Annotated in this window: 51 protein-coding genes and 1 pseudogene (1 of these 52 running past the window's edge); 27 read left to right on the forward strand and 25 right to left on the reverse strand. The window is 49.7% G+C overall.

Annotated elements, in window-relative coordinates; translation table 11 throughout:
* Nucleotides 1–92: 92 nt before the first annotated feature.
* The 3 genes from QLH52_RS20640 to QLH52_RS20650 form a co-directional block, all read right to left on the reverse strand.
* Nucleotides 93–932 (reverse strand): type I restriction enzyme HsdR N-terminal domain-containing protein, encoded by an 840-nt coding sequence (locus QLH52_RS20640; protein WP_319962796.1) that lies wholly within the window; start codon nt 930–932, stop codon nt 93–95.
* A 752-nt stretch (nt 933–1,684) separates the two neighbouring features.
* Complete coding sequence (locus QLH52_RS20645; protein WP_319962797.1) at nt 1,685–3,004, reverse strand: TolC family outer membrane protein; 1,320 nt, start codon at nt 3,002–3,004, stop codon at nt 1,685–1,687.
* Nucleotides 3,005–3,337: 333 nt separating this feature from the next.
* Entirely contained in the window at nt 3,338–4,861 is a 1,524-nt protein-coding gene (locus QLH52_RS20650) for a DUF4301 family protein (RefSeq protein ID WP_319962798.1), read from the reverse strand.
* A gap of 354 nt (nt 4,862–5,215) precedes the next feature.
* Here QLH52_RS20650 and QLH52_RS20655 point away from each other — a divergent pair.
* A pseudogene (locus QLH52_RS20655) lies at nt 5,216–5,506 on the forward strand (UTP--glucose-1-phosphate uridylyltransferase); the annotation flags it as partial.
* A gap of 25 nt (nt 5,507–5,531) precedes the next feature.
* Here the strand turns inward: QLH52_RS20655 and QLH52_RS20660 are convergent.
* The 4 genes from QLH52_RS20660 to dksA are packed head-to-tail and all read right to left on the reverse strand — an operon-like array spanning nt 5,532 to nt 9,718.
* The gene (locus tag QLH52_RS20660) at nt 5,532–6,422 is read right to left on the reverse strand and encodes a DMT family transporter (protein WP_319962800.1); all 891 of its coding nucleotides are present in this window, start codon (nt 6,420–6,422) and stop codon (nt 5,532–5,534) included.
* Nucleotide 6,423: 1 nt separating this feature from the next.
* Nucleotides 6,424–8,364, reverse strand: a complete 1,941-nt coding sequence (acs, locus tag QLH52_RS20665) for an acetate--CoA ligase (RefSeq protein WP_319962801.1) — start codon at nt 8,362–8,364, stop codon at nt 6,424–6,426.
* Between the two features lie 26 nt (nt 8,365–8,390).
* Entirely contained in the window at nt 8,391–9,296 is a 906-nt protein-coding gene (gene gluQRS / locus QLH52_RS20670; protein WP_319962840.1) for a tRNA glutamyl-Q(34) synthetase GluQRS, read from the reverse strand.
* The gene (gene dksA, locus QLH52_RS20675; protein ID WP_033156319.1) at nt 9,287–9,718 is read right to left on the reverse strand and encodes an RNA polymerase-binding protein DksA; all 432 of its coding nucleotides are present in this window, start codon (nt 9,716–9,718) and stop codon (nt 9,287–9,289) included. The genes gluQRS and dksA overlap by 10 nt, the downstream gene beginning before the upstream one ends.
* 110 nt (nt 9,719–9,828) lie before the next feature.
* On the opposite strand from dksA, the gene QLH52_RS20680 reads away from it, so the two are divergent.
* From QLH52_RS20680 to QLH52_RS20690, 3 genes are read left to right on the forward strand one after another with little or no spacing between them, the layout of a single operon-like run.
* Complete coding sequence (locus QLH52_RS20680; protein ID WP_319962802.1) at nt 9,829–10,992, forward strand: pyridoxal phosphate-dependent aminotransferase; 1,164 nt, start codon at nt 9,829–9,831, stop codon at nt 10,990–10,992.
* Nucleotides 10,983–11,306, forward strand: coding sequence for a rhodanese-like domain-containing protein (locus tag QLH52_RS20685; RefSeq protein WP_033156317.1), 324 nt, complete (start codon nt 10,983–10,985; stop codon nt 11,304–11,306). The genes QLH52_RS20680 and QLH52_RS20685 overlap by 10 nt, the downstream gene beginning before the upstream one ends.
* Nucleotides 11,307–11,321: 15 nt before the next feature.
* Entirely contained in the window at nt 11,322–12,050 is a 729-nt protein-coding gene (locus QLH52_RS20690; protein ID WP_171695482.1) for a DUF3581 domain-containing protein, read from the forward strand.
* A gap of 113 nt (nt 12,051–12,163) precedes the next feature.
* On the opposite strand, the gene moeA is transcribed toward QLH52_RS20690, so the two are convergent.
* Complete coding sequence (moeA, locus tag QLH52_RS20695) at nt 12,164–13,408, reverse strand: molybdopterin molybdotransferase MoeA (protein WP_319962803.1); 1,245 nt, start codon at nt 13,406–13,408, stop codon at nt 12,164–12,166.
* Complete coding sequence (gene mobB / locus QLH52_RS20700; protein WP_319962804.1) at nt 13,401–13,925, reverse strand: molybdopterin-guanine dinucleotide biosynthesis protein B; 525 nt, start codon at nt 13,923–13,925, stop codon at nt 13,401–13,403. The genes moeA and mobB overlap by 8 nt, the downstream gene beginning before the upstream one ends.
* A gap of 89 nt (nt 13,926–14,014) precedes the next feature.
* Here mobB and QLH52_RS20705 point away from each other — a divergent pair, with 89 nt between their 5' ends.
* On the forward strand, nt 14,015–14,494 hold the full coding sequence (locus QLH52_RS20705) for a DnaJ domain-containing protein (RefSeq protein WP_319962805.1): 480 nt from the start codon (nt 14,015–14,017) through the stop codon (nt 14,492–14,494).
* A 486-nt stretch (nt 14,495–14,980) separates the two neighbouring features.
* Nucleotides 14,981–15,961, forward strand: a complete 981-nt coding sequence (gene rpoS / locus QLH52_RS20710) for an RNA polymerase sigma factor RpoS (RefSeq protein ID WP_033156312.1) — start codon at nt 14,981–14,983, stop codon at nt 15,959–15,961.
* 75 nt (nt 15,962–16,036) lie between these two features.
* Here the strand turns inward: rpoS and QLH52_RS20715 are convergent, their stop codons facing one another.
* Nucleotides 16,037–17,272: a hypothetical protein gene (locus QLH52_RS20715; protein ID WP_319962806.1), complete on the reverse strand. Its 1,236-nt coding sequence runs from the start codon at nt 17,270–17,272 to the stop codon at nt 16,037–16,039.
* On the reverse strand, nt 17,266–18,768 hold the full coding sequence (ppx, locus tag QLH52_RS20720) for an exopolyphosphatase (protein WP_319962807.1): 1,503 nt from the start codon (nt 18,766–18,768) through the stop codon (nt 17,266–17,268). Before ppx ends, QLH52_RS20715 begins: the two co-directional genes overlap by 7 nt.
* Nucleotides 18,769–18,886: 118 nt before the next feature.
* Between ppx and QLH52_RS20725 the strand changes: the two genes are divergently transcribed.
* Nucleotides 18,887–19,792 (forward strand): ABC transporter ATP-binding protein, encoded by a 906-nt coding sequence (locus QLH52_RS20725; protein WP_319962808.1) that lies wholly within the window; start codon nt 18,887–18,889, stop codon nt 19,790–19,792.
* Nucleotides 19,789–20,553, forward strand: coding sequence for an ABC transporter permease (locus QLH52_RS20730; protein ID WP_319962809.1), 765 nt, complete (start codon nt 19,789–19,791; stop codon nt 20,551–20,553). Before QLH52_RS20725 ends, QLH52_RS20730 begins: the two co-directional genes overlap by 4 nt.
* Before the next feature lie 4 nt (nt 20,554–20,557).
* Here the strand turns inward: QLH52_RS20730 and QLH52_RS20735 are convergent, their stop codons facing one another.
* The 3 genes from QLH52_RS20735 to fliK form a co-directional block, all read right to left on the reverse strand.
* On the reverse strand, nt 20,558–21,292 hold the full coding sequence (locus QLH52_RS20735; protein ID WP_192395561.1) for a helix-turn-helix domain-containing protein: 735 nt from the start codon (nt 21,290–21,292) through the stop codon (nt 20,558–20,560).
* 62 nt (nt 21,293–21,354) lie between these two features.
* On the reverse strand, nt 21,355–22,359 hold the full coding sequence (locus QLH52_RS20740) for a class 1 fructose-bisphosphatase (protein ID WP_205454342.1): 1,005 nt from the start codon (nt 22,357–22,359) through the stop codon (nt 21,355–21,357).
* 137 nt (nt 22,360–22,496) lie between these two features.
* Nucleotides 22,497–24,002 (reverse strand): flagellar hook-length control protein FliK, encoded by a 1,506-nt coding sequence (gene fliK / locus QLH52_RS20745; protein WP_319962810.1) that lies wholly within the window; start codon nt 24,000–24,002, stop codon nt 22,497–22,499.
* Between the two features lie 294 nt (nt 24,003–24,296).
* Here fliK and QLH52_RS20750 point away from each other — a divergent pair, with 294 nt between their 5' ends.
* Nucleotides 24,297–26,231 (forward strand): hypothetical protein, encoded by a 1,935-nt coding sequence (locus QLH52_RS20750; RefSeq protein ID WP_319962811.1) that lies wholly within the window; start codon nt 24,297–24,299, stop codon nt 26,229–26,231.
* 279 nt (nt 26,232–26,510) lie between these two features.
* Here QLH52_RS20750 and QLH52_RS20755 read toward each other — a convergent pair whose 3' ends face one another.
* Together QLH52_RS20755 and QLH52_RS20760 are read right to left on the reverse strand one after the other, a co-directional pair.
* Nucleotides 26,511–27,092 carry an ANTAR domain-containing response regulator gene (locus QLH52_RS20755; protein WP_033156304.1) on the reverse strand — a complete coding sequence of 194 codons (582 nt, stop codon included), beginning with the start codon at nt 27,090–27,092 and terminating at the stop codon, nt 26,511–26,513.
* Between the two features lie 2 nt (nt 27,093–27,094).
* Nucleotides 27,095–28,573 (reverse strand): MFS transporter, encoded by a 1,479-nt coding sequence (locus QLH52_RS20760; RefSeq protein WP_033156303.1) that lies wholly within the window; start codon nt 28,571–28,573, stop codon nt 27,095–27,097.
* A gap of 431 nt (nt 28,574–29,004) precedes the next feature.
* Between QLH52_RS20760 and nirB the strand changes: the two genes are divergently transcribed.
* From nirB to QLH52_RS20775, 3 genes are read left to right on the forward strand one after another with little or no spacing between them, the layout of a single operon-like run.
* On the forward strand, nt 29,005–31,545 hold the full coding sequence (nirB, locus tag QLH52_RS20765; protein ID WP_319962812.1) for a nitrite reductase large subunit NirB: 2,541 nt from the start codon (nt 29,005–29,007) through the stop codon (nt 31,543–31,545).
* Entirely contained in the window at nt 31,545–31,925 is a 381-nt protein-coding gene (gene nirD, locus QLH52_RS20770; protein WP_171695470.1) for a nitrite reductase small subunit NirD, read from the forward strand. Before nirB ends, nirD begins: the two co-directional genes overlap by 1 nt.
* Before the next feature lie 3 nt (nt 31,926–31,928).
* Nucleotides 31,929–32,846: a PhzF family phenazine biosynthesis protein gene (locus tag QLH52_RS20775; protein ID WP_319962813.1), complete on the forward strand. Its 918-nt coding sequence runs from the start codon at nt 31,929–31,931 to the stop codon at nt 32,844–32,846.
* Between the two features lie 3 nt (nt 32,847–32,849).
* Here the strand turns inward: QLH52_RS20775 and QLH52_RS20780 are convergent, their stop codons facing one another.
* From QLH52_RS20780 to QLH52_RS20800, 5 genes are all read right to left on the reverse strand, one after another.
* The gene (locus QLH52_RS20780; protein ID WP_319962814.1) at nt 32,850–33,365 is read right to left on the reverse strand and encodes a metal-dependent hydrolase; all 516 of its coding nucleotides are present in this window, start codon (nt 33,363–33,365) and stop codon (nt 32,850–32,852) included.
* A 60-nt stretch (nt 33,366–33,425) separates the two neighbouring features.
* Nucleotides 33,426–34,790: a cell envelope integrity protein CreD gene (gene creD / locus QLH52_RS20785; RefSeq protein ID WP_319962815.1), complete on the reverse strand. Its 1,365-nt coding sequence runs from the start codon at nt 34,788–34,790 to the stop codon at nt 33,426–33,428.
* A 161-nt stretch (nt 34,791–34,951) separates the two neighbouring features.
* The gene (locus tag QLH52_RS20790; RefSeq protein WP_033156297.1) at nt 34,952–36,199 is read right to left on the reverse strand and encodes a hypothetical protein; all 1,248 of its coding nucleotides are present in this window, start codon (nt 36,197–36,199) and stop codon (nt 34,952–34,954) included.
* A gap of 198 nt (nt 36,200–36,397) precedes the next feature.
* On the reverse strand, nt 36,398–36,745 hold the full coding sequence (locus QLH52_RS20795) for a hypothetical protein (protein ID WP_319962816.1): 348 nt from the start codon (nt 36,743–36,745) through the stop codon (nt 36,398–36,400).
* A gap of 127 nt (nt 36,746–36,872) precedes the next feature.
* A complete protein-coding gene (locus QLH52_RS20800; protein WP_205454346.1) occupies nt 36,873–37,751 on the reverse strand; it encodes an HDOD domain-containing protein in 879 nt (292 codons plus the stop codon).
* An 88-nt stretch (nt 37,752–37,839) separates the two neighbouring features.
* Here QLH52_RS20800 and prmB point away from each other — a divergent pair, with 88 nt between their 5' ends.
* The 10 genes from prmB to QLH52_RS20850 all read left to right on the forward strand — a co-directional run bounded on the left by prmB (nt 37,840) and on the right by QLH52_RS20850 (nt 46,111).
* Nucleotides 37,840–38,769: a 50S ribosomal protein L3 N(5)-glutamine methyltransferase gene (gene prmB / locus QLH52_RS20805; protein WP_033156294.1), complete on the forward strand. Its 930-nt coding sequence runs from the start codon at nt 37,840–37,842 to the stop codon at nt 38,767–38,769.
* A 2-nt stretch (nt 38,770–38,771) separates the two neighbouring features.
* The gene (gene aroC / locus QLH52_RS20810; RefSeq protein ID WP_319962817.1) at nt 38,772–39,860 is read left to right on the forward strand and encodes a chorismate synthase; all 1,089 of its coding nucleotides are present in this window, start codon (nt 38,772–38,774) and stop codon (nt 39,858–39,860) included.
* Entirely contained in the window at nt 39,861–41,015 is a 1,155-nt protein-coding gene (locus QLH52_RS20815; protein ID WP_205454347.1) for an MFS transporter, read from the forward strand. It begins immediately after the preceding gene.
* Nucleotides 41,016–41,049: 34 nt separating this feature from the next.
* Nucleotides 41,050–41,664: a MotA/TolQ/ExbB proton channel family protein gene (locus QLH52_RS20820; protein WP_020481246.1), complete on the forward strand. Its 615-nt coding sequence runs from the start codon at nt 41,050–41,052 to the stop codon at nt 41,662–41,664.
* Entirely contained in the window at nt 41,664–42,095 is a 432-nt protein-coding gene (locus QLH52_RS20825; protein ID WP_033156291.1) for an ExbD/TolR family protein, read from the forward strand. The genes QLH52_RS20820 and QLH52_RS20825 overlap by 1 nt, the downstream gene beginning before the upstream one ends.
* The gene (gene lpxK / locus QLH52_RS20830) at nt 42,095–43,096 is read left to right on the forward strand and encodes a tetraacyldisaccharide 4'-kinase (protein ID WP_319962818.1); all 1,002 of its coding nucleotides are present in this window, start codon (nt 42,095–42,097) and stop codon (nt 43,094–43,096) included. The genes QLH52_RS20825 and lpxK overlap by 1 nt, the downstream gene beginning before the upstream one ends.
* Nucleotides 43,089–43,280: a Trm112 family protein gene (locus QLH52_RS20835; protein ID WP_033156289.1), complete on the forward strand. Its 192-nt coding sequence runs from the start codon at nt 43,089–43,091 to the stop codon at nt 43,278–43,280. The genes lpxK and QLH52_RS20835 overlap by 8 nt, the downstream gene beginning before the upstream one ends.
* Nucleotides 43,277–44,053, forward strand: coding sequence for a 3-deoxy-manno-octulosonate cytidylyltransferase (kdsB, locus tag QLH52_RS20840; RefSeq protein ID WP_319962819.1), 777 nt, complete (start codon nt 43,277–43,279; stop codon nt 44,051–44,053). Before QLH52_RS20835 ends, kdsB begins: the two co-directional genes overlap by 4 nt.
* Nucleotides 44,023–44,751, forward strand: a complete 729-nt coding sequence (locus tag QLH52_RS20845) for a hypothetical protein (protein WP_319962820.1) — start codon at nt 44,023–44,025, stop codon at nt 44,749–44,751. Before kdsB ends, QLH52_RS20845 begins: the two co-directional genes overlap by 31 nt.
* An 886-nt stretch (nt 44,752–45,637) precedes the next feature.
* Nucleotides 45,638–46,111: a GNAT family N-acetyltransferase gene (locus QLH52_RS20850; RefSeq protein ID WP_319962821.1), complete on the forward strand. Its 474-nt coding sequence runs from the start codon at nt 45,638–45,640 to the stop codon at nt 46,109–46,111.
* 2 nt (nt 46,112–46,113) lie between these two features.
* On the opposite strand, the gene QLH52_RS20855 is transcribed toward QLH52_RS20850, so the two are convergent.
* Complete coding sequence (locus QLH52_RS20855) at nt 46,114–46,572, reverse strand: EVE domain-containing protein (protein ID WP_319962822.1); 459 nt, start codon at nt 46,570–46,572, stop codon at nt 46,114–46,116.
* A gap of 415 nt (nt 46,573–46,987) precedes the next feature.
* Here QLH52_RS20855 and QLH52_RS20860 point away from each other — a divergent pair, with 415 nt between their 5' ends.
* A complete protein-coding gene (locus tag QLH52_RS20860; protein ID WP_319962823.1) occupies nt 46,988–50,803 on the forward strand; it encodes a DUF1631 family protein in 3,816 nt (1,271 codons plus the stop codon).
* A 28-nt stretch (nt 50,804–50,831) separates the two neighbouring features.
* Here the strand turns inward: QLH52_RS20860 and dnaQ are convergent, their stop codons facing one another.
* Together dnaQ and ppk1 are read right to left on the reverse strand one after the other, a co-directional pair.
* Complete coding sequence (dnaQ, locus tag QLH52_RS20865) at nt 50,832–51,551, reverse strand: DNA polymerase III subunit epsilon (protein WP_319962824.1); 720 nt, start codon at nt 51,549–51,551, stop codon at nt 50,832–50,834.
* An 8-nt stretch (nt 51,552–51,559) separates the two neighbouring features.
* Nucleotides 51,560–53,629, reverse strand: coding sequence for a polyphosphate kinase 1 (ppk1, locus tag QLH52_RS20870; protein ID WP_319962825.1), 2,070 nt, complete (start codon nt 53,627–53,629; stop codon nt 51,560–51,562).
* A 126-nt stretch (nt 53,630–53,755) separates the two neighbouring features.
* Here ppk1 and cysM point away from each other — a divergent pair, with 126 nt between their 5' ends.
* The 4 genes from cysM to truA are packed head-to-tail and all read left to right on the forward strand — an operon-like array spanning nt 53,756 to nt 57,360.
* Nucleotides 53,756–54,646 carry a cysteine synthase CysM gene (cysM, locus tag QLH52_RS20875; protein ID WP_319962826.1) on the forward strand — a complete coding sequence of 297 codons (891 nt, stop codon included), beginning with the start codon at nt 53,756–53,758 and terminating at the stop codon, nt 54,644–54,646.
* Between the two features lie 58 nt (nt 54,647–54,704).
* Nucleotides 54,705–56,027, forward strand: coding sequence for a 23S rRNA (uracil(1939)-C(5))-methyltransferase RlmD (rlmD, locus tag QLH52_RS20880; protein WP_319962827.1), 1,323 nt, complete (start codon nt 54,705–54,707; stop codon nt 56,025–56,027).
* Between the two features lie 16 nt (nt 56,028–56,043).
* Complete coding sequence (locus tag QLH52_RS20885; protein ID WP_319962828.1) at nt 56,044–56,544, forward strand: L,D-transpeptidase; 501 nt, start codon at nt 56,044–56,046, stop codon at nt 56,542–56,544.
* A gap of 12 nt (nt 56,545–56,556) precedes the next feature.
* Complete coding sequence (gene truA, locus QLH52_RS20890; protein WP_319962829.1) at nt 56,557–57,360, forward strand: tRNA pseudouridine(38-40) synthase TruA; 804 nt, start codon at nt 56,557–56,559, stop codon at nt 57,358–57,360.
* A 31-nt stretch (nt 57,361–57,391) separates the two neighbouring features.
* Here the strand turns inward: truA and QLH52_RS20895 are convergent, their stop codons facing one another.
* Nucleotides 57,392–57,671: the 3' end of an AMP-binding protein gene (locus QLH52_RS20895; RefSeq protein WP_319962830.1), read on the reverse strand. Its footprint extends 1,037 nt past the window's final position; 280 of the gene's 1,317 nt are visible here — the last part of the coding sequence; its start codon lies off the right edge, out of view — the gene reads right to left on this strand; it ends in the stop codon at nt 57,392–57,394.

The following is a 57,671-nucleotide window of genomic DNA, read 5'->3' on the forward strand; positions in this document are numbered from 1 at the left end:
TGCGCTGCAGATTTCATTGAAAACATGCGGATCGTTTTCGACGAACATCTACCGCGCTGGAACTATCGGGCTATTCCTCAAACCAACTAATTTCAGGAAGTTATTTTTGGCGGAATCCTAAGCTCTATGAGCCGCCTGTTCACTGCATTGTCGACGGGAATAGGAAAATCGAACTTCATGTAAAGTTCGGTGAGCTCGGGCAACGATGCCGACTGAGCCTTCTCTCGTTGCGCGTCGGAGTCTGGCTTCACCGTTTTGCGGAAGTTCTCAACTATCGTGTTCTGCTTGGCACGGAGCCTGCGTTGCAGCAGGTCCGAAAATTCCTCGACCCGATTCATGACGAACTCTTTGTCGAAGACGCGATCCAGCAGACGAATGATACGTCGCTTTTGAAAGAACCAAACCTGCATTGGTTCGAGTATCGCTCTCACCTTGTCGAATTCGGCTACGAGGTTTTTTATCTCGACGCGCAGAACCGGATTTTCGACGTCTACCTCACGATCAAAGATTTCAAGCTTTAACCCGTCGCATAGCACGATCAAGGCTGCATTCACACTGGGGTGAACCGAGTACTCCAACGCCTGAGAGAAGTCTTCGTAGCCGAATGAGGAGATGCCGATCTGTGGTCGCTTTGCTTCCAACAACCAAAAGTTCTCATCCCACAAATGAACGTGGTAGTCGGACCGGCGCGTTTGTCCCGCAAAGGTTAGTTGGCGCTCGAGACTGGTCGAGAAAGGCGTTCCTTTGTCATACCCCAAGACTCGCAACATCGGATCGATGATGTAAGAGCGCACCTCGGCTTCGTTAAACTTCGAGACATCGTAGTTTTGTATGTGTCGCAACGTATCGACTTTTTCGGGTGTAAGCGGCTCCGATTGTTTCGACACTAGTAGCATGTCGACGTCGAGCGAACCGGACAAAAGCGGGTTCATGATGGTTTTCTCCGATGCGTGTGGTCTGACTACCGGGTTTAAATGTTCTGCATGTTAGCCGTGACTCCTACAAATTGCGAAACGCAATCGGCGGCTGCTACCTGAGCTCATGCATCCCGCTGCTAGCTCACTCGTGTTTCGCAAACAAGAAGCAAGTAGCCTCGATGGAATCGAGGATTCGAAGGCTAACACCCTTACACTTTGACGATGTTATTGATCCGGCCCTTAAATGTTTTAACCGTTCGTGCTTAGCTTGTAGAAGCACAAGCAGCCTTTCGACAAACTCAAGGCGTACGGATATTAAAAGTTCATGAGGCCGGATCAATAGTCTGATGACGAATGGCAGACACCCTCGATTCCGCTAACGCTGCATCGAGGCTACGCAAGACCTACCCTGGTCGTGCAATCATACCGCTATCAATCGGCTTCCATTCCACTACGGTCACTAAAGCCGAAGGGCCGTAGGATGCCGTAAACAGCATGCACCGCATCGTTCGCGATTGGTGCGGTTTGTAAACTCACCACACCCTTGTATCTTAACTCCCGTCATGGTTAGCTACTGTGGCACTGAGATAGGAGTAGCTTGCCCGCACCCTTAAGGCTTAACCTTGTGACGTAGATCAAGCCTTCTGTCTACGGCTGCTTTTGGCTGGACATTAATGATAAGAACATGGCTGAGCTAATAACGCCCGGCATTGGGAGCGGCAAAACCGGCGATGTTAACGAGCGGCTTCTAGCAGTCCACGAGTGGGCTAGTTCTTACTCAATGTTCCCTGCAGATATTGATTGATTTGTTCCAGGTCCTGCTCATTCAGGCTGCCGGCCGCTTCCTTGAGTTTGATGCCGTTAATCAGATAGTCGTAGCGGCTTCTGGCGTAATCGCTCTTGGCTTTATATAAATTACGTTGCTCAGTGAGTACGTCCACCATGGTGCGGGTGCCCACTTCAAAACCGGCTTCGGCAGCTTCCACGGCCATTTCGGCGGATTTGCTGGTGGCGTCTAGTGCTTTGACCCGGCTGATGCTGGACACCACGCCGCGAAATGCGTCTTTAACGCCCCGATTGATGCTGCGTTTTATTTTGGTCAAATCTTCCTTGGCGGCTTCGTACTCGTAGGCCGCTTGGCGGCTGCGGGAAGAGGTGCCGCCGCCTTCGTATAAAGGCAGATTGAGTTGCAATCCAAAACTTTCATTGTCGCCGCGCAAGCCGTAGCGGTTGCCAGTGTCCATTTCGCTGTATTGGGCGACGATGTCGAGGGTGGGCAGATGTTTGGATTGTTGTAATTCGATGTTTTTGCGGACGTATTCGGCTTGATTAATTTGGGCGACGATAGAGAAATTATTGTTCTCCGCCGTATTCGACCAGGACGCCAAGTCCTCGGGTGCGGGCGGGCTGAGCGGGATTTGCGCCTGCAAACTGTTCAGTTCGGCGGCATTCTCGCCTATGATTTCCCGCAAGGCTTCCTTGCTGTTATCCAAAAGGTTTTGTGCTTCGATCTCGCTGGCCAAGGCCCTATCATAACCGGCTTGGGCTTCATAGACATCGGTGATGGCGATGATGCCGACGTCGAAACGCTGCTTGGCCTGTTCCAATTGTTTTTCAATGGCTTTCTTTTCCGAGTTGGCGAATTCCAGATTATCTTGCGCGGCCAATATATTGAAGTACGCTTCGGCGGTTCTGCGGATCAGGCTTTGTTGTTTGGCCTGGAATTGCGCTTCCGCCTGAGCAATTTTGTTATCGGCTTGATCGAGCTGCACCCAATGGTCCCAATGAAACACCGGTTGTTTCAAATTAATACCCAATTTGCTGTCCCAGTAATGCTGCAATGTGGTTCCCAAAAAGCTGGTACTTTCCAGACGATTGCGGCTGCTGTTGGCGCTAAAGGTAAGATTGGGCAACATCTGCGCGATGCTTTGCGACTTGATCTCGGCGGTAGCAAGCTTATTGATATCCGAGCTTTTAAATTCCGGATCATTAGCTTTCGCCAACTGATAGGTTTCCAGCAAGTCCTGGCTAAAAGCCGGTTTTACCGGTATCAATGCTACCAAAAAGGTGCATAACAGTCTTATCATTGCTATATCTCGTGCTGAGAGTTGGGAATAAACTTACATTATCGCCTAAAATAAAGACCTTACAGTGCTTATTTAATTTTGCCATAAGGTTAGGCACACATCATCCGTTCGTCAAAGTAAAACCTTAAGGAACTGATCATCCTAACCTATACGGAGTAGAAAATAGCAACTGCAGGTTAAAGAAAGATCGCGCACTTCACTTTTAAATTCGCCATGTTTCCAAAGAAACTGCATCGGGAAAATAAGTATGCAGATAACAAAGTTCATTACAAAAAATGTGATAAACCTTTTGAATAAATATGATTAAATAATTTTAATTTAAAACAAATTATCTTATTTTTGATGTTCAGGACGAAGCAAATCGTTCACTGTTTTTACCGGATTAAATGTTTCGATAGGAACTTCAACAAAAATTGTATTCCAATCGCTCATGGCTCCATTCCAAAGTCCGGGCAACTCTAAAGCTTTCAATTCTTTACCGCCCTTCGATTTCGATGAAATAAATCCGGTTTGGTTGTCGACATAATGTAAAAGATTAAATTTTTCGCCTTTATAGTTTTTCACTCCACAGACCAAATCAACAGGATTAAAATGTGTTGAATTCATCATTTTAGCTTTTTCAATCGGATTTGATAAATCAATTTGCGAACTTTCGAGAATTTGAGTAGATACGGTTCCGTCTGCATTTACAGTAAGAAAAGGGCCGCCACCAGGCTCTCCGGTATTTTTAACCATGCCACAAACCCTAATCGGACGATTTAGTTTTGACTTCAGATACTGTTTTAATTTACTTTCATTCAATTTGTTAATTTCAGGGTGGATATTATTAAGTTCCTTTTCGCAAAACAGGGAAATTTCATGTAAGCTTGAAATAGAAATATTCTCTTTCTCCAATAATTGAAGATTTTCAAACGCTTTTTGTTGAAGTTTAATCAATAAACCTGCAATAGCTTTCTTATATTTAACTGTTTGGCTTTTGAGCGAATCAGGAACCACATTATCAATATTCTTAATAAAAATCACATCTGCATTCAAATCGTTAAGATTTTCAATAAGAGCGCCATGTCCTCCGGGACGAAAAACTAATTTTCCATTTTCGCGAAATGGTTGATTTTGTTCGTCGACAGCTATAGTGTCAGTCGATGGCTTTTGTTCTGAGAAACTGATGTTGAATTTTTTACCCAGTACATTTTCGTATTCAGGAAGCGTATCATTTACATGTTTTTCAAACAGTTGACGGTGTTCAGTTGAAACTGTGAAATGAATATTTACTTCATTCGATGCATTAGAAGCATACAATCCACCTTCCACCAAATGCTCCTGTAGCGAAGTACGTTTTTCGTTGTTATATGTGTGAAATAAAAGTAAGCCTTTAGGCAAAGCACCATAATTCAAGCCATTACTGTTTAATAAATTAGACACTATAGCTTTCGTCTCTCTATTTTCAATCAAATCATCAATGGTTTTATTATTATTTTTCAAACAACATTCGTTCAAAGCATCGTAAAAAGCGAAGTTTTTAATTTCAGTAATAAATTTAATTTCAGCAGGTTTTTTCGGTTCGGCATAATCGGCATCCAAAAACTCATATAAATCTTTAAACATACGACTGGCCGCACCCGATGCAGGAACAAATTTGAGTATTGAAGCATCGGTTTTTAAATAAGCATCCCATATTTCCAACAACTCATTAATTTGTGCATCCGAAGCAATGGTAATACCCTGCTCTGGTGATGCAGCATTAATAATTTTCAAAAACGGGAAACCCGTTTCAAAACTTTTAAGCTGATAAACAATTTGTGATTCTGAAATACATTTTTCGCTAATTTGCTGTAAATCGTTATTTGATAGCATCATATTGTAATTTTGATGTTGAAAATTTTGTAATATTTATCTGCACAGTTAATTATAGGACAAAAGTACAGCTACATTTGGGTGCCTCGAACAAATCATCAGATGAGAAAATAGCGGCAAGCCAATGCTGCAGATAACCGCCGTGATCAAAGAAATCCTCTTTGCCGCCGAAGCAGGGCATTGATCTGCCCATAGTGGGGATTGTGGTTGTGGTGTCCGACTCCGTAGCCTTTACCAAAATCGTCCCCACGTTATAAACACTGATACCCGATTGATTCCCGTATGAGTTACCGTTCGGCATAACTCTTTATTATAATCATATGGTAACAATGCATCAGCTTTGGAACTAAACAAAATGAAGTGGCGCCGTCTAACATCACTGTTGTTGGTCGTTATATTCTGACCCCGGCGATTTTTGGAAAAATCGAAAATACCGGCCGTTGCGCAGGCGGCGAAATTCAATTGACCGATGCGATTGCCGCGTTGATGAAAGACGAGCAAGTGCTGTCTTACGAATTTGCAGGTAATCGCTACGATTGCGGATCAAAATTCGGTTTCTTGTTGGCTAATGTTGAATACGGTTTGCTGCACCCGGAAATTAAATCAAAATTTGCCGCGTACATGCAGCAGCGCGTTAGCAAAATTTAGTTCGCCGGCAACAACGGAATGGCGATTACCCGCCATTCCGTTGTTGCCGGCGATTGACGATTTCGTAAATCAATAGTGCGCACATAATCAGTGCGGTGCCGGCCATGGTTTTTATCGTCAACGGTTCCTGGTTGACGCTATAACCCAGCACCAAGGACATTACCGGTGTCATCAGATTCATCATCGCCACATTGGTGGCTTGCATGTTGGCCAACACAAAATAATACAATGCAAAACCCAGGGTGGTGGCAATCACGCCAAGATAAGCAATGGAATACAGGGTTTGCTGTGGAATATTTTCCGGCAATAAGCCGCCATCCGACCAATACCAGGTGCCGAAATACAAGGGCACCGCGATTAACAATCCACCTGTAACCAATTGTAAAGCCGGTAGACGTGCGTCAATCTGCTTGACCCACACCGCGCTGGCCGCGTGGATGAAGGTAGCCACCAGCACGCCGATCAGGCCTTGCAGAGCGAGTTCATCCAATTCCAGCGCTGAGCTGAACATGACCACCAGCCCGCCCATACCCAAACTATAAGCGAATAATTTACCCCAACCCAGGCTGCGTTCCTGCAAATATGCCGCCGCCATAAAAGCGGTCATGAACGGGCTTAATCCGAAAATTACCGAGATCCAGCCGGATGGCACGAATTGCGCGGACCAATAGGTGATCAACATGCTGCCGTAAAGCTGTATCGCCACTGCCAGATAAGTGATCAAAGCAGGGCGGTTGAGAGGCAAACGCCGGCGCAAAAGCAACAATAACAGCAGTAGGCAAGCCAGTCCGGTGCTCATTCTTGCCATCGCCCCGAAGACGAAGCTGACGCCGATGCTGCTCCATTTGATTGCCAGCGGTGTGGTAGTCCAGACCAGAATGACACCGAAATAGGCTAAAGCCAGCCGTGTTTTCACCTTAAGGCAATTTCAGACGGTTGGCGATCAATTGCTCAACGACCGAAGGATCGGCCAAGGTTGAGGTATCACCAAGATCGTGAAATTCATTGGCGGCGATTTTGCGCAAGATGCGGCGCATGATTTTGCCGGAACGGGTCTTGGGTAGACCGGGTGCCCATTGAATCAGATCGGGTAGGGCGATAGCGCTGATTTCCTCGCGTACCAAGTCTTTCAACTCGCCTTTCAGGCTGCTGTTGCCCTCGATACCCACGTTTAAAGTCACATACGCATAAATGCCCTGGCCTTTGATCGGATGCGGGAAGCCGACCACCGCAGCCTCGGCTACCAAGTCGTGTAATACTAACGCGCTTTCGATCTCTGCTGTGCCCAAGCGGTGGCCGCAGACGTTCAGCACGTCATCGATGCGGCCGGTAATCCAGTAATAGCCGTCTTTGTCGCGGCGGGCACCGTCACCGGCGAAATAATAGCCGGGGAACTTGGCGAAATAAGTGTCGATAAAGCGCGCATGGTCGCCATAAACGGTGCGTGCTTGCCCAGGCCAAGGACGGGTCAACACCAGTACGCCTTCCGCTTCGCCTTGCAGGATATTGCCATCCGGATCGAGTATCGCCGGCTTTACGCCGAAAAACGGCAATGTGGCTGAGCCGGGTTTTAACGGTATCGCGCCCGGTAAGGGGGTGATGAGAATGCCGCCAGTTTCGGTTTGCCACCACGTGTCTACGATCGGGCAACGTGTACTACCAACTACCTGGTAATACCATTCCCAGGCTTCCGGATTGATTGGTTCGCCAACGCTGCCAAGTATACGTAATGAGCTGCGGTTGGTGCGGGTGACAAAATCGTCGCCCTGGGCCATCAACGCTCTGATTGCGGTTGGCGCGGTGTAAAAAATATTAACCTGATGTTTGTCGATCACTTGCCAGAAGCGGTCCGGGTGCGGGTAGGTCGGTACGCCCTCAAACATCAAGCTGGTGGCGCCATTGCATAATGGGCCGTATAACACGTAAGAATGGCCGGTGATCCAGCCTATGTCGGCCGTGCACCAATAAATCTCGCCTTCCTGATAATCGAACACGTATTTATGGGTCATGGCCGCATACAGCAAATAACCGCCGGTGCTGTGCAGCACTCCCTTCGGTTGGCCGGTAGAACCGGAGGTATACAAGATGAACAAAGGATCTTCGGCGTCCATCATCACCGGTTCGCAATCGGTCGATGCGGATTGCATCGCTTCGCGATAATCAATGTCGCGGCCTGTGGTCCAGGGGATGTCATGGCCGGTATGCTTGATCACTATCACGGTATGCAAGTTGGGGCATTGCTTGGCGGCTTTATCGACATTCAATTTAGAATGCACAATTTTGCCGCCGCGAAAGCTCTCGTCGGCGCAGATCAAGACCCGGCAATCGGCGTCGATGACGCGATCACGTAAGGCATCGGCCGAAAAGCCGCCGAAGACGATGGAATGCACCGCGCCGATGCGCGCGCAGGCTAAAATAACTACCGCCGCTTCCGCGATCATCGGCAGATAGATACAGACTCTGTCGCCCTTTTGTACGCCATGGGCTTTCAGGACGTTGGCGAATTGGCAAACTTGGGTGTGTAATTCTCGGTAGGTCAGTTGACGATCATGCGCCGGGTCGTCGCCTTCCCAAATGATCGCTACCTGGTCGCCGCGTTTTTCCAGGTGTCGGTCCAGGCAGTTGACGGTGACATTGAGTTTGCCGCCTAGAAACCACTGTATTTCGCCCTTGGGGTAGTCGTATTGCAGTACCTGCTGCCAAGGCTGATGCCAGTCCAAAAATGCGGCGGCCTGTTCAGCCCAAAAAGTTTCCGGTTCGTTTATCGACTGCTGATATAGACGCTGGTACTCGGCACTGTCGATATGCGCGTTGGCGGCAATCTGCGGATTAACCGGATAAATTTTTTGGTCTGACATAACGTAACCTCCTTCTTTGAACGTTATTAACTGTGTTGTAAGGCAGAAACGGCTTGGGTGCTCGTCAAACGCTCGGCTTGCCAGTGTTCGATGGCCCATTCCAGGATACTGTCGATTGCGGCCAGCCGCAAATCGGGTGGTGGATTTTGCTTGAGTAAGGTTAGCAGCAGAAACAAGGTTGGTCCGGCTTGATTGGGATTGACGGCTTGCGCTCGGGTCTGCTTACTCAGCTTATGGCCTTCTTGGTCGACAATCAGCGGAATATGCATGTATTGCGGCGTCGGGTAACCCAGCAAATGCTGTAAATACAGCTGTTTAGGGGTGGAACCCAATAAATCGTAACCTCTCACCACCCGATTGACCTTTTGCCGTTGGTCGTCAACAACACAAGCTAATTGGTAAGCAATGATGCCATCCTTGCGTTTGACGATAAAGTCGCCATGCTTGCTGGCCAGATTTTGGCTGATTTCCCCCTGCAAGTCATCAACAAAGCGCGTCGAAATATCCGCCGTTTTTACTCGTAGTGCGTGTGGCGCATCAGTCGATTGCGGGTTGGTGCGGCAGTGGCCCGGATAAATCAAAGGCGAATTTGCCAATAAGCTGCGGCTACAGGTGCAAGGGTAAAGCGCCTGCTGCATTTGCAATTCGACAATGGCCTGCTCGTATTGCTCAAGATGATGGCTTTGATAATCCACTTCGCTGTCCCAATACAAGCCGAAGCTTTGCAGGCAATTCAGAATCGCGTCGCTGGCTCCCGGCATATTGCGCGGCGTATCGAGATCGTCGATGCGTAACATCCATAGCCCTTTATGCTGACGGGCATCCAGATAGCTGGCAAGTGCGGTGTATAGAGAACCGAGGTGAAGTGGGCCGGTAGGCGAGGGCGCAAACCGGCCGATATAAGATGTTGCTGTGGGCAGAGTTAACCCAATTGTTTTTCCCTGATTTCATCGAGCGTTTTGCAATCGATGCACAGGGTAGCTGTTGGACGGGCTTCCAGACGTCGAATACCAATCTCGATACCGCAGGTTTCGCAATAGCCGTAGTTTCCGGACTCAATTTCCTTAAGGGATTCGTCGATCTTCTTGATCAGCTTACGTTCGCGGTCGCGGGTGCGCAGCTCAAGGCTGAACTCTGATTCCTGCGTAGCCCGGTCGTTGGGATCCGGAAAGTTGGCCGCTTCGTCCTGCATGTGGTGGACGGTGCGATCCACTTCCATCATTAATTCGGACTTCCATTTATTTAAGATGGCGGAAAAATGGCTCAACTGCGCCTCGTTCATGTACTCTTCGCCTTCTTTTTCCTCATAAGGCTTAAAAGTAAATTCCGATGCGGCAGGGTTAGTATTGTTCATCCAATGACTCCTGGCGGTCTATAAAAAAATCGGGGCTTTTTAACAGAATAGCCGGGGCCAAGCAAGAAGTTTGTTATTATGAAGGCGCTTTCTACTAACGGAATTTGGACATGAAACACCACGTCGCCGAGCGAATGCGCGGCATCAGCTCATTTTATGTGATGGAATTATTACAGCGCGCCAAGCAGCTGGAACAAGAAGGCCGGGATATTATTCACATGGAAATCGGCGAGCCGGATTTCGAAACCCCGCCGGCGATATTAGCGGCTGGAAATGCGTTCATGCAGGGTAGGGAAGTCAAATACACCGCCGCGGCCGGATTGCCGGAATTGCGCCAAAGCATTGCCGATTATTACCAAGCAGAATACGGGGTAAAACTGGACCCCAAACGGGTTTTCATTACCCCCGGTGCGTCCGGCGCGTTTTTGCTGGCGTTTGGGATTAGTTTGAATCCGGGCGAGCAAATCTTGATGGCCGATCCGTGTTATCCCTGTAACGATAATTTCGTGCAATTGTTCGACGGTAAGACTCAGTTCGTGAATGTTGGCGCCGAAACAGCTTATCAACTCAATGCCGAATTGATTCGACAGCACTGGCAGCCAGCCAGCAAAGGCGTATTAGTCGCTTCGCCGTCCAATCCGACCGGTACCATCATCGGTAACGATGCGCTACGCGCTGCTATTCAGCAGACGCATGCTTTAGGGGGCTGTTTTTACTCGGACGAGATTTACCACGGCTTGGTTTACGGCGAAACCGTCAGCAGCGCTTTGGCGTTCAGCGATGACGTATTTATCATCAACAGCTTTTCCAAGTTCTTTGGTATGACCGGCTGGCGTATCGGTTGGTTGATCGTGCCGGAAGATTTTATCGATGCGGTGGAAAAACTGGCGCAAAACATTTTTATCTCCACACCTACCCATTCACAATACGCGGCTTTGGCCTGTTTCAGCGCTGAAAATATGGCGGAATTGCATCGCCGCCGTGACGAGTTTGAGAAACGCCGGGATTTTCTTTACGACAACCTGTTACGGCTGGGTTTTAAAATTGCCTGCAAACCACAAGGGGCCTTTTATATTTACGCAGATTGCAGTGCGTTTACCGACGATAGTTTTGAGTTTGCCAAGCAGCTGCTCGAACAGGAAGGGGTGGCGGTAACGCCAGGCAAAGACTTTGGCCAGTATTTGGCTCACAAGCACATTCGATTTGCATATACCGCCTCAATCGATAGAATGGCCGCCGCGCTTCAAAGACTGGAAAGATTCATATGCCCATAAACCAATACACGCCAGAGCAGCTAAAACAACATTTGCAAGACGATCCGTCGGTATTTTTACTGGACGTCAGGGAGCCCCACGAATTTGCCTATGCCAAGATAGCCGGTAGCGTGTTAATACCTCTGCAACAAATACCCGCGCGCTTCGACGAAGTGCCGGCTGACCGAGACGTGGTGGTGATTTGTCATCACGGTATGCGTAGCCAGCAAGCCTGCCATTTTTTGCAGCATTCCGGACTGCAAAGATTGTTCAACTTGAAGGGCGGCATCGACGCCTGGTCCGTGATTTGCGATCCGTCTGTTCCTCGTTACTAAACAATTAATAAAGCTATGTTTCTAAAAGAGTACTATGCCATTCAGGATGGCAGTGTCGCCATCAGCGCCGCGCAGGCCAGTATGTTTGCCAAGGAAGTCGCCCATGACTTCAACCCCTTGCACGACGAAGACGCAAAACGTTTTTGCGTGCCGGGCGATTTATTATTCTCGTTAGTGTTGGACAAATACGGCCTTAGCCGAAACATGCACTTCATTTTTTCCGGGATGGTCGGTCATGGCGTGTTGTTGAATTTTCCCGATGACGACGCCGAAAAAATCGATGTGACCGATAACCAAGGCAAGACTTATTTGCAGATCGAGCGCTCCGGCGATGTGATCCGCGATCCGGCTTTAATCGAAGCGTTAATTCGTGACTACGTGGCGTTTTCCGGGCAGAACTTTCCTTATGTGCTGGTACCTTTGTTGGCTAAAGAGCAAGTCATGTTCAATATCGACCGGCCTTTGGTGATCTATGAAAGCATGACCTTGAGCTTAAACCGGATGGACTTTCACGAACCGCGTCTGGAAATGCTGGAACCGAAAATGGAAGTCAACGGCAAGCGTGCCACCGCGTATCTTTATTTCCAAATTAAATGCGGTGACGAAGTGGTTGGTTCCGGATTCAAGAAGCTAGCGGTCAGCGGTTTACGCGAATATGAAGCCGAACCGATGCAAGCCTTTGTAGACGAGTATCTGGCTAGAAAACATGGCTATTTAGGTAATCTTGCGGAAGCCACCGCGTAATCAGATATTCTGCCGTTCGCATGCATGGGCTGGCAATTTGTTTGAGTTTCGAGTTTTCCAACCGGAGCGCACAGAGCACTCCGGCTGTTACCTGGGTGGGGGAATTCAGCTGTTTATAACTCCGCAGAAAATGGCTCTACTGTCACCATTTCTCCAGCATCTATACCCGTACTATCGGCATTCAGCACAATAAAACAGTTGGACTGACTGGCTACTTTTAGTTGATGAGAATCTTGTTGACCGGCAAGACGGACGGCTAATTCTCCTCCAGCCTGCTGGTACAGGATGCCGCGTTGATATTCCTGCCGCCCTGGCGATTTTTTTAACCGGCTGTCGCATCGGACTCGTAAGCGCAATGCTTGTCTGGCAGGTAAGCCGGCAAGCTGTTCCAAACCCGGCTTTACGAATTTCTCGTAAGTGACCAATACGGCAACCGGATTGCCGGGCAAGCCGAAAAACCAGCAGCTTCCGATTTTGCCAAAAGCCAGCGGTTTACCGGGTTTGATTGCCAGTTTCCAGAAGTTAACCTGCCCGCATTTTTCCAACGTTTGTTTAACAAAATCCGCATCGCCAACCGATGCTCCGCCGGTGGAAATGATGACGTCATAGTGCTGGGCTGCGTCCTTGAAAGTTTGTTCGAGTTTCAATGGATCGTCTGCGACGATGCCCAAGTCCGAGACTGTGTGGTTTGGGTCGGATAGCAGTCCGGCTAATAAATAGCGGTTGCTGTCATAGATTTGGCCAACAGCTAGCGGTTCTCCGAGTGCGACCAATTCATCACCAGTCGAAAAATAGCCAATGTTGAGTTTGCGTTTTACGCTGATTTTTTCGATGCCGGCGGCGGCCAATAGACTTAGATCGCGAGCTGTCAGCTTTTTCGGTGCGGCAATTAATTCTTCATGCTGTTTAACGTCACTGCCGGCTGCACGAATATTTTTATACGGCTGCCAGTCGAGGGGAAGTGATACGGTGTCACCATCGATTTCAATTTGTTCTTGAGCAATAACGCTGTCCGCAAATTCCGGGACTACCGCCCCGGTAAAAATTCTGACGCATTGGCTCGGCGTCTGCTGCGCCAAGAACGGCCGTCCGGCCCATGCGATGCCGATTACTTGCAATTTAGCCGCTTGCCCGGCAGCTACATCGCCAGCAGCAAATGCGTAGCCGTCCATGGCCGCCGTGCGTTGAGATGGAATGTCTATAGGAGACACCACGCTCTCGGAAAGTACCCGGCCCAGTGCCTGCGGCAAATCGACATGCTCGCTTTCGTTGACGGTCTCAATCGTTTTGCGGATTTCCAATAGCGCCTGTTCGACGCTCAATAACTCGTGTTTGTTAGGGTAGCAGATGTTAGTCACGTGGGCGCTTCAAAAAGATTTCGATAATGAATTTGGCTACGGCCTCTGCATCGTTTAGATCAAGGCACGGTAAGCCGGGTGGTGTTAAGAGTGGTTGATCGCTTGCTATCGCGATAATCGAGGAGTCTTCAGGGTAAAGCAGCGGCTTGCCTAGGCTTGGTCTGCACAGCTCAATTTTGGGGTAGCTCTCGTGCCTGAATCCTTCCACTAAAATCAAATCCAGGCCTGCATTGGGAAACAAGGCAAGCTGTTCAGTCAGCGAAATATCGCCATCTGCCGACAATTCGCTGATTACCGCACGCCGGTGTCGGGAAACCAGCATAACCGGAGTGGCTCCCGCTTCGCGTAGCCGAAAACTATCTTTGCCGGGTTGATCAATCTCGAAGTCGTGATGACTGTGTTTGATTACACCGATTTGCAGATTATGTGCTTTCAGTATCGGGATAAGTTTTGTCAATAAACTGGTTTTGCCGGTGCCGCTGGCGGCCGCGAAGCCGAGGACTGAAGGGGTGGACATGGACTTCTCTACATTTGTCGAACTGGCCGTATTCTAAGTTATTATGGCGCTCGTCGGTTAAAGCGTTTGGAGTGCGGGTGATACGAATAGTGATATTGTTGGCATTGGTACTGGCAGTTTTAATGCTGCCGGGATTTATGAAGCTACCAGCCGAAATGCGCAGCAAACGACTTAAACAACTGGCCTGGGTTGCGATTGCGCTGATTTTGCTTGTACTGATGCTGAGTGGAAAACTTAGCGGTCTGCTGGCGATATTTGGCGTAATATTCGCGTTTTTAGTGCGCTCGATGCCGCTAATATTAAGGTACGCGCCTCAGCTTCATAGCATTTGGTTGCGGTTCAAAGCCGGCAATCCGCAATATGGTAAGCCTGGTCCTGGGCCATCTCGACAAGCGGGTATGACAACAACTGAAGCTTTTGAGGTTTTGGGGCTTAATCCCGGCGCCACGGAAGAAGAAATTATTCAGGCCCACCGTAAACTCATTTCGCGCTTTCATCCTGATCGAGGCGGTTCAGATTATTTGGCGGCCCAAATTAATCAAGCCAAAAAAACATTGTTAGGTCGTTGAGAAGCACGATCAGAAAAAGCTCCTTTCAGAATTGTATGTTCTTGCAGTTCTTTTAAATATATGTGATACGCATCACTTTCTTATTTTCATAATTTAGAAGTGGTTCGAATTTTAGTTTGATCTTGCTGATTTTAGTCGCAAAAATGACCTGGGAGGTCGCTGTGAATAAAAATCAAAAAAGAGATGTGGACCACAAAAATATCAGTAAATTCAATTTATAAGATAAATCTTTTAAAGTTATACTGGCACTCGCCGTTAAGGTTAATGCCCTCGATTAGATCGGATCGGAAATACACGAAGAGGCATGATGTCGTTAAGATTGGCCTATTGACTTAATTGGTTTTGGCAGTGAGCAATATCGGTTCCGTTGTTGGGTTTCAATCTTATCTGCATTTAAATAGTTTTAAGGGATTAATAGTTATCTGGCGAGACACGTACCAATAAAAATAAACGATTCAGCAAGCCAAAATACCTGGGAGATTAATCATGATGGAAGAAACGATAGATGTAATTAAAGATATGGATATTCCAGATTTCATTTCTTTTGATGATGTCGATGAAGAAGTTGTCGAAATCGATCCGAACGAAACCTTTAAGCTGGCCGAAATAGAAAGTAACGAATCGCAAAATGAGAGTACTTTCGATGCCACCCGAGCGTATCTTAATGAACTCAGTAAATCCCAACTGTTAACTGCGGATGAAGAAAAAATCTACGGCAGACGAACTCAACAGGGCGATCCACAAGCCCGAAAAATTATGATCGAAAGCAATTTACGTCTGGTTGTGAAAATTTCCAGGCGTTATTTAAATCGCGGGCTCCCTTTACTCGATTTAATCGAAGAAGGTAATTTGGGGCTGATCCGCGCAGTGGAAAAGTTTGATCCTGATCGTGGCTTCAGATTTTCAACCTACGCAACCTGGTGGATCAGGCAGACCATAGAGCGTGCAATCATGAATCAGACTAGAACTATTCGCCTGCCGATTCATATTGTTAAAGAAATGAACATTTATTTGAAAGCGCAGCGGAATTTAGCGCAACAGCTTGATCACGAGCCGACTGTCGACGAGATTGCGCGGCATCTTGATAAACCGGCTAAAACCGTCAGTAAAATGCTGAAACTCAACGAGCGCGTCACATCTGTTGATGTGTCATTCGGTAAGGATTTTGACAAACCCCTACTTGAGACAATTTCCGAAGAAGAAAGCCGTAATCCTGCTGAAATCTTGCAAGACGACTTTATCCAAAATAACGTCACCTACTGGGTCTATCAGCTTGCCGAAAAACAGCGCGAAGTAATATGCCGCAGATATGGTCTTTGCGGCTTCGAAAACGCAACTCTGGAACAGGTGGCGCTAGAATTGGGTGTCACTCGGGAAAGAGTCAGGCAGATACAAATGGACGGTTTGAAGCGTCTCAAAGAAATTCTTGAAAGTAGTGGCTATTCGTTCGAATCGATTTTTAGCTAATACTAAAATTTAACAGGCGGCAAACCAGAGTAGTGCGACTTTGTCAGATCTGGTTTGGGTGCCTTCTGTAGGTACTTATAATCGATACACCGGCAAGCCGTTAATCCTGTCGTCGATTAGTTGGATCAGTTCGTTGTATGCAGAACTTCCTACCGAATGAAACTTGCCAACAAATGTCGCTTCGTCCATATGTTCCGGTAAGTCCTGTAATTCCGGGATAATAGACGAATAATCTTTAGTGCTAGACATTATTCTTTGTAATGCCCTCGCTTTCTCGGTTGATGCCACGGCTATTTGACCGAATCTAGTCCCGGCTCGATCCGCGGTCAGATCAATGAAGCTGAAGCCGCTACCTTTTTGCGCATCTCCCAGTTCTTTATCTATGCCTATTTGCTCGCCGAGTAATGAGGAATCAAGAATTGCCAATAATGCCGAAGCAATAAAATGCTGAGGTATATCCACTCGCTTATAAGCAAATACAGGATATTCCTTGCTGTAAACCAAGCCAAGCGGCAGATAGCGGCGTAAGTCCTGTTTATAGATATAGCTGCCGACAGCAATGATGATCGCGCGATTTTCCTGAACGGCGTCCTCCGTCGGCGTTTGTTGATACGCCGTCAAAAATAAGGGTTGCAATAAATCGGTAATAGATAAGCGCCAGCTAGGATCATGTTGGCTGACGATTTCGTTGATTTGCTGTTGATAGCGATGCAGGTTTGGGTAATCCCGATGTTTTTGGATAGCCAATTGCTTTGCCGCATCTACGATGGACCCAAGATAACTAATTTCCAAAGCTTGCGGGCTAATGCGGACTTTCTTGACGTATCGGCTCAACAATTGCCAATGCTGCTCTAGCGGCGTGTTATGCACGATAGCGGGAATCAGGAGATTTGCAGCGGGATCGGGAATGGAAATTTCACCAATTTTCAAAGACTTGATAAAAATGGCGTCATCTACCTGTCGTAGATTAAAACTAAAGTCCAAATATCTGCCCCAGGGGCTTTTAGGCACAAATATCGCTATCTGAATCATCAATCTGTCATCTACAATCTGAATTTGCGTCGTATTTTCCGCAAAATGGTTTAATAGATAACTCACCGCAATATTCAAGTCCTTCTGGTCCAAACTAACGGTTTTAATTTGGCCTCTTTCCTCCGGTGCGACATGCAATAACTGCTTCGCGCGCTGTATGTCTTCGCGGTTCAAACCCTGATGGATTTTTAACAACGGCGTATCGTCGATTGCGAAAAACAGTAAGCCTACGAACAGTATTGCCAGTGAAAGGAGGATATACAGCAGGAATTTCAGCATTGATCAAAGATCAGATTAAAGCGAGCCTCCTTGAGGTAATACATTTCTTGTTTGAGATCAGCATGCGTCAGAGGCGCTTGTTCCAGCCAATTTTTCGGAAAATCGATTTTTATATCGTGGCGATTAATCGTGATGCTAAAGTCCGGGCGTTTGCTATTACGGTTGCGGTGCAGCAAAGCGGCCAGCCGAAACACCACTGCCATGATCGGCGCATGTTGGCGCCAAGGAAACGGCAAATCCTCAAAGCGACTTAAATTAAGTTTCTTGCGGTGGCTGCGCACCAACTTAGACAGCAACAGTTGATCTTGCTTGGAAAACCCCGCCAAATCACCATTTTCGATAATATAGGCGCTGTGTTTGTGATATTGGCTATGGGCAATCTCAAAGCCAATTTCATGGAGTTCCGCCGCCCATTCCAAAAACTGTAAGCTGGCAGGGTTGTCGTTAAAGCAAGGGTGGTCGTCTAATTGCTGAGCGATGTAACGTAAGGTTTCTTTGAGCTGTTGACTGTGTGACGTGTCGGTGTGGTAACGTGCGGCAATGGTCTGGCTAGTCTGCGAACGAACGTCATCGTTGTAAATTCTACCGAGTAAATCCTGCACCAGACCTTCGCGCAATGCGCCATCCGAAACCGTCATTTGCTGAATATTCAAGGTCTTGAACGTGGCATAAACAATAGCGACCGCGCCGATAAACACCGGTCGGCGCTCGATACTCAAGGCTGGAAAGCTGATTTCGTCGATCCGATTCAGTTTTAACAGGTGGGCGACCAACTGTTCCAAGCCTTCATTGGTGATGTCGTTATTGCTCCAGCCCATGGTTTGTAACACATTGCTGACCGCCTTCAGGCTGCCGGAAGCACCAATGGCTTCCTCCCAGTTTTTGGAATTGAACGTGTTTTGAAAGGGTTCGAGATGTTGCTCGGCAAACAGTACCGCTTTACGAAAGGCCTTTTTGGTCAGTTCGCCGTTTTTGAAAAAGTTCTGGCTAACAGTGACGCAGCCCATGTTCAGGCTTTCTTTAGTGTGGGCAATATCATCGCGGCCGATAATGTACTCTGTGCTACTGCCGCCGATATCCATCACAAAACGGTTGTTGGCATTGCTGCCCAGGCTGTGGGCCACGCCTTGGTAAATTAAGCGCGCTTCCTCAATGCCGGAAATGATATGAATCGGATGCCCCAGAGCTTTTTCGGCCTTATTGATGAATTGTTGCGAGTTTCTGGCGATGCGTAGCGTATTGGTGCCTACTATGGAGACGCTGTTGGGTGCAAAATCCCGGATGCGGTGACCGAAGCGTTCCAGGCAGGCCAAGGCGCGTTCTTGCGTGATTTGGTCGAGATTTTTATGCTGATCCAATCCCGCAGCCAGACGAACCATTTCTTTCAAGCGGTCGATGGTTTGCAATTTGCCGTTGTGCAAGCTGCATATAATCATGTGAAAACTGTTGGAACCTAGATCGACGGCAGCAACACTGGTCGGTATTTGATGTGGCAAGAGTCTAATCCTGTTCAGGCTGCTGAGGAGCGGTGAATTCTGATAAAATCCGAAAGCTTTATTGGCGCATATTTAAATAGCGCGTCAATTTCTTTGCCCGGGATTATAACATCAGAGCATGACGGCTTTATCCATCCAAAACCTAAAAAAGACTTACAACAATGGCTTTGCAGCCTTGAAAGGCGTGGATCTCGAGGTCCAGCGTGGCGACTTTTTCGCGTTGTTGGGTCCTAATGGCGCCGGCAAATCGACCTTGATCGGCATCATCAGTTCGCTGGTTAACAAAACCAGCGGATTGGTCAGCATCTTCGGTCACGATTTGGATAAAGACAATGTCGCTGCCAAAACCTGCATCGGCGTGGTACCGCAGGAAGTTAACTTCAATCAATTCGAAACCAGCATGAGCGTGGTGATGAACCAGGCCGGCTATTACGGCATTCCGCGCAAGCAAGCCTTACAGCGCACCGAACAATGTTTGCGGCAAATGGAACTATGGGATAAGCGCGACGTAGTGTCTCGGCGTTTGTCCGGCGGCATGAAGCGGCGGTTAATGATAGCCAGAGCCATGGTGCATTCGCCGCGCTTGTTAATATTGGACGAACCCACCGCCGGCGTGGACATCGAAATCCGCCGCTCGATGTGGGAGATGATGCAGGACGTCAACAAACAGGGCACCACCATCATTTTGACTACCCATTATCTGGAAGAAGCCGAAAGCTTGTGCCGGAATATCGCCATCATCAATAACGGACAAATCATCGAAAAGTCAGCGATGAGCAGTTTGTTGAGTCGCTTGCACACCGATCATTTTGTATTAGATATAGCGCGCCCATTAGTGCAAGCACCGCTAATCGATGGCTGTGAAATTGTGCTGAGTGGCGATACTGTGTTAGACGTCGCTGTGCCGAAAAGTCTCGGTCTAAACCGTTTATTTCAAGCGCTATCTGAGCAACGTATCGAGGTTCTGAGTCTGCGCAACAAGTCCAATCGACTGGAACAATTATTTTTGGATCTGGTGCAATGAACTACTCAGTCGCTTTTTTGACGATTTTGCTCAAAGAAATCCGCCGTTTCACCCGGATTTGGCCGCAAACGCTGCTGCCGCCGGCCATTACCACGGCACTGTATTTCCTGATCTTCGGCAAGCTGATTGGCGACCGCATAGGCCTGGTGCATGGCGTCAGTTATATGGACTACATCGTGCCCGGCATTATTCTGATGTCGGTGATCAGCCATTCGTATTCCAATGTGGTGTCTTCGTTTTATTCTACTAAATTTCAGCGCCATATCGAAGAACTCTTGGTGGCACCGGTACCGAATTATGTGATTTTGGCCGGTTATGTCTGCGGCGGCATCGCGCGCGGGGTGTTGGTTGGCGTGGTGGTGGCAGGTATTTCGATGATGTTTACCCACACCACCATTCTGCATTGGGACATCGCGGCTGCGGTGTTTGTGCTGACGGCAACCTTGTTCGCGCTGGCCGGTTTCATCAACGCGGTGTTTGCCGATAGCTTTGATGATATTTCCATCATTCCCAACTTTGTACTGACACCGTTGAGCTATCTGGGCGGGGTATTCTATTCGATAGCGATGTTGCCGGGGATTTGGCAAAAAATCGCGCAGGCCAATCCGATTTTATACATGATCAACGCCTTTCGTTACGGCATGATAGGGGTCAGTGATGTCGAGATCGAACTGGCTTTTGCGATGACAGGTGGCTTTATCGTGTTTTTAACCGCCCTGAGCTTGCTGTTGTTGCACAAAGGTATCGGTATAAAAAATTAGTAGCTTATTCCAATGGCACCAACATATTGCGCAAGGCGGTAAGATCTTTGATCGCGATAAAGCGGTTCTGCACCACGATCAAATTATCGTCCTGGAATTTTTTCAGCAGGCGGCTCACCGTTTCCAAGGCTAAGCCTAAGTGATTGCCGATTTCTTGGCGGGTGAGTGACAATTTAAATTCAGATGATGAAAATCCGCGCCGTTTCAACCTTTCGGATAAGCTGATCAGAAAATAAGCCAAACGCTCTTCCGCCGGTCGTTTGCTCAATACCAGCTGGTTTTTGTCCTCCAGCATTTTCTCACCGGTATGCCGAAACAATTCGCGCGTCAGGCTGGGCATGTTCTTGAACAAATCTTCCATATTGTCGGCCGGTAGGATGCAAAAACTCATGGTTTCCAACGCAATCGCCGCGCAGCCGTGCTTTTCGGCGGAGAGACCGTCGAAGCCCAGTAGTTCGCCGGGCAACAGAATATTCAATATATGCTCGTTGCCATGGCTATCGTTAGCCACCAACTTGGCGCTACCGGACTTTATTGCCAGAATGCCACGGAAATTGTCGCCTTCACGGTAGATAAAATCGCCGCGTTGCAAGGTTTTACGGGCCTTGACGACTTGGCTGATGTTATTAATTTCGGCTTGCGATAAACCGCGCGGTAAACAAATATTATCCAGACTGCAATTAACGCAACTGACTTGATTTTTAAGCGGCTCAGGGGCTTGAGTTTTCAATGAAAGCATAGTGTTGGGTTTGATAATTTGCCGCTTCTCGACGAAGCGGCGACATAGCAACGGATAACCAGTTAATCTTGTTGGTGATAGGCAACTATCCGTTCTACTTCGGATTTAGAACCTAAAATCAACGGCACTCGTTGGTGAATACTGCTGGGTTTGAGATCTAAAATTCGTTCGCGACCGGTGGAACACAGCCCGCCGGCTTGTTCGATGATAAATGCCATCGGGTTAGCCTCGTACATCAGGCGCAGTTTGCCGGGCTTGGACGGATCGCGAAGATCGTGCGGATACAGGAATACCCCGCCGCGCGTGAGGATGCGATAGACTTCAGCTACCAGCGAAGCCACCCAACGCATATTGAAATCTTTGCCGCGCGGCCCGTCGACGCCGGCGACACATTCGTCAATATAACGCTTCACCGGCGGCTCCCAGAAACGTTGGTTGGACATGTTGATGGCAAACTCGCTGCTGTCCTCGGGAATTTTCATGTTGCAATGGGTCAGAATGAACTCGCCGATATCCTGATCCAGCGTAAAAGCGTTCACACCATTGCCCGTAGTTAGGACCAACATGGTGGAAGGACCGTACAACACAAAACCGGCGCACACTTGTTCGGTGCCTTTGCGCAAAAAATCCTCGGTTTCCGGTTCAACGCCTTCGCGGCAGCGCAGAATCGAGAAAATGGTGCCCACAGTCAGGTTAATATCGATATTCGACGAGCCATCCAGTGGATCAAACAACACCAGATATTTGCCCTTTGGATATTGTTTGGGGATTTTGATCGGATCGTTGATTTCCTCCGATGCCATCCCGCCCAGGGAACCACTCCAATCCAAAGCCTTGACCATGATGTCGTTGGTAATAATATCCAGCTTTTTTTGCACTTCGCCCTGCACGTTTTCGGATTCCGCACTGCCCAATACGCCAATTAAAGCGCCGCAATTGACCCGGTGGGAGATCTGTTTGCACGCAGTCACGATGTTATTCAGCAGCAGCGTGAACGTACCGGAAGCATCCGGCAACCCGCGCTGCTGCTCGATGATGAACTGGGTCAGGGTAACTTGGTGGGACATGCGTTAATTCTCCATAGCGTTGGCTAAAGTAAGAAGTTGTTTCGGCAGCCACGGCAGTCTAGTACCTGGCTTGGTGAGTAAATTGTTTGCCGGTTCGCGGCAGATTTGATTATCCAATTGCTGTATCCCGCCCGGTATCAGACTTTTTCGCTCAACAGACTTTGCGGCGGGAGCGTTTGTGGATGGGTTTGCGAGGGTTTCCCTTGTTGAACATCCATAAATCCGGGTTTTAATCCTTTTTGTTCGAACTGTTGTCTTAAATAGTCCAGACGCGCATTGATTTTGTCCACGGTGCTGGTGGACTCGCTCCAGAAACGGGTGTTAATACTGCCGTCGTAACAGGAGACCTTGCAGTGTATTGTAGCAAGTTCGGGAGGGGTAATGGTAATGCTCACTACCCAGTTCTTTTGGCCGTTCTCACTGTTGGCTTGTTTGTCTTGTTCCACTATCAGCTGCAATGTTTCCGGCTCGGCTTTGTCGAAGAACGGTAACTCCAGCATCCAGACCTGTTTCGGCGAATCGTCCCTGGGCAGCGAATTGAGTTGATCCAATGTCAATTTGGCCAGATTGCCCTGGGCCTTTTGCAAGGTTTCTTTCAGTAGTTCGCTTGCTGTCTGCTGAGCCGCATTTTCATCCTTAGGCACAGCCAGCTCCAAGCCCAACTGCGCAATCAGCTTGCTCAGTTTTAATTTAAAATCGTCTGGCAACACAAATGACGCGGGTTTTGCCTCCGCATCGACCAAATTGCGTTCCATAAACAAGCCGGATTGTGCGATGGCTTGCTTGAGAGTGGCCGGTTCGAACAGCTTGGTTTTGTCCGGAATATGCTGCAATATTTCCCGGGCCAGTTGCTTGAGTAATTGGCCTACGGCTTTATCGCTTTCGGCAGGCTTTATCAGAGGCGCCAGTTGCGCCAGAAATTGTTGCGGCGGCACTTGAACGGGCAACAACTGCTTGAACACCGTCGCGATGTGTTCGTCAATAGAAGGTGCCGGTAACGATGCGCTCAGCACTGGGCGCTCACCGCTCTTGAGAATTTGTAAATCTATGCGGCTACCGACGGTTAGCGTGGACTTAGCCGCCGGATCGCTCCATTGCAGTTGTTTGCTATCCAATACTACTCGGCTTTCGCCGCCAGGTAACGCTGTGCTTTGGGTTTGCTTGGCATCACTCGGCTCCGGCGTCAGTTGCACCGTTAGCGTATGTTTGCCGATATTCAAAATCTGCGCCTGTACATGGTCACCGGGGTTTAATGTCGCCAGTGGATTGCTGGGTAGAGATGCTGTTGCAGGCGCTGGAGTGGTCGGGGAGTGCAGTAGTTTGAGTAGTTGCGCTTCGGGCGCCGCTAAGCTTGACGTATTCGGCGCTTGCGATAGTGGCGGAGCGATAATTTTTAGCTCCGGGGTCGGCAAAAGTTTCACCACTTGCAACTGCAGGGTCTGGCCGGGTGGCAAAGCCAATGCTTGTTGGCTCTGCAAAGTCATGGTTTTATCGGCAACGCTGACAGTCAGTGTGTTCAGCATGACTTGATTGGTAATGATTTTGGCGTCTAACACTTGATTCAATTTAAGCTCGGCAAGCGGCGCGCTCGACTTGTTCAAAGCCATCACAAGTTTCGCATCTAAAGGCAGCTTTATATCCATGACATCCTCACCTCGCCGCAACCGGGATTTACGCATTTTCCGCTGCAATGTTCGCAGTTTGGCTAGAGTACTATAAAAAACTCACCCTTACGATTCGCTGTGGTAAGCATTTTGGCAAACTTTTTCGGCATTCGCCCATAAAAGCCTGATGCCACTGTTCACGTAAACATGGGCGTATCAGGAAATAAGCCATGTGTTAGGACAAAGCCTGTAAATGCGTTTATTTTTAAAGAGCTTGACAAGCCACTTGCGCTCACTCTAGGCTCAGTTGACATTCAACTGGGGGAGTGAGCCATGAAAACGCTGCAATTGGGTTTTATCTTTACGGTTTTTTGGGTTAATGCCGCGCTGGCAGTTAGCGTGACGCAACGCGCCGGTAATAATTTTCGTACCGCAGCCAATAATCAAGAGTTCACGCTGAACAAAACTAACGTGAATACCGAGCAGTTCGGATTGCTGCGTACTTACGACTTCAACGCCAAAGTCGAAACCCAGCCCTTGGTGATCGAAAAGGGTGCAGGCGCCGATGATTTAGTGATTATCACCACCATGAAGAATGACGTCATCGGCATTAACGCCCGCACCAACGAAACCGTTTATAAGGTCAAACTAGGCCCGGAAATCAGCTCGCAAGACATGGATATGTGGAAACACACGCCCACCTGGGGTATTTCCGCCACGCCGATAATCGACCCTGCCACCAACACATTGTTTGTCGCTTCCTGGCAAAAGAAAAACAACGACAACCGGTTCCGTGATTACTGGGTGTATGCCTTAAATCCGCTAAACGGCAGCCAAAAAAGTAAACCGGTACGTATCTTCGGCAAGTCACAGGAAGGCAACGGCTGCTGGTTTAACGATGCCGGCGCGACGTATAAGCAAATTAATCAAACCAAGCAATATGTCTATCCCAAACTACGGGCCGGACTGGCGTTGACAGAGAATAACGGCTTGGTCATGGCATTCGCCGCGAATGGTGAATCGCTGATGGGCGGCCGGAAAAATCCGCATGGTTTCGTGGTAGCTTACGACACCAGAGCCTTGCTCGGGCAAAGCGGCTTTTCCAAACAAGCTGCCATCTTTTGCGCCACGTCATTCAATTCTTGGGGCGCAGGCATTTGGCATGCCGGGGGTGCGCCGGTCACCGAAGACGACATGATTTATGTCGCCACCTCCAACGGCACTTCAAATAACGGCGATGTCGATCTGGCTGAAAGCATGATCAAACTCCGCTTCAAACCCAGCGTCGGTGGTGCGCGGCCCGAACTGGAAAAGGTGGATTTTTACAAAGCGTTTCTGGATGAGCGCGTTCCCGCTGATAAGTGTCTCTGGGGCGACAATAACTCCGAAGTGTCCTGCGGCAGGGCAGAAGCGCATGCCGCCGGCGCCGACTGGGATTTCGGTGCGGCCGGGCCGATGCTGGTGCCGGGTTCCCGGCTGCTGTTGCAAGGCACCAAAGACGGCATCATTTATTCCTTGGATAAACTGAATTTGGGCCGGAACGACCGCTTCAATCAATTAATGTCCAAACCACCATTAGTGGCAACCTACTTCGCGGGCGGCGTTCAGGAAAACTGGGACCGGGCGCAGCATCTGAATCGCAGCTTACCGTGTCCGGCATCCGGACATAGCGATCACGGCTGGTTCGTGCCATGCGGCGATCCGGAAAACAACAAAATGCATCACATCCACTCGCTGGCCTTGGCGCAACGCGATCAGAGCGGCGGCATTGTCTATGTATGGGGGGAAAACTCCCGCTTGAAGTCCTACAATTTTTCTACTGTAGACGGCAATTTGCCAAGCTTCCGTGCGGAAGCAGAGGAGATGGCCTCGGTGGGCGTTGAATCGCCTGGCGGTATGCCCGGCGGCTTGTTGATGGTATCCGGCAAACCGTCCACAACTAATAATTTTGCGCACGCCATCGATTTCGATTCGGCCGTCGTTTGGGCGGTATTTTCCAAATTCGGCGATGCCAATAAGGAGTTCGCTGAAGGTCAGCTGATTGCTTACGATGCCACCATAATAGAGCCGGGTAATAAGTTGAAACGCCTATTTCGCACGGGTGACGACAATAGCGGCGGCTTAGGCAAGATGTCGCGGATGATTCCGCCAGTGGTTGCCAATGGCCGGGTGTATGTGATGATTTACCGGGTCGGTACCTCAGACTGCACCGTGCCGGACAATCAATTACCGGTTTGCAGTCAGTTGAAGGTGTACGGCTTGAAGTAATAATGGAGACGATTTTTTCAGCGACTCAAGCACATTTCGGCATCATCTTCACCAAAATAGGGTGTTTGCAGACGCAGCGGTAAAATTTGGTATTGACGGCATCGCAGATCAAGCTGCGATGCCGGACTATTAACCTGCAGTTATCTGTCGCGGGTATTCCTTTCGGGCTGGGCGCGTCGAAGCCGAGGCTTGTGTATCATTCGACAGGCCCAGTACTCTCGAGGGCCGGGTAATAAATAATGACGTGATGTATAGCTGCCGCGACCGCTCTGCAAGTCGTCACTTGTTGAACAACTCCGCCATTGATATGACGTTCTTGGCCATTTCGCCGATGGCGATGTTGCGATCCATCGCCAGTTTGCGCAGGGCGTGATAGGCCTGGTCTTCCGTGTAACCTTGCGACTTGATTAAAATCGCCTTGGCGCGATCCACTAGCTTGCGATCTTCCAATTGAGTCTTGGTCTTTTTTAATTCTTCTTTTAAAGCATGTTGTTCTTTGAAACGCGCTATGGCGATATCGATGATGGCCTTGATGCGTTTCGGATCCAGGCCGTCGACGATATAAGCACTGACCCCGGCTTTGATGACCTTGTTGATGGTCTCGGTTTGCTGATCTTCGGCGAAAATGACGACCGGCAGCGAACAGTTATGATTGATGTCAACGATGGTGCGCAAGACGGCCTCGTTAGGGGCGTACAAATTCAAAACCACCACGTCGGGGTTCAGGGTCTGGACAATTTGCATCATGTCCAGTTCTTTAAGTTTCAAGGTTACCACCTCACAGCCGTGCTGGCGCAAGCTGGTTTCCAGCAAGGGTTCGCTGTCGAATTCATCGACGACCAAGACATTAAGCGCTGCCATGTTCAATCCAGGGCGATTTTCAGCAAAGAGCCGTCAGGCATGATTTCGGTGATGTAGTTTTTAGGTTCTTCCAGGTAGTAAATCAAACCCAACAACAGAAAACAGGACAGGCCCAGAATCAAGAAAAATTGCCCGGTGGAGACGAAGGTCAGCAAAATCAAATAAACGATGGCGCCTGCGTTACCGTAAGCGCCGACGATGCCGGCCACTTCGCCGGTGATGGCGCGTTTGATCAAGGGGACGAACGCGAATATCGCGCCTTCCGCCGCTTGCATGAATATAGAGCAAAGCAAGGTAACCGCCACCGTTGCCAGGATAGTCCATTGCGCAGAAATCATCGCCATCAAACAATATCCGCCGGCCAGGCCGGCCACGAATAAATACAGGGACAGTTTGCGGCCAATCTTGTCGCTAAGCCAGCCGCCGGCTGGCCGGGCGATGACGTTGGTTACCACGAAACTGGAGGCCAGAAACCCGGCATCCAACATACTGGTGCCTTGGGTTTCGTTGAATGTCTTAAAGAAAAACATCGGCAGCATCGATAAAACGGCCAGTTTGGAGCCGAAGGTAACCAGATAGGCTATCGCCAGAATGAATACCTGTCGGTATTGATAATGATGGATGCTGGCAATCGGTTGGCTGAGGCGGTCGGCGTTGTTGTTGACCAATTGAAACACGTGGATCAGGAACAGTAGCCAGACGACTGCATGAATAGTCAGATTCCAGCCGTCGGTTAGGACCGGCGTGGCCGGCGTGGACAGTTTCCAGGCTAATAAGGAGATGGTCGCGTACAGGGGCACCAGACTCAGCATGTATAAAAATAAGTCGCGGATGCTGGTGACTTCCATCGCCATGGGTCGGCGGGTTTTCAGGGCGGCAATTTCCGGCGGCAGGTTTTCCACGCTGAAATAATAAATCACCGAATAGATCAAAGCGATGACGCCGGTCAAGGCAATCGCCGAACGCCAGCCGTGTTCCGCGCCGAAATAAAATGCCAGTCCCGGCAGGAAAATCGCCGCAACCGCCGACCCGAAATTGCCCCAGCCGGCATAAATACCTTCTGCGGTGCCGACTTGGCTGGCCGGAAACCAGTCGCCGATGATGCGCACGCCCACCACGAAGCCGGCGCCGATAAAGCCCAGTAAAAACCGCGACCAGGCCAGTTCGGTGAAGTTTTCGGCCATCGCGAACATGAAGCAGGGAATGCTGCAAACGGCCAATAACACGCTGTAACTGATTTTCGCGCCAAATCTATCCACCAGCATACCGGTAATCACCCGAGCAGGAATGGTCAGCGCCACGTTCAGCAATAACAGGATTTCGATTTGGGTTTCGCTGATCCCCAGATCTTGCTGGATCAGTACTAACAAAGACGCATGATTGAACCAAATAACAAAGCTGATGAAAAACGCGATCCAGCTCATGTGCAGCACTTTGGTCTTGCCGCGCATGGATAGTAATTTAAAAGGCGTAAAAGACATGAATGATCCGTGGTTGTCGTTCCTTGGTCTTTTTTAGCAGTTTATATGCCAATGATTCAATAGCGACAAACCCGGCAATTCACGATCAGATAGCCCCATAGTGGTGCAAGTAACCGGTTTTTTTGCCTTATTTGAGTGCGAATTTTGCGAAAAAAATAATGTCTGGCGGCGGGAAGCGGCGTTTTTAAAGGGTTTTTAATGTTGGCATAAATTTTGTTAAAGATTTAGCAAGTCTCGTCGTTAGACTTTACCCCCGTATTAAACCTGGACAAAGGCGTCCTGCTTGAATGAGTCAATCATTCGAACAGGATGCCTTTTTTTTTGGCTGCGAAAAAGGGCGGTAGCGACCAGACAGTAGCTCCTTGAATCGCCTTACCGCCACTAGGCCGTGTAGCGCGTTTGCATAAATTCTGAGTAAACAGAGGCCCCTGATGAATATGAAACAAACCCTGGTTGTTATCGGCAACGGTATGGTAGGCCAGAATTTTCTGGCTGGATTGGTCGCTAGCAATGCGAGAGATCGCTATCGGATTGTCACATTCTGCGAAGAGCCAAGAGCGGCTTACGACAGGGTGCATTTGTCCGAGTATTTTTCCGGGAAAACCGCGGCCGATTTGTCTTTGGTGGAAGACGGCTTCTTTGCCGAGCACGGTATCGAGATTTATTTAGGCGACAAGGCGGCCAGTATCGACCGGGAGCGTAAGCAAGTCACCTCTGCCAAAGGTGTAATAGTCGATTATGACAAACTGGTATTGGCAACCGGCTCTTATCCTTTCGTACCGCCGGTGCCGGGGCATGAAAGACCGCAGTGCCTGGTGTATCGGACCATTGAAGATTTGGAAGCGATGAAAACCGCGGCAGCCAAATCCAAAGTTGGTGTAGTCATCGGCGGCGGTTTGTTGGGTTTGGAAGCGGCCAAGGCTTTGAAAGACTTAGGGCTGGATACGCACGTGGTCGAATTTGCGCCGCGCTTGATGGCGGTACAGCTCGACGAAGGCGGCGGGGCGATGTTGAAGCGCAAGATCGAAGCGCTGGATGTGAAAGTACATTTAAACAAAAACACCACACTGATCGACGACGGCACCGAATGCCTGCATAAAATGAATTTTGCCGATGGCGAAACGCTGGAAACCGACATCGTATTGTTCTCCGCCGGCATCAGACCGCGCGACGACATAGCCCGTGGCTGCGGCTTGGAAGTGGGGCCGCGCGGCGGCATAGTGATCGACAATCAGTGCCGTACCTCCGATGCAGATATTTATGCGATTGGCGAATGCGCACTGTGGAACGGGCAGATTTTCGGTTTGGTCGCACCGGGTTACGCGATGGCGCGTACCGTGGTTGCTGATTTTGCAGGCGAAGCAGGCAGTTTTACCGGTGCCGATATGAGCACAAAACTAAAGCTGATGGGCGTCGATGTGGCTAGCATCGGTGATGCGCACGCCAGGACCCAAGGCGCGATGGTGTATACCTATCAAAACGGTGCCAGTGAAATCTATAAACGCTTGGTGGTTAGTCAGGATCAGAAACGGCTGTTGGGCGCGGTTTTGGTCGGCGATGCGTCCGCTTACAGCACTTTGTTGCAATATTGCTTGAACGGCATCGAGCTGCCTGAGCATCCGGATTCTTTGATTTTGCCGCAACTTGCCGGTGAATCGGCCGGTCTCGGGCCGGATGCCTTACCCGCATCGGCGCAGATTTGCTCCTGTTACGATGTCAGCAAAGGCCAGATTTGCGGCGCAATCGAAGCCGGTTGCACCACGCTCGGCGGCCTGAAAGCCGAGACCAAGGCCGGCACCGGTTGCGGCGGGTGCTCCGCGCTGCTGAAGTCGGTATTGGATTGCGAATTGACCAAGCTGGGCGTGGAAGTCAGTACTGATATTTGCGAGCATTTTCCGCACACTCGCCAGGATTTGTATAACCTGGTGATGGTGGAAGAAATCAAAACCTTCGACGAATTGCTGGACAAACACGGCAAGGGTTTGGGCTGCGAAGTCTGCAAGCAAGCGGTCGGTTCCATCCTGGCTTCACACTGGAACGACTATATTCTGAAAAAAGAACATATCGGTTTGCAGGATACCAACGATATTTTCCTGGCCAATATGCAAAAAGACGGCACTTATTCGGTGGTGCCGCGCGTTGCCGGCGGGGAGATTACCCCGGATATGTTGATCGCAATAGGCCAAGTCGGCAAAAAATATCAGCTTTACACCAAAATCACCGGTGGCCAGCGTGTGGATTTGTTTGGCGCCCGCGTGGAGCAATTACCGGCGATTTGGCAAGAACTGATCGATGCAGGGTTTGAATCCGGCCATGCTTACGGTAAATCCTTGCGTACCGTCAAATCCTGTGTCGGCAGCACCTGGTGCCGGTTCGGTGTCGATGACAGCGTCGGCTTGGCGATAGAGTTGGAAAATCGCTATAAAGGCTTGCGCGCGCCGCATAAAATCAAGTTCGGCGTCTCGGGCTGTACCCGCGAATGCGCGGAAGCGCAAGGCAAGGACATCGGCGTGATTGCTACCGAGAACGGCTGGAATTTATATGTCTGCGGCAACGGTGGCATGAAACCGCGTCATGCCGATTTGTTTGCCACCAATCTGGATAAAGAAACGCTAATCAAATACATCGACCGGGTGTTGATTTTTTATGTCCGCACCGCCAACCGGATGCAAAGGACTTCGGTATGGATGGAAAATATGGAAGGCGGTTTGGACTATTTGAAATCGGTGGTTATCGAGGATCGGCTGGGTATAGGCGCACAATTGGAAGGGCAGATGCAGCACGTTATCGATACCTATCAGTGTGAATGGAAAACCACGCTGGCGGACGAGCAACGCCTGAAGCGCTTCCGGCATTTCGTCAACAGCGATCAAGCCGACGACAACGTGGTGTTTGTCGAGGAACGCGGCCAAGTTAGGCCAGCCAACGCCCAAGAACGTAAACATTTCAAATTGATCGAGGAGGCGGCATAATGAGTACGTGGATAGATGTGTGCGGCATCGACGATTTGCAAGCCGATTCCGGGGTGTGTGCCTTAGTAAAAGGCAAACAAATCGCGATTTTTTACCTGCAACGCCGGCAGGAAGTCTATGCCATCGGTAACTTCGATCCGTTTAGCCACGCCAACGTTCTGTCGCGCGGTATGATAGGCGACATAGGCGGCGAACCGATGGTCGCGTCGCCGATGTATAAACAACATTTCCATCTACGTACAGGTGTGTGCTTTGAAGATGCCGGGGTCAGTGTGCCGGCCTATCAAGTACGCCTGGAAAACGGCAGAGTCGCCGTGATGCCGGCGTCGTCGCCTGCGCAACAAAAATCGCCGTCTTTGGCTGTCTGTGAAATGGAGTAAGGTGTGAACTACCAATATTATATCGCTGATGTCTTTACCGACCAGATTTTCAACGGTGCGCAGATAGCGGTATTACCGAAGGCCGATGGCTTGAATGCCGAGCAAATGGTCAAGATTGCCAAGGAATTGAATCTGTCGGAAACGGTATTTCTGTTTCACAAAGCCGATGACGACAAGCACAGGCGGATGCGCATATTTTCCCCTTTAGGCGAAATCAATTTTGCCGGGCATCCGATTATTGCCGCGGCCTACGTGTTGGCTATGTCCGGCGGTGTGGCGTTAACCGAACCGCTGACTAAACTCGAGTTCGAACAAAATATCGGCGTTATTCAAGTTAATCTGTCCAGTCAGGATGGCCAACCAAGCTTGGTGCAATTTAGCCGTAGCGTCGATTCGATAGTCGACCGTTTTGCGCCCAGCGACGATGAAATTTGCAGTTTCTTAGGCTTGCAGCTCGCGGAGCTGGATCATAAAAAATACTCGCCACGCCTGGTGTCTTGCGGGTTTCCTTATTTAGTAGTGCCGGTTTGGAATGTCGAATCGGTGCGCAAAGCCCGCTTTAATTACGCGGCTTGGGCGCAATCCACGGCACCGCAAACCGCGGCGCAGGAAATCTTGCTGTTTTGCCCGAAATCATCAAGCCCGGAAGCGGACTTCAATGCCCGCTTGCTGGGACCCAATATCGGCATCCACGCCGATCCGCCGGTCGGCAGCGCGATGCCGGCATTTTGTTGTTACCTGTGTTCGTTTGAACACACTCAGAAAGGCACCCACACTTTTGCGGTGGAACGCGGTGATCAAAGCACTCGCCGCAGCTTGATCCACTTGGAAATGGATAATAAAGGCCTGGAGATCTTGACTATTAGGGTCGGTGGCCAAGCCGTGTTGTTTGCCGAGGGAACGATCCGTCTTCCGGATTAAGGTTTATTCGACCAATTCGAGCCTATTTAACCGACGCCTAAACCATAAACCGGTAGCCCAAATTACCAGCAAAATTTCCAGCACAAAGGATCTGTGCAGCAGAAAATTCAGCCACCAATCCTGGTAGACACTGGGCACCTTAATCAAGGCAAAAGGCTTGTTTACGAAGGGGGCTAACCAGTAGATATTGGTCGAAATATAATCCAGCACCATATGCAACATACCGTTGCCGGTAAAAATCAGCGCCAACACCGGCAGCTTCTTGTGCCGGCAATGCTGAAAACATAGGATTGCCAGCGTTAATAACAGCAGCCAAACGCTGGGGAAGTGACTGAAATAACTGTGATGTGGATGAGCGCGGTGGTCGAAACCATAAAAATAAACCATATCCAGATCGGGCGCGATGCTGCCGAGCAAGCCGGCGCGCAGAAAATTTATCCCGCTGACCCCATATTTTGCAAATCGCCTAAACAGCAGCGTCGATACGATATAGCCGGCCGGAAGATGAGCAACAATCATAACTACCTCGATGATGTTGCTCGGAGCGCCTCTGACAGCCAGCACCCCGAGCAATAGGATTTAAATGATCGCCGAGTTATCGGCAGCGGATTGACTCAGTCCATACCAATCCAGGCGCCGCGTGGTAACCATCGCCAGGGCCAACAAGACAAACATCAGTAAAGATCCGAGCATCAGCGCGTTATCCTCTGACTCCAACAAGCCATACAAACTGCCGAACAAGCCGCTCAGTAAGGCGCCGGCGCTAATACCGCGTTTGGCGCTGCGCAAGACTGCACTGAGATAGAAGCCGATCAATATTACGCAGGCAGCACTGGCGATTACATACGCCAGCACAAAGTCCAAATGCTCCGACAAACTCAATAGCAGCAGAAAAAACATCGCCAAAGCCAAACCCACCAAGGCGTATTGCGCCGGATGAATCGCCAGGTTTTTCAGAATTTCGAACAGAAAGATGGCTGCAAAAGTCAGGCAGACGAACAGGAAACCGTATTTACTGGCTCTATCAGACAAGGAATAGACATTGATAGGTTCCATCAAGCGGATGCCAAAGCTGTCGTAACAACTGATAGCCTGGCACTTATTAAGACTTTCGGCGACGTTCGACGCCAGCGCATCGACCGACCATAACGCATGAAAACCGGCCTCGCCGACTTGCTGGGTTTGCGGATCAGGCAGAAATCGGCCGTAAAAGCTGGGGTGTTGCCAGGCTGACGACAGTTCGACGCGGGTTTGCTTGCCGGCCGGAATAAAATCCAGCGATTCGATGCCGCGTATTTTTAGCGTGAAAGCAAACGGTATATTGATAGGGCCAAACTCGACCGGCGGTGCATCCAATGACACGTGCATGCCGTTGGCTTGGTGTATAGGTAATTCAGCACCTTGTTCGAAGGCATACTGCTTGCCGCCCCATTCCATGCCCGGCGCTTCCAATACGCCGCGCATATCCGCCAGCACGACGCTGGCGTAAGGGGTGCCGAAACTGATCTGGCCGTTATGCAGCGGCTTGGGATTGCCGTAAGCACCGGGCAATTTCATGTCGCCTTTGATGCTGACATTCAGTACATAAGAGCGTACTTTGAACAGGCCGCGCTGCTTGGTTTCCGTAGCAAGCTCGCCGGTTATATTCAGGTGCTCGGGAAGAAAATACAGTAGCCGATTATCGACACGTTCGATTTGTTCGCGCTTGGGCTGTCCGTCCTGTTTGGTTTCGATAATCTCGGTCCAGCGCTCGGTGTAAGGTACTATTAACAGCGGACCGAACAATTGCTGGGTGCCGGCGGAACTGGCGGCAATGTCGCTCACCGCCTGTTGTTGGCGTTCGGCGCGTTCGCCCACCAGATTTTTTATCATGCCTATCGGTATCAGCAGCACCAAAGTCAGACCGAACATTATGCAGATCTTTTGCCAGAGTTTTTTTTGCATCGCGTTTATTCCGTGGAGTTAAAAGACGATGAATAGCATGCACCGGCACGGTGAGCGGATGATGGTGGGAATGTGAAGCGAGGGTGAAGTGGGCAGGACTGCCGTGAGGGGTAATGCGAGGGGAAGGGTATGGCTAAGCCTTCAGCCACACCCTAAAAAGCTTAATCGATGGTTTCCACCCAGTGACAGCGTTCCTTGACGATAGGTGCGGTGTGTTCGTTAGCGATGCCTTTGGCGATCAAGGCAATCACCCGGTCGTCCGTATCGTAGCCGATATGGGCATCCATCGGATTCGCCAGTTTACCCAAGCCAAACGCATCATAAACTCTGGCGACGTTAATATTGATATTGGTGACATTCACGCATAATCGCGAATCCAGATATTTATTCACGAAATCGTGCGGGATGGCATAGCTGAGTAAATCGTTGGGGTCGCTAAACGCGATCACCGAAGTTTTCGCCATGATCCGTTCATTGTATTTGGCGCCGTCGGCTTGGCAATAAGTGTCGGCATGATTGGCCACTTCCGGTAGCGCCCGTCCCAATTGCAGCATGGGCAATTGGTTGGACATCATGTAAATAGGTATCTCTTTATTCTTTAAAACATTGGTTAATGCGGTGTAGTAACTGGCCGTTTCGCCGTTACCCAGTTTCGAGGCAATTTGTTGCAAGCCGTCGATAGTGATGCGGCTACCCAAACTGTGGGAGATGAAGGCGTAGCTGTCGTTGTAAAACGGTGTGACGTTCTTGGTGGAGCAGGTTTGCTTGACGTCGTCCGGCAGGTTGTTCCAGTCGCCGTGGATCATCCAGCAGAAGGATTGCGCGAATGCCGACAAAATATCCTCGCGTTTCTCGCCCAGATAAATGATGGGGTCCGGTCCGGTATCGTTCGAGAATTTTTTTAACAAATCGTTGACTTCGGCGCGGCGAAACGACTGCTCTCCGGAGTTATCGTAGGACAATACTTCTTTTTCCTTGGCACTAATCTCCGACCAGGTTAGCTCGTAAAACAGCATTTCCTGGGATTTATTGGCATCCAGATAACGGTGGATACGCAAATTGCCCAGTGGTCGCTCAAGGCCTTTTGCATCGGCCAAGCGGATATTTTTGACATTTTTGCTGGTGACGGTCAGATCAAGTTCCTTGGCCAGCTTTTCCATGAACTGGGTGGAGTAACCCGGCAAGTGGTTGCCGACTCCGTGCACCATCAGCAGCTTCATTTTCCGGTCATGCACTTCCAGTTGCGGTTTGATGCCTTCGAATTTATCGCCTTTGATTTCGCAAATGCGGGTGTCTTCCGCTTCCTGCTTTTCCAGAATGGCTTCGGTAATCCCTTTGCCGAGACTGGCGCAACCGTTTAACAGCACGCTGATCGCCAGTATCAGCAGCTTGATGTCGATTTTTTTCATGGCTTGGCTAGTGTTTATTGCTAGAGAGTGGTGGTCTGGGAGCGCAGCCCCCGCGTTAAGCGAATGGCTGCTGCATGTCATGCGGAGATTTTATGATAAATCCCCGTTGCTCGGGAGGCTTAATCGGGGCGCGAATTGTAAACGCTGGTAAAAATAACGTGTCGGCCGCAGCAACTGCAGCTTGCAGTGCGCGCCAGCTTATTCTTTATCGAGTTTTTTCTTGGCTGCCTCGGCTTGTGCGCCGATTTTTTCGACTGTTTCCCGATATTTGGCCTGAGCCTGATTGGCGTGGTCAGCGATGATGCCGTTATCGGTGTTGGCTTCTTTGATCAAGCATTCGAAATAATCGCGGGATTTTTGTTGCCAGGCGTTGATCGCCGCAATGCTTTTATTGTAGGCATCGATATTGCCGGCATCGATAGTAGGTGACTCGGGCACGGCGCCGCAACCGCTGGGTTGCCAACTGCCGTTGGTCAGGCTACCGGCTTGCGCGGGGTTTGCAAATAGGGTGGGCAGCAAGGCGGCGATTGTTAATGTATGTTTCATCTAGCTAACTCCTTTGGTAAGAAAAAATCCAAGAATACTCAGGGTTAAGAATTACAATTTGCGCAATTCAATCAGGGCCGAATTATTCCGCAACTTGAGTAGATTGCCAACGCTGGCACTGAGCGGTTTAACTCAACATCTGCCGGATATGCTCGATCTCATCTTTAGCCTGGTCGAGAATATTGATACTTAAATCCGCATCCAGATTGCCTTTTGCCAATTTTTTATAAGCAGGCAATTCGTCCAGCTTGGGCATTTGTTTGATGTCTATCTTGCCGATGAAGCTATGCAATTGCGAAATCATGACTATGTCGCTGTAACTGGCGGTTTCGCCGCTGTCGCGGTGCCAGTTTTCAGCGTGGATGATCACGTCTTCAAAGTCGCTGGGAAAATCCCATTTGCGGATAATTTGCACGCCAATCGGGCTGCGCAATTCGCGCACCGCTTCAGCCAAGTCGCCCGGATTAGCCAAAATCTCCGGTTGCCGGTCGGCGTAAGCCAGAATCGGCACCACGCCAATATCGTGAATCAAGCCGGCCAACATGGCCCGGTCCGGATCGAAGCCGGGCGTTTTATGGGCAAATACCGCACTGATCGCCGCCACGTAACTGCTATGCACCCAAAGCTCTTGCATCTTACGGCGAATCACCGGTGATTTGGCGTTGAACACCGCTTTTAACGCGAAGGCGGTAATAATGTCCTGCGCGGCTTTCAAGCCCAAACGGGTCAAGGCTTCCGGACAGCTTTCGATCTTGCGCCGGCCCCGGTATAGCGGGCTATTGGAGATTTTGACCAAGCGCGCAGTAATACTGGGGTCGATTTGCACGACTCGGGCGATTTTATTGCTGTTGGCGTTGGGTTCGTTAATTGCCCGGCGGATTTTTACCGAGACATCCGGGATGGTCGGTAACGCCAAGGAATCGGATTGCATATATTTAAAACAATCCTGATACAGACGATTTTTTGCCAGTTTGGCGGATAGCGCTTGAGAATGGGCCTCGGTCATTTACTGTGCTTTATTCGGGCAAGCGGCGGGGGATTGGTTTAAAATCCGCTGCTGCATTTTTAAACGTATTTTTAAGTATAGACACGCTATGAATATAACAGGCCCGGATGTTATCACAACCCTCAGCAGCATCAGAGACTATATTCGCTGGGCTGCCAGCCGGTTTGCCGAGCATCAGGTTTTTCTGGGTCACGGCACGGTCACGCCTTTGGATGAAGCCGCGGCGATTGTGTTGCATACCTTACATCAGCCTTACGATTTGGATCACGGCTATCTGGATTCGGTGTTGACCATGGCCGAACGCCAGGCGGTGGTGGCGTTGATCGAACGCCGTATCGTCGAGCGTAAGCCGTCTGCGTATTTAACCCACGAAGCGATTTTTGCCGGCCTTTCGTTTTATGTCGATGAACGGGTCTTGGTGCCGCGCTCGCCCATCGCCGAACTCATCGCCGAACGCTTCGAGCCTTGGGTGGAAGAAACCCAAGTGTTCAACATCCTGGATTTATGTACCGGTAGCGCCTGCATCGCTATCGCCTGCGCTTATGCCTTCCCGGATGCGCAAGTGGATGCAGTGGAATTGTCGGACGATGCGTTAGCGGTAGCCCAGGTCAACATTGAAAAACATGAACTGGAAGAGCAAGTCCAACTCTATCAATCCGATTTATTCAACGACTTGCCGGCCAAGCCTTACGACATCATCGTCAGCAATCCGCCCTATGTTGCTATCGCCGAATGGGAAAGCTTGCCTGCGGAATTTCATGCTGAGCCCGAGATGGGCTTTACCGGCGGCGAGCACGGCCTCGATCTGGTGTTGCGGATTCTGGTTGACGCCAAACGCTACCTGGCGGAGCAGGGCATCCTGATCATTGAGGTCGGTAGCAGCGCCGAAACCTTGCAGGAAATGTTCCCGGACGTGCCGTTCCAATGGTTGGAATTCGAGCGTGGCGGCGACGGCGTATTTCTGCTCACCGCAGCACAAGTCTCTCTTTATCACTCACACTTTGTTAGCGCTTTATAACCATGTCCGGAAACAGCATAGGAAAATTATTTACCGTCACCACCTCCGGCGAAAGCCACGGCCCGGCCTTGTTGGCTATCGTCGATGGCTGCCCTCCCGGTTTGGAACTGTCGGAAGCGGATTTGCAGATCGATTTGGATAGGCGCAAACCTGGCACGTCTAGGCATACCACGCAGCGCCGCGAAGCCGATGAAGTAAAAATCCTGTCCGGCGTATTCGAAGGCAAAACCACAGGTTGCCCGATTGGGCTGATGATCGAAAACACCGATCAACGCTCCAAGGATTATTCGAAAATTGCCGAGAGCTTCCGACCCGGCCACGCCGATTACACCTACCAGCACAAATACGGGTTTAGAGATTATCGCGGCGGCGGCCGCTCCTCGGCCCGCGAGACCGCAATGCGCGTTGCCGCCGGCGCGATTGCCAAGAAATATCTGTTCCAAGAACATTGCGTCTTGGTGCGCGGCTACTTGTCGCAACTGGGTCCGATCAAAATTGACGCATTCGACTGGAACGAAATTCCTAACAATCCGTTCTTCTGCCCCGATGCCGGCAAAGTTGAAGAAATGGAAAAATACATTGATGCACTGCGCAAGGAAGGCGAGTCGATAGGCGCGAAGATCGAAGTAATCGCCAGCAACGTGCCGCCCGGCCTAGGCGAACCGATTTTCGACCGCCTGGATGCCGAACTGGCTTATGCTTTGATGAGTATCAACGCCGTTAAAGGCGTGGAGATTGGTGACGGTTTTGAGTGCATCGATACCAAAGGCACGAAATTTCGTGACGAAATCACCCCGGAAGGCTTTTTAAGCAACCATGCCGGCGGCATTTTAGGTGGGATTTCCAGTGGCCAGGACATCATCGCCCGGATTGCCTTAAAACCCACCTCCAGCCTACGTTTGCCGGGCCGTAGCATCAACAGCAAAGGTGAAGTGATTGAAGTGGTCACCGAAGGCCGCCACGATCCTTGCGTCGGCATCCGCGCCACGCCTATCGCCGAAGCGATGGTCGCCATCGTCTTGATGGATCATTTGCTCCGGCATCGCGCGCAAAACCTGCATGTAAATTCAGGATTGCCGATTCTGCGCTGAATGAGCGTACCTTACTGGCGCTTATCCGGCTTTTACTTTTGCTATTTCGCCACGCTGGGCGCATTCCTGCCGTTTTGGAGTTTATACCTTAAACAAGTCGGTTTCGCCGCCACCGAAATCGGCGAGCTGACGGCTTTTTTGGTGGCTACCAAGATTATTGCGCCGAATTACTGGGGTTGGCTGGCCGACAAAACCGGACGTAGTTTACGTCTGATTCGCATCACCTCGCTGCTGTCGGTGCTGTGCTTTGCCGGTTTTTTGTACCGCAGCGATTATCTATGGTTTGCCGCGGTGACTGTGCTTTTCAGCTTTTTCTGGAATGCCACCTTGCCGCAGTTTGAAGCCGCGACCCTGTTTCATCTGCAAGCCGAACCGCAGCGCTACAGCCAAATCCGGCTATGGGGATCTATCGGCTTTATTGCCGCAGTTCTGGGCATAGGCCGGTTTCTGGATCAATTTAGCATTGCCTATTTGCCCTGGATTATCGGTAGCTTGATGTTGTTGAATTGGCTGATGGCTTTAATCACGCCGGAAGCAAAGCCGCGTTTAGTACATACCGAAACCGGCGGCATCTGGCAAATTCTACTCAAGCCGGAGCTGCTGGCATTTTTGCTGGTTTACATGCTGCTGCAAGTCGCGCACGGTCCTTACTATGTGTTTTATTCGGTTTACCTAAAACAACACGGCTATTCGGCCACCGAAACCGGTTTGTTATGGGCCAGCGGCGTAGCGGCGGAGGTATTGCTGTTCATGGCGATGCGCCAGTTGTTGAAATGGCTCTCGCCGCGCACGCTATTGCTTTTTGCGGTATCACTCAGCGTAGTGCGTTGGCTGTTAATCGCTGATGGGGTGGATTCGCTGGCATTGACGATCATCGCGCAAATTCTGCACGCAGCCACGTTTGGGGTCGCGCATGTCGTGGCTATGCAATTGCTGTTTCAGTATTTCGGCGAACGCCATCAAAGCAAAGGGCAGGCGCTTTACAGCAGTATCAGTTTTGGCTTGGGCGGCATGATAGGCAGTCTTTACAGCGGTTATTTCTGGGACATGCTAGGTGGCCGCCTGGTGTATATCATCGCCGCCCTGGTGTGTTGCGTGGCTTTGCTGATTACCTATATCGGTGTGGCTCGGCAATCTCGCCTCGGATTGGGTTAAAATTGACAGGTTTCAGGAAAGAGGGATAGACAACGTGTTTGAAGTAATCAAAAACGGCGGCTGGATGATGGCGCCGATCATCTTGTGTTCCATCGTGGCGATGGCGATCATCGGCGAACGCTTTTGGTCCTTGCAACGCAAACGCATCATTCCCGTCGATTTGGTGCCGTACATTTGGCAATTGCATAGAGACAAGAAACTCGACGAACCGACCATCAGGCGCATTAAACTGAGTTCGCCGCTCGGGCGGATTCTGGCAGCCGGCTTATTGAATCGCAAACATGGCCGGGAAATCATGAAATCCAGTATCGAGGAAGTGGGCCGGCAGGTGACGCACGAGCTGGAGCGTTATTTAAATGCACTGGGCAGCATCGCTTCGATCACGCCTTTGTTAGGATTATTGGGCACAGTGGACGGCATTATCCGGGTGTTTTCCGACATCGCGATAGGCGGCATGGGCGATCCTGCGGTGTTGAGCGGCGGCATTTCCGAAGCCTTGATTTGTACCGCTTCGGGTTTGACCGTGGCGATTCCCAGCCTGTTTTTTCACCGTTATTTCGAACGTCTGGTTGATGATCACGTGGTGCGGATGGAAGAAGAGTCGCTGCGCCTGATCGACATCATGCAAGGCGCGCGCGAGGATATTTAATGCAATTCCGCCGCAAACGCCGTACGCAGGTCGATATCGGCTTAATCCCAATGATAGACGTGTTGCTGGTTTTACTATTTTTCTTCATGGTCGCTACCACGTTTCGTCATCACTCCGAATTGAAGATCAACCTGCCTGAAGCCCAAGGCAGCGACGCCACGGAGCAGGCTAAGACCATTAATTTATACGTCGATGCCAAAGGCACTTATGCCTTGGCCGGTGACGACAACCAGTTTCATGAGCTGGTGAATCAAAACCTGGATGGTTTGAAAGCCGCCCTGGCGCAAACCGCCGGCGAGTCCAGATTGTTACCGTTCATCATCAGCGCCGACGGCAAAGCCCCGCATCAAGCCGTAGTCAGCGCCTTGGATGTCGCCAATCAATTAGGCTTTCACCACATCACTTTTGCTATCAACCGCCCGGAAAAATAATGAACCCGAAATTAGTGAAATGGTTTGAGGACGCCTGGTACAAGGAGATGTACATCTCGGCTTGGCTGATGCCCTGGTCGATGTTGTATGTCGATGCCATCCGCTTGCGGCGCTTTTTGTACCGCATCGGCGTATTGAAAAAAACCAGGCTACCGGTGCCGGTAATCATCGTCGGTAACATTACCGTGGGCGGTACCGGCAAGACGCCCTTGGTGATCTGGATGGTCGAATTTCTGAAACAACACGGCTACAAACCGGGCGTGATCAGTCGCGGTTATGCCGGCGCGGCCAGCACCAGTCCGCAAGCAGTCACCGCCGACAGCGACCCGGCGCAAGTCGGTGACGAAGCGGTGTTGTTAGCCAAACGTTGCGATTGCCCGATTGTGGTAGGGGCGGAGCGAGTAGCGGCGGGTCGGCAATTGTTGTCTAGTAACGCCTGTGATGTCTTAATCTCTGATGACGGTTTGCAGCATTACGCATTGGAGCGCGACATCGAAATCGTCGTGGTAGACGGTCAGCGCCGCTTCGGTAACGGTTATTGTCTGCCGGTTGGCCCGCTGCGCGAGCCGCAGGAACGAGTCAAACACGTCGATTTGGTGGTCGTTAACGGCCCGGATGAATTGTTGGAAGGCGAATTGCCGATGCACTGCAAGGGCCAGCAACTGATCAACATGAAAACCGGCGAACGAAAACCGCTGGTCGAATTCAAAGGCATGGCTTGCCACGCCGTCGCGGCGATAGGCAACCCGGCACGCTTCTTTGCGCAATTAGCGGCTGCCGGACTGGATTGTCAAACCCACGCCTTGCCGGACCACCATCCGTTTACTGCCGAAGATTTGCAATTTAAAGAGCCGCGCCCGGTGCTTATGACCGAAAAGGACTCGGTGAAATGCGCCCGTTTCGCTACCGACCAATATTGGTATTTACCTATCGATGCCGAACTGCCCGAGGCATTTTCCCAACAACTGTTAAAACTACTCAAAGACAAAGCTCATGGATAAAAAACTGCTCGAGATTCTGGCCTGCCCGCTGTGCAAAAGCTCCCTGATTTACGACAAAGACAAACAGGAATTGATTTGCAAAGCCGACAATTTAGCCTTCCCGATCCGCGACGATATTCCGGTGATGCTGGAAGACGAAGCCCGCGAACTGAGTTTCGAAGAAGCGGACGCCCTGCGTAAATGAGCGGCGGTTTCAAAGTCGTCATTCCGGCCCGCTACGGTTCCACCCGCTTGCCGGGTAAGCCCTTGTTGGACATTGCCGGCAAGCCGATGATCGTGCATGTGTGCGAACGCGCATTGGAAGCCGATGCCGAGCAAGTGGTGGTGGCGACCGACGACCAACGTATCTTCGACGCGGTGGGCGACTTAGGTTTGCAAGCGGTCATGACTGATCCCAATCACCAGTCCGGCACCGAACGGATTGCCGAAGTGGCTAGGGTTATGGGCTGGGCAGACGAGCAAATAGTGGTCAATCTGCAAGGCGATGAACCGTTGATTCCACCGGCTTATATTCGCGATGCGGCTCTGGCGTTGGCTAGCCAAAATCAGGCCGGCATTGCTACGTTGGCTGCGAAAATTTTGGATGTGGAGGAAATCTTCAATCCGAATGCGGTTAAAGTGGTTTTGGATAAAAATGGTTATGCCTTGTATTTCAGTCGGGCGGCGATTCCATGGAACCGTTCCACTTTTCCTGATAAGCACGATATCGCGTCGTCTGGTTTGCCGCATTTTAGGCATATTGGTATGTATGCTTATACGGCGGGCTTTTTGCAGCGGTATTGCGGTTGGGCTGCGTCGCCGTTAGAGAGTGTTGAGTCGTTGGAGCAGCTTCGGATACTTTGGCATGGAGAGAGGGTTTTGGTGAAGATTGTGGATAAGACGCCGGAGGCTGGGGTGGATACGGAGGAGGATTTGGTGAGGGTTACTTGGCGTTTGCAATCAAGTGCTCAGAAGTGATCCGTAATATATTTCTGCTGAACCGGCGGATATTGTTCAGAGTTTTGGCCTTGCTATTTATTATTTCTGAAATTACTTATGCTTCAGAGCCTTATTTCAGACATTGTGACTCTGTCTTAGAATCACCTGCTTTTAAGCCGTTGAAGTTGTTTTATGATTCTCGTCCTAATGAACCGCGTCCAGATAATTGTTTTCGACTGAACAAAAGCGAGTTCTTGGTTACTGTAACCAATAGCGGGCGGATTGGTCAGGGTTTGTATTTTTATGATGGAAGCGCCAATTCATACGAGCTTGTGGGCGGACACTCTTGGCCGGATATTTCAATAAAACGCGAGTTTCTCGGAGGTAACCAAAAACGATTCGTTCTTATAAATACGTCGAATCTATATCGAGGCAATTGGGAGTATGGTTACCGGATTCTTTATCTTGTTCCAGGAAAAAAATTAGAATCTTTCGCTGTGAAAGATCTTCTATTCGCGAAAGAAAATCCGGTTTCCGGTTTTTGTGGTCATGAAAGTGATGGAGTTGAACTAACGGATATTGCTACTTCGATTAAGGGCTTTGATGTAGTCGGTGAAGGAAGTGAGAATGTTCGTGTTGAATTCAATATCGAAGAGGAGGACTGCAAGACAGGTACACATCGAAAATATAATCGGGTATTTATGCCTCAAGCAGGTGATTTTACTGAAGTCGAGTAGAGCAAGAATTGGCGCTCATCAGCTCTGATGGGCTTAATGTGTCGCTGGCGCGACGGCTGGTTTTAATGTCGGTTCTCGGACCGACGACCGAGATACTTTCTTTTGCTCCGCCAAAAGAAAGTATCCAAAGAAAAGGCGGCCCGGATGCCGCTTTGATCCTGCGCGCCGAAGCTTTTATCGAGGGTCGGCAGAAGGGGCTTCCCAGCCCCTCTGCCGACGCACCGCATCCCTGCGGTGCCCCTTCGGGCTGATCTCGATAAAATCCCCGGTGCTCGGCGCGGCATACGGGGAACACCGTCGCTGTGTAGCGGATGTTTGGCTCGGACTGAATAAATTCGTTTAGAGTGTCTTGAAGGTTTACCGAGATTAGCAAGGTGCTTCAGATTAATTGCTTGCTAACGCCAAAATCGTCATTTCGGCAGGGAATGCCGAAATCCAGTGCCATGGATAGCTCGAAGCTTGCCATCCATGGCACTGGATGCCCGCTTCCCGGCGGACATGACCGTCTTTTTTGATTTAGCTGAAGCAGCTTGCTAGTCAGAGGAGGGTTTTGGTCCCGTATTTCGACCCCGAGCATCGCAGTTTTTTGCAGGATTAGCCCGTTAGGGGAGCGGCAGGGATGCCGCTCGTTGGCGAAGGGGCAGGAAGCCCCTTTCGCCAACCCCTGCAAAAAACTGTGAAGTGCAGGATCAGGGCGAAATCCGGGTGTCTTTTCTTTTGGATACTTTTCTTTGGACAAGCACAAATTCGCTTGGAGCGAATTTGAACAGCCGATAGGCTGGCCCGAAGGGAGAAAACCAAGGATGGTTTTCGTAGCGAAAAGTATCTCGGCTGTCGGGCCGAGACCCGACTTCAAAACAGTCCGTCGCGATTGCGACATCAAATTATGACCATCATCAACCTCTCCCAAGAACCCCACCAAATCCCCACCCTAGCCCAATGGCACCAAGCCGAATGGTCAAACCTGAATCCCGGCCAAACCCTGGAACACCGCATCCAAAAAATGCAGGCTTATTTAAGCAACAAACTAATCCCGAGCACCTTCATATACAAACATGAAGACCAGCTAGCCGGCTCGGCAGCCATCATAGAAAGCGATATGGATACCCGCCCGGAACTGACGCCATGGTTGGCCAGTGTTTACGTGGCCCCCGAATTTCGCCGGCAGGGCATCGGCTCAGAGTTGGTAAAACATGTCATGTTGCAAGCTAAGGCAGCCGGCGTTGCCACGCTCTATCTGTTCACGCCGGATCAGGCCAATTTCTATGCAAAACTTGGCTGGACTGCAATGGCGGAGGAATATTATCGCGACCACTGCGTGACGGTTATGAGCGTGACTCTAAAAGATCCGAATGTTTAGACTTACTCCAAACCGAGAATAAATGCCCATTGCTCGGCATTCACCGGCATGATCGACAGACGGTTGCCGCGGCGCAGCAAGGCCAGATCGCCTAGTTCGGTTTTCAGTTTCAATTCGCGCAGACTGATATTGCGTGATAGCTTTCTGACAAACTTTACATCGACCATGTACCAGGTAGGTTTGTCCGGATTACTTTTCGGGTCAAAATGCTTATCGTCCGGGTCGAACGCGGTAAAGTCCGGATAGGCTTCGCGCACCACTTGCATGATGCCGACGATACCCGGTTCGTCGCAGTTAGAATGATAAAAAAATACCTGATCGCCGATTTTCATGTCGTCACGCATCATGTTTCGGGCTTGGTAGTTGCGGACACCGTCCCAATGCTCGGTTTGGCCGGGTCGATTAAACAAGTCGTCAATGCCGAAGGTGTCGGGTTCTGATTTCATCAGCCAGTAATTCATAGATGTCCACTTTGGGGTTTGTTGTCAGGTTTTTTATTTATCCCAAACTCAGACGCAATCGGCAAGCAAAATCGCGCAAAAGATTGGCCGAAATACCGGTAGTGTCGTGAGTGCTTGAAGCTGTTGAACTATAAACCTTGGCGAGACTCAATTAACCGTTGAAACCACGCTTATTGTGCGCTAAATATTCGCCTGAACTGGTCTAAACTTGACAACCAGCCGGGACCGCATTCAAGCCTATCGTGGTATAGTATCCACACCAGTATTGTCGTTAGATAGATAGTGCTTAAATAAATACATTTCCGCTTCGTTAAATAATGTCAATTAGTCTATTTACGGAGTTTACACTGGCTTGGTTTAAACAACACGGTCGGAGTCTATTATTACGGTAGTTTTTTCCTATTTCATCTGATTTATGTCTGCTAGTATTAAAAAAAGCAAAAGACGTCGCTATATTAGATATGCGATTGATCTAAACGCTTTATTGATAATCGACCAAACTGATACACTGGAATGCCGTATTCTGGATTTTTGTAGCGGTGGATTTTATCTGGTTTTTGATAAAAGTCATCCGCAGATTGCATTGCATAAAAATATAAAAATTCGCTTTTCTATTCAATTGGAGTTCGAGCTAAAAACTTTTGAAGTAGATGCACAAATAACACATATTGGTTCGACGGGAGTAGGTCTTGTCACTGAACAGATGCCCGCCACCACGTTTAATGCGTTAAGAAAAATAGCAAATATTGGATCGCTTTCCTCAACGAATGACAATTTAGATACTTCACCAGACAATTTAAATCAAGAAAATTATAAAAACACATTTAAACAATTTCTAATAGAAAGCTTGCCTTTATTAATCGATAGGTTTTTTGACTCGCTGAGCGATTGCATGGAAGCTGCGAACACGCATGCTGAGTTTTTTTCCAATCCATCGGCTTTTGACGACTTAATTACCACGCTAAAGCTGAATAGAGAGATTATTAGTAGCGAATTTTGTTGTTCTGTTATATATCAGGTTGATTATATTTCCAGTGACAACGAAAAAAACTCAGATGCTTTATATCATGATTCGCTTTCATTAATCGAAAAAGACGACTTTGAAGACTGGTTGAATATGTCGGCTACTATCAGAAAGCTTAAAAACTATTTTGACGACGAGCTTAATCTGTTAGTTAGAGAATTATGCAGGGTGTTTGGTATATTTGATAATGCAGTTAATAATCCAATTGGTCCGGCGGTTTTATGTGATAGTTTTAGGGAAATATTTTTGCAGTTAGAACTGGGGAGTAATATAAAAAAGGCAATTTATAACTGCTTCGAAAAAATCTTAATTATCGAGTTGCCGGGTTTTTATAAGCAAGCAGCTGCGACTTTAGCTAAGTTTGAATCCGCGCGATTGCAAATGCCCGTTCATAATAAGCAGAGCAGCTCCGCTTTTGATACAAAAAATAGCGATAAACAGCAAGTTTATTTCAATGACTATTTGGATGCCGAACCGCTGGTCGTTCACAAAGCTATTCAACCTTTAAGCCAGGTTACAGGCAAATTACTGAACCTGTTAACCGAAACAATGGCCGTATCTACCGATACCCAGCGCAAGGAAAATACCCTGCCGGTCAATAATGTCCAGCAAGTATTCGACCCAGCGGAAGTTTTATCTGCGATTGCGAAAATCCAAAAGGATATAACCGCCAAATCGGGCCTTCATTTAGATACTACAACACTGCAAAAAAGCCTTGCCGATAAATTACAAGCTGATAATCCGGAGGCAAAATCGTTGGCCGCAAACGATGTTCAGCGTCTTGAACTGTATGGTAGGTTTTTTGATGCCTTGTTTGGTGAGCTTGAGTTTTCTAAAGACATTAAAGATTATTTGGAAAGTATTCATTTACCTCTATTGTCATTGCCCATGCAAGGTAATGATTTTCTGGATTCCGAGTCTCACCCAGCCCGAAAAATACTGAATCAACTAGCTGTTCTGGAACCTGCGATTAAAAGCAATAGGGTAATCAAAAATACTAATATAAAAAATACTGTAGAAAAAGCAATAGCGCGGATTTCCGCTGAGTCCATTAGCAATCCTAATGTTTTCACTGAAGTCGAGCATGAATTGGATAGCGTCACTAAGCAGTGGACAAAATCCAATGAAACCAACGTCAAACGCATAATAGAGCCTTACGAAGGCCAACAAAAATTGGAGGCGGCAAGGCTAACTATTCAGCAGGAAGTTGATAAACGTATAGCCGGCCGTTCTGTACCATCGATTATTCCCACGCTACTTGGCGCTGGATGGCAAGACCTGTTAGTGATTGCCGAATTAAATAAGGAAGCTAAGCCTGAGGAAAAAGCCTCTTATCTCAAAGTAATTGACGATTTACTATTTTGGCTTTACGAACAGGATTCGTTTCTGAATATGCAATCGGTCAGCATTCATACCACACTCAAATTTATCGAAGAGAATCTAGGTACGGTTTGTCCAAACTTATTCAAACGCGATAATGTTATTGAAGAATTGTTTGCGTTACTGGTGGGTAGCGGTGTGCCAAAAGTTAGGAAGCCGATGGATACCGTCAGAATTCCCGCGCCTAGATCCATGCAGGACATTATAGAATCTGAATGGGCAGCGCAAGTTTCACAATTACAGGTGGGCGAATGGCTGATAATCTATAGAGGCTCCGAAGGTTTTGAACCGATGAAACTGGTTTGGATAGGCGATATTTTACCAATTTGCGTTTTTGTTAATCGCGATGGACTGACTAAGTTAGAGCTTAATAAGACCGAGTTGGCACTACTTTTGGAAAATGGCGGAGCGAATAGAATAGAAAGCCTGGATGTGCCTTTAATGGATCGCGCGACTAACCAAATGTTGCAAAACATGCATAGCAAGCTGATTTATAACGCTACGCATGACGCGGAAACCGATTTACTCACTAAAGACGAGTTTGTTAAACAGCTAAAAATCGAGCTCGTTAAACTCGACAGTACCGGCCATATCTTGGGTCATATAGAGGTTTTGGATTTTCGCGTCATTACTAATGTTTGCGGCGTCGCTGGCGGCAAACAATTCTTAAAAACGCTCACGCATTTAATCAGCGAGCAGTTGCGTGATGGCGACTTATTCGCGCGAATCGGCGATAAATCTTTCGCAGTGCTGCTAAAAGATTGCGGCGCGCAAACTGCTTATGAGTTATCCAAAAAACTGTTAAAAGTCATTAGTGAATCGCGGTTTCAATGGCAAGATAAAAGCTATACCATCGGTGTGAGTATCGGTTTGGTGCCGTTCGAACAGAACAATTTTGACGTTAACGAGTTGTTACAAAATGCCGATACCGCCAGCATGTCGGCAGAGCGTTCCGGTCCGAATAATGTTTTACTTTTTACACATGATGACGAGAATTTAAAACGTCAAAATAAAATATACGAATGGATAGGCAATATTGACAAGGTATTTTCCGAGAATAGGTTGTTTTTACGTTGCCAAATGATTACCGCGGTCGATGAAACCAGTGCCAGTCATCAACATTACGAAATTTTGCTGGGTATTAAAGACGAAAACGATAATATTATTCCACCCGATCATTTCATACCTGCTGTGGAACGCTGTAAGCGTATGCCGGAAATTGATCAATGGGTCATTACCAATGTGCTTATGTGGATTGAAAATAATAGACATTATTTCGATCATATTGATGGCTTTGCGATCAATTTGTCCGGACAATCTATTAACAGCGAAGAATTTTTAGGGTTTCTTAAAGGAATATTGGAATCAACCAGCGTGCCCACAAATAAACTGACGTTCGAAGTCACGGAAACGGTTGCAGCGGAAAGTTTTTATTTAACAAATAGTTTCATCAAAGCCATCAAGCAGTTTAATTGTAAGTTTTCATTGGATGATTTCGGGTCAGGCTATTCGTCGTATTCCTATCTGAAGAACTTGAATATCGATTATCTGAAAATAGACGGGGCCTTTGTCAAAGACATATTAAACGACAAAGCCGATGTTGCCATCGTTAAATCCATGAATGAAATCGCTCATTCCCTGGGCTTGACGACCATCGCTGAATACGTCGAAAGCAATGAGATTAGAGAGGTTTTAAAAACCATAGGCGTCGACTATGCCCAAGGCTACGGCGTGCATAAACCGATGCCGCTCAGCGAGTTGGTCATCGAACCGCCGCCGAGCGCACCGCTTTTTTCATTTGAAGACACTGAGTTTTGGGGTTTTTGAAAGCGGGGGCGTTTAAAAGACGGTCACACTACTGTTGCCACAAACAATTGCCGCTGACTTTGGCGATTTTTGCCAAGCGTTGTTGGTGCGCCAGTTCTTCCTCGCTACTACAAGCAATGATTTTTAATGGTGCTCTGTCGGCCGATAGTCTAACGATAGCCTGTTCGCCGCCATTGCCGGTGTGATCGCCTTCATCCAGCAAGGAAGCCTGGCCTCCGGTCATCAATAAATAGACGTCCGCCAGGATTTCCGCGTCGAGTAAAGCGCCATGCAATTCGCGGTGACTGTTGTCTATGCCGTAGCGTTTACATAAGGCATCCAAACTGTTTCGCGCGCCGGGGTGTTTTTTCCGGGCGTAAGCCAGGGTGTCGAACACGGTGCTATTGGTTTCGACGCGGCGTTCTTCCCCGGCTAATAGCGCCAATTCGTGATTCAAAAAGCCGACGTCAAACGGTGCGTTGTGAATGATCAGCTCCGCACCCTGAGTAAAGCGCATAAAGTCTTCGACGACATTGGCGAAGCGCGGCTTATCTTTTAAAAATTCGTTGGTGATGCCATGCACTTCGATGGCGCCGGCATCGATTTCCCGGTCCGGATTCAGATAGACGTGGAAATGATTACGGGTCAAACGGCGGTTAATCAGTTCCACGCAGCCGATTTCGATAATCTTATGGCCTTCCTTGGGGTTGATGCCGGTGGTTTCGGTATCCAGCACCACTTGCCGGATTTGGCGGGGTTTTTGACTCATGGCTTATCCTATCCGCAAAACGCTTTGAGCAGTTCGCTCTGCACTTGATAAATGGCTTGATCGTCGGCGCGCAAATGCCGGTACTGGCCGTCGCTTTGCAATTGCCAGGCTTGGGCGTTATCTCTGAGATACGCATCCAGGTCGTTAAGAATGCGTTCGGCAATCCGTTTGTCGGCGATAGGGAAACAGACCTCCACGCGGCGGAACATATTGCGGTTCATTAAATCGGCGCTGGATGCGTAAACCGCCCAATCGCCGCCGTTACAAAACGCATAGATGCGGGTGTGTTCCAGGAAGCGGCCGACGATGGAGCGTACTTCGATATTCTCTGAAACCCCCGGCACGCCCGGCCGCAAGCAACAGACGCCGCGCACGATCATTTTGATTTCCACGCCGGCTTGCGAGGCGCGGTACAGCGCTTGAATTGCCTGTTCCTCGACTACGGCATTGACCTTGATAATAATCCTGGCCGGCTTGCCTTTTTTGGCATGCTCGATTTCTCTATCAATCATCTTCAGGATGCCGTGGTGCAAAGTGAACGGCGATTGCAGCAGCTTATTCAGTTTGCTGACCTTGCCCAAACTGGTCAATTGCATGAATACCCGGCGCACGTCTTCGCCCAATTCTTTTTCGCAGGTAAATAATCCGTAGTCGGTATAAAGCCGGGCAGTTTTAGGGTGGTAGTTGCCGGTGCCCAGATGCACATAATTGCGTAATGTGCTGCCTTCCTTGCGCAAAACCATGCACATTTTGGCGTGGGTTTTATACCCTACCACGCCGTACACCACGTGAGCCGCGGCTTCTTGCAGTTTTGCGGCCAGACCAATGTTGTCCTTTTCATCGAAACGCGCCCGCAACTCGATGACCACCGTGACTTCCTTACCGGCGCGGGCGGCTTTGATCAAGGCCGCGACGATAGGCGAGTCCACGCCGGTGCGGTACAAGGTTTGTTTTATGGCTAATACATCTGGATCGGCAGCGGCCTGGCGAATGAAATCCACCACAGGCGAGAACGACTCGTACGGATGGTGCAACAAAATATCCTGTTTGCGGATGCTGGCAAAAATATCCTTATTGCGCCCTAGCGCGGGCGGCACGCTGGATTTGAACGGCGTAAATTTAAGATCGGGCCGTTCGACCATGCTCAAGATGGTTTGCATCCGGCTTAAATTGACCGGACCGTTGGCTAAAAATAAGCGGTCCGGTTTCAAATCAAAGCGCGCCAACAAGAAATTCACGGTCTCTTCGGGACAATTACCGTCGATTTCCAGACGTACTTCATCACCGTAATTGCGCATCGCCAGTTCGCCTTCCACAGCCAGCATCAAGTCGTCGATCGCGTCGTCGTCGACGAAAAAATCGCTGTTGCGGGTGACCCGGAATTGATAACAGCCCTTGACCATCATGCCGTTGAACAACTCGTTGACGAACGCATGAATGATGGAGGACAGAAACACAAAATCGTAAGGCCCGCTATCGGTCTCGGTAACAGGTAATTGCACGATGCGGGGTAGGGCGCGCGGTGCCTGCAAAACCGCCCGGCCGCTGTTACGGCCAAACGCATCTTTGCCGGTTAGGGAGATGATGAAATTTAAACTTTTATTCAGGATGCGCGGAAACGGGTGGGCGGAATCGAGCCCGACTGGGGTCAGAATCGGCAATAGCTCTTCGTTGAAATATTTTTCCAGCCAGGCTTTTTGTGCCGGGCTCCAACGGTCGCGCCGCAAGAAGCGGATATTCTCGGCCTCCATGCAAGGGATCAGTACCTCATTAAGCACGCGATATTGCTCTGCGACCAGTTCGTGGGCTTTGATCGAGATTTTGTCGAATTGCTCGTTAATGGTTAAGCCGTCGGAACTGACCAGATTGGGGTCCATTTCCGCCATTTGTATCAAGCTGGCGACACGTACTTCGTAAAACTCATCCAGATTGGAACAAGAAATGCATAAGTAATTCAGCCGTTCCAATAGCGGCAGCGTTTCGTCCAGGGCTTGCGCGAGCACCCGAAAGTTAAACTCCAATAAGCTGTGTTCGCGGTTGATATAAAGCTCGGGACTATTTAAATCGATGGATTCCATGTCGGCTGCTAGTTTGATTGGGGTCAGTCGATTATAAATGAAATTTTTTGGCCTTGGGTTACAGCGGCGCTTGAGGTCTGGAACTTGCTATAATCGCCGCCGTAAACTTAACCGGACGTTAAAGTCATGAACTTCCCAACCATAGAATCTTTTGTCGGAAATACGCCATTGGTGCGTTTGCAACGCCTGCCGGTCGCCGGTGGCAATACTATTTTGGTGAAGCTGGAAGGTAACAATCCGGCTGGTTCGGTGAAAGATCGGCCAGCCTTAAGCATGATTCAACACGCCGAAGCGCGCGGCGAGATCAAACCCGGCGATCGCTTGATCGAAGCCACTAGCGGCAATACCGGTATTGCCTTGGCGATGGCGGCGGCGATTAAGGGTTATAAGATGACCTTGATCATGCCGGACAATATGAGCGCTGAGCGCATTGCCTCCATGAAAGCCTACGGCGCGGAGATTATCCTGACGCCGGCCAAAGGCAGCATGGAAGCAGCCATCGATCTGGCAAGAGCCATGGAAGCGCGCGGCGAGGGACGGATTCTGGATCAATTCGCCAATCCCGATAATCCTTTGGCGCATTACGAAGGCACCGGTCCGGAAATCTGGCGCGACACGCAGGGTAAGATTACGCATTTCGTCAGTTCCATGGGCACCACCGGCACCATCATGGGGACCTCCCGGTATTTGAAAGAACAAAATCCCGCGGTTCAAATCATCGGCGTGCAGCCGGAAGGCGAATCGAAAATCCCGGGTATTCGCCGCTGGCCTAAGGAATATTTACCTAAAATATACGACGCTGTGCGGGTGGATAGCATCATCGAAGTCAATCAGCTGAACGCGGAAAACACCACCCGAGCCTTGGCTGCACAAGAGGGTATTTTTGCCGGCGTATCTTCTGGCGGTGCGGTTTACGCGGCTTTGCAATTATCCCAACAAATTGAAAATGCCTTGATCGTGGCGATAGTCTGCGACCGGGGCGACCGCTATTTATCCACCGGCATTTTTCCAACCTAAACAACGCAGCTTTATATTGGGTTACACCGCGCTAACCCAACCCACCCAATCGAGCACAATGGCCCACAAGAAAAAACTCCCGTTAGACCCCGTCACCGTTACCATAGAATCTTTGTCCCACGATGGCCGTGGCGTCAGCCACGTCAATGGCAAAGTCGTGTTTATCGACGAAGCCTTGCCCGGCGAAACGCTGGAATTTGTCTACACCGACAGTCGTAAAGACTATGCAGAAGGCAAAGTGGTCAATCTGATCAGCCGGTCTGAGCACCGGGTCGAACCGGCTTGTCCGCATTTCGGCAGTTGCGGCGGTTGCAGTTTTCAACATGTCGATGACGCCGAACAGATCAACTTCAAAGAGGATTTACTGCGCGATCAGTTCCGTCGCATCGGTAAAGTCGAGATTCCGCAAATCTGGGAAGCGCTGACCGGCCCGCATTGGGGTTATCGCAGCAAGGCGCGGATGGGCGTGAAATGGGTGGCAAAAAAGAATAGGGTATTGGTGGGCTTTCGCGAGCGGCGCAATCCGTTTTTAGCGGAAATCGATAGCTGTAAAGTGATGAACTCCATCGTCGGCGAGAAGCTGATTGCTTTGGGCGAGATGATCGCCGGGTTGACGGTGAAAGACAAAATTCCGCAAATCGAAGTGGCGATTGGCGATAAGGAATGCGTACTGGCGTTTCGGGTGCTGGAGCCACCGACCGATGCCGATAAACAAAGGCTGCGCGAATTTGCCCATCAACATCAGGTCAGCATTTGTTTGCAGCCGAAGGGTCCGGATACCATCGTGCCTTTGGACGGCGAGCCGGAAGTCATTCCGAGTTACGCGCTAGCCGAACAAGGCGTTAAGTTCAATTTCCGCCCGGCGATGTTTACTCAGGTCAATTACCAGATCAATCAGAAAATGGTGACACGGGCCTTGGCAGCGCTGGAACTGACCAAGGAAGACAGGGTACTGGATTTATTCTGCGGCTTGGGCAATTTCACTTTACCGCTGGCGACCCAGGCGGGTCAGGTTGTCGGTGTGGAAGGCGACTTGCCGCTGGTCAAGCACGCCCGCGAAAATGCCAAGTTGAATAATCTGGATAATGTCGAGTTTCATGCCGCCGATTTAACCAAGGACTTGAAAGACCAACCCTGGTCCAAGCAAAAATTTACCAAGGTGCTACTGGACCCTTCCCGGGCCGGAGCTTCTGAAGTGCTACACAACTTGAAACATTGGCAGCCGGAGCGCATCGTTTACGTATCCTGCAACCCGTCCACTTTGGCCCGCGATGCCGGGATATTGGTGAACGAGCTCAGTTATAAGCTGGTCAAGGCCGGCGTGATGGATATGTTTCCGCAAACCGCGCATGTCGAATCGATCGCCCTATTTGTAAAATGATCCCTGGTTCTTGGCAATGAACGCATTTGCCGGCATCTCTCGCTATCTGGATGTTTCGATTACCGAGCAACGCCTATGTTTATTAGACAACGGCGCGGTGCTGGCCGAGTATCCGGTCTCAACGGCTAAAAACGGCCCCGGCGAAAAAAAAGGCAGCTACTGCACGCCGACCGGCTGGCATAAAATCCGCGCCAAAATCGGTGCCGGCCTGCCGATCAACAGCGTACTTGCCGGCCGCCGGCCAACCGGCGAAATCTACACGCCGGAGCTGGCAGCGCAGCATCCGCAACGCGACTGGATTCTCAGCCGCATACTCTGGCTGGGAGGCCTGGAACCGGGTAAAAACCGCTACGGCAATGTCGACAGCACCTGGCGCTACATATATATCCATGGTACGCCGGATGAATTGATGCAAGGCAAGCCGGAATCACACGGTTGCCTGCGTATGTTAAACGCCGACCTAATTACCTTGTTCGATCAGGTTGCCGTTGGTTGCCGCGTGTGGATCCATGAATAATCAGCTATTGAAATGCCCCGCATCGTTTTAGGCATCGAATACGACGGCAGCGCTTATGCTGGCTGGCAATGGCAGGACAGTAAAGCGACCGTACAGGGCCAGTTGGAAAAAGCCTTGAGTAGAATAGCCAATCAACCGATTACCGTACTTTGCGCGGGCCGGACCGATGCTGGTGTGCACGCGCTGGAACAAGTGGTGCATTTTGATTGCGAGGTGGAGCGGGATATGCGCGCCTGGTTGATGGGTGGCAACAGCTATCTGCCGGATGACATCCGGATTATCTGGGCGCAAGCGGCGCTCGGCGACTTCCACGCCCGCTACAGCGCCATAGCCCGCGCGTATCGGTATGTGATACTGAACCGGCCGATGAAGTCGGCTTTGCTAAGAACACAGGCCACTTGGTGTTATCAAGCGCTGGATGAGCAAGCCATGCATCAAGCCGCACAGACTCTACTGGGTGAACACGATTTTTCGTCGTTTCGCGCGCAAAGCTGTCAATCGGTCAGCCCCAATCGTTTGATGCATTTTATCGAGGTCTATCGAGTCGAACAGCGCGTGATCATAGATCTTTGCGCCAATGCGTTTCTGCATCACATGGTCAGGAATATCGCCGGAGTATTGATGGAAATTGGCATGGGCCGGCGGCCGGTGGATTGGACTGCTGAACTTTTGGAGACCAAAGACCGTTCCAAAGCCGCGATGACCGCGCCGCCGCATGGTTTGCACCTGGCAGCCGTCTATTACCCGGCGCATTACGCCATTGCCAAAAACACCTTGTTCGATAAACTGCCGGCAGACGCAAAGCGGCATGATTAATCTGGCCTGCGCATCGCGCCTGGCAAGTCGTCTAACTTAAACTTTCTAACAGATTTTCCAGTTCGGTTTTTGCCAGCTTACCTGTCCCGTTTCTCGGAATCTTAGTAACAAAATGAATTTTTCGCGGCAGAAACACGTCATCCAGATAGGGCTGTAGACCCCGCCGAATGGCGTGGTTGTCTAGCCTGCTGACCACAACAGCCGCCAGTCGGCCATTATCCTGGATGAAACAAACACCGTCGTCTACGCCGTCTATATCCAGCAAGCGACGGTTCAGTTCGGTCAGGGACGCGCGCTTGCCGCCAATTTTC

Source organism: Methylomonas defluvii (genome assembly GCF_033949435.1).
Lineage (GTDB): Bacteria > Pseudomonadota > Gammaproteobacteria > Methylococcales > Methylomonadaceae > Methylomonas > Methylomonas defluvii.

Excerpts from the sequence above, each read along its gene's own strand:
- nirD (WP_171695470.1), top strand. The coding sequence starts at position 31,545 with ATGAGTACGTGGATAGATGTGTGCGGCATCGACGATTTGCAAGCCGAT.
- creD (WP_319962815.1), bottom strand. The coding sequence starts at position 34,790 with ATGCAAAAAAAACTCTGGCAAAAGATCTGCATAATGTTCGGTCTGACT.
- QLH52_RS20795 (WP_319962816.1), bottom strand. The coding sequence starts at position 36,745 with ATGAAACATACATTAACAATCGCCGCCTTGCTGCCCACCCTATTTGCA.
- QLH52_RS20780 (WP_319962814.1), bottom strand. The coding sequence starts at position 33,365 with ATGATTGTTGCTCATCTTCCGGCCGGCTATATCGTATCGACGCTGCTG.
- QLH52_RS20690 (WP_171695482.1), top strand. The coding sequence starts at position 11,322 with ATGTTTCTAAAAGAGTACTATGCCATTCAGGATGGCAGTGTCGCCATC.
- QLH52_RS20725 (WP_319962808.1), top strand. The coding sequence starts at position 18,887 with ATGACGGCTTTATCCATCCAAAACCTAAAAAAGACTTACAACAATGGC.
- QLH52_RS20860 (WP_319962823.1), top strand. The coding sequence starts at position 46,988 with ATGTCTGCTAGTATTAAAAAAAGCAAAAGACGTCGCTATATTAGATAT.
- kdsB (WP_319962819.1), top strand. The coding sequence starts at position 43,277 with ATGAGCGGCGGTTTCAAAGTCGTCATTCCGGCCCGCTACGGTTCCACC.
- fliK (WP_319962810.1), bottom strand. The coding sequence starts at position 24,002 with ATGGATATAAAGCTGCCTTTAGATGCGAAACTTGTGATGGCTTTGAAC.
- QLH52_RS20645 (WP_319962797.1), bottom strand. The coding sequence starts at position 3,004 with ATGATAAGACTGTTATGCACCTTTTTGGTAGCATTGATACCGGTAAAA.
- nirB (WP_319962812.1), top strand. The coding sequence starts at position 29,005 with ATGAATATGAAACAAACCCTGGTTGTTATCGGCAACGGTATGGTAGGC.
- QLH52_RS20640 (WP_319962796.1), bottom strand. The coding sequence starts at position 932 with ATGAACCCGCTTTTGTCCGGTTCGCTCGACGTCGACATGCTACTAGTG.
- acs (WP_319962801.1), bottom strand. The coding sequence starts at position 8,364 with ATGTCAGACCAAAAAATTTATCCGGTTAATCCGCAGATTGCCGCCAAC.
- mobB (WP_319962804.1), bottom strand. The coding sequence starts at position 13,925 with ATGTCCACCCCTTCAGTCCTCGGCTTCGCGGCCGCCAGCGGCACCGGC.
- rpoS (WP_033156312.1), top strand. The coding sequence starts at position 14,981 with ATGATGGAAGAAACGATAGATGTAATTAAAGATATGGATATTCCAGAT.
- QLH52_RS20825 (WP_033156291.1), top strand. The coding sequence starts at position 41,664 with ATGCAATTCCGCCGCAAACGCCGTACGCAGGTCGATATCGGCTTAATC.
- QLH52_RS20685 (WP_033156317.1), top strand. The coding sequence starts at position 10,983 with ATGCCCATAAACCAATACACGCCAGAGCAGCTAAAACAACATTTGCAA.
- rlmD (WP_319962827.1), top strand. The coding sequence starts at position 54,705 with ATGGCCCACAAGAAAAAACTCCCGTTAGACCCCGTCACCGTTACCATA.
- QLH52_RS20760 (WP_033156303.1), bottom strand. The coding sequence starts at position 28,573 with ATGTCTTTTACGCCTTTTAAATTACTATCCATGCGCGGCAAGACCAAA.
- QLH52_RS20730 (WP_319962809.1), top strand. The coding sequence starts at position 19,789 with ATGAACTACTCAGTCGCTTTTTTGACGATTTTGCTCAAAGAAATCCGC.
- QLH52_RS20750 (WP_319962811.1), top strand. The coding sequence starts at position 24,297 with ATGAAAACGCTGCAATTGGGTTTTATCTTTACGGTTTTTTGGGTTAAT.
- QLH52_RS20855 (WP_319962822.1), bottom strand. The coding sequence starts at position 46,572 with ATGAATTACTGGCTGATGAAATCAGAACCCGACACCTTCGGCATTGAC.
- QLH52_RS20790 (WP_033156297.1), bottom strand. The coding sequence starts at position 36,199 with ATGAAAAAAATCGACATCAAGCTGCTGATACTGGCGATCAGCGTGCTG.
- QLH52_RS20835 (WP_033156289.1), top strand. The coding sequence starts at position 43,089 with ATGGATAAAAAACTGCTCGAGATTCTGGCCTGCCCGCTGTGCAAAAGC.
- QLH52_RS20680 (WP_319962802.1), top strand. The coding sequence starts at position 9,829 with ATGAAACACCACGTCGCCGAGCGAATGCGCGGCATCAGCTCATTTTAT.
- lpxK (WP_319962818.1), top strand. The coding sequence starts at position 42,095 with ATGAACCCGAAATTAGTGAAATGGTTTGAGGACGCCTGGTACAAGGAG.
- QLH52_RS20815 (WP_205454347.1), top strand. The coding sequence starts at position 39,861 with ATGAGCGTACCTTACTGGCGCTTATCCGGCTTTTACTTTTGCTATTTC.
- QLH52_RS20740 (WP_205454342.1), bottom strand. The coding sequence starts at position 22,359 with ATGTCCCACCAAGTTACCCTGACCCAGTTCATCATCGAGCAGCAGCGC.
- ppk1 (WP_319962825.1), bottom strand. The coding sequence starts at position 53,629 with ATGGAATCCATCGATTTAAATAGTCCCGAGCTTTATATCAACCGCGAA.
- QLH52_RS20715 (WP_319962806.1), bottom strand. The coding sequence starts at position 17,272 with ATGCTGAAATTCCTGCTGTATATCCTCCTTTCACTGGCAATACTGTTC.
- cysM (WP_319962826.1), top strand. The coding sequence starts at position 53,756 with ATGAACTTCCCAACCATAGAATCTTTTGTCGGAAATACGCCATTGGTG.
- dksA (WP_033156319.1), bottom strand. The coding sequence starts at position 9,718 with ATGAACAATACTAACCCTGCCGCATCGGAATTTACTTTTAAGCCTTAT.
- QLH52_RS20755 (WP_033156304.1), bottom strand. The coding sequence starts at position 27,092 with ATGGCAGCGCTTAATGTCTTGGTCGTCGATGAATTCGACAGCGAACCC.
- QLH52_RS20800 (WP_205454346.1), bottom strand. The coding sequence starts at position 37,751 with ATGACCGAGGCCCATTCTCAAGCGCTATCCGCCAAACTGGCAAAAAAT.
- QLH52_RS20650 (WP_319962798.1), bottom strand. The coding sequence starts at position 4,861 with ATGATGCTATCAAATAACGATTTACAGCAAATTAGCGAAAAATGTATT.
- QLH52_RS20735 (WP_192395561.1), bottom strand. The coding sequence starts at position 21,292 with ATGCTTTCATTGAAAACTCAAGCCCCTGAGCCGCTTAAAAATCAAGTC.
- QLH52_RS20885 (WP_319962828.1), top strand. The coding sequence starts at position 56,044 with ATGAACGCATTTGCCGGCATCTCTCGCTATCTGGATGTTTCGATTACC.
- prmB (WP_033156294.1), top strand. The coding sequence starts at position 37,840 with ATGAATATAACAGGCCCGGATGTTATCACAACCCTCAGCAGCATCAGA.
- dnaQ (WP_319962824.1), bottom strand. The coding sequence starts at position 51,551 with ATGAGTCAAAAACCCCGCCAAATCCGGCAAGTGGTGCTGGATACCGAA.
- QLH52_RS20850 (WP_319962821.1), top strand. The coding sequence starts at position 45,638 with ATGACCATCATCAACCTCTCCCAAGAACCCCACCAAATCCCCACCCTA.
- aroC (WP_319962817.1), top strand. The coding sequence starts at position 38,772 with ATGTCCGGAAACAGCATAGGAAAATTATTTACCGTCACCACCTCCGGC.
- truA (WP_319962829.1), top strand. The coding sequence starts at position 56,557 with ATGCCCCGCATCGTTTTAGGCATCGAATACGACGGCAGCGCTTATGCT.